The organism is uncultured Methanobrevibacter sp. (assembly GCF_902774605.1).
Taxonomy (GTDB): Archaea; Methanobacteriota; Methanobacteria; order Methanobacteriales; family Methanobacteriaceae; genus Methanocatella.
Window position 1 is genome coordinate 57,672 of record NZ_CACYJE010000002.1, and the last position, 50,242, is coordinate 107,913.

Annotated in this window: 44 protein-coding genes (1 of these 44 running past the window's edge); 21 read left to right on the forward strand and 23 right to left on the reverse strand. The window is 38.8% G+C overall.

Translation table 11 applies throughout. The features are described from left to right. Positions 1 to 966, reverse strand: partial view of a coenzyme-B sulfoethylthiotransferase subunit beta gene (gene mcrB / locus QZU77_RS00700; protein ID WP_295598505.1) — the 5' portion only. It extends 363 nt beyond the left edge of the window; only the first 966 of its 1,329 coding nucleotides appear in the window; its start codon is at positions 964 to 966; the stop codon falls past the left edge of the window. Between the two features lie 486 nt (positions 967 to 1,452). On the opposite strand from mcrB, the gene mmp10 reads away from it, so the two are divergent. Then, complete coding sequence (mmp10, locus tag QZU77_RS00705) at positions 1,453 to 2,700, forward strand: methyl coenzyme M reductase-arginine methyltransferase Mmp10 (RefSeq protein ID WP_295598508.1); 1,248 nt, start codon at positions 1,453 to 1,455, stop codon at positions 2,698 to 2,700. A gap of 16 nt (positions 2,701 to 2,716) precedes the next feature. On the opposite strand, the gene QZU77_RS00710 is transcribed toward mmp10, so the two are convergent. Together QZU77_RS00710 and QZU77_RS00715 are read right to left on the reverse strand one after the other, a co-directional pair. Then, complete coding sequence (locus tag QZU77_RS00710) at positions 2,717 to 3,637, reverse strand: methanogenesis marker 7 protein (protein WP_295598511.1); 921 nt, start codon at positions 3,635 to 3,637, stop codon at positions 2,717 to 2,719. Between the two features lie 55 nt (positions 3,638 to 3,692). Then, a complete protein-coding gene (locus QZU77_RS00715; RefSeq protein ID WP_295598514.1) occupies positions 3,693 to 4,211 on the reverse strand; it encodes a hypothetical protein in 519 nt (172 codons plus the stop codon). 40 nt (positions 4,212 to 4,251) lie between these two features. Between QZU77_RS00715 and comB the strand changes: the two genes are divergently transcribed. From comB to QZU77_RS00740, 5 genes are all read left to right on the forward strand, one after another. Then, complete coding sequence (gene comB / locus QZU77_RS00720) at positions 4,252 to 4,938, forward strand: 2-phosphosulfolactate phosphatase (RefSeq protein WP_295598517.1); 687 nt, start codon at positions 4,252 to 4,254, stop codon at positions 4,936 to 4,938. A 39-nt stretch (positions 4,939 to 4,977) separates the two neighbouring features. Then, a complete protein-coding gene (locus QZU77_RS00725) occupies positions 4,978 to 6,156 on the forward strand; it encodes a TraB/GumN family protein (RefSeq protein ID WP_295598520.1) in 1,179 nt (392 codons plus the stop codon). Between the two features lie 64 nt (positions 6,157 to 6,220). Next, the gene (locus QZU77_RS00730) at positions 6,221 to 6,433 is read left to right on the forward strand and encodes a DUF1922 domain-containing protein (RefSeq protein ID WP_295598523.1); all 213 of its coding nucleotides are present in this window, start codon (positions 6,221 to 6,223) and stop codon (positions 6,431 to 6,433) included. A gap of 23 nt (positions 6,434 to 6,456) precedes the next feature. Further along, entirely contained in the window at positions 6,457 to 7,779 is a 1,323-nt protein-coding gene (locus QZU77_RS00735; protein WP_295598525.1) for a hemolysin family protein, read from the forward strand. Then, complete coding sequence (locus tag QZU77_RS00740) at positions 7,780 to 8,724, forward strand: calcium/sodium antiporter (protein ID WP_295598528.1); 945 nt, start codon at positions 7,780 to 7,782, stop codon at positions 8,722 to 8,724. It abuts the gene before it with no gap. 136 nt (positions 8,725 to 8,860) lie between these two features. Here the strand turns inward: QZU77_RS00740 and QZU77_RS00745 are convergent, their stop codons facing one another. Then, positions 8,861 to 9,718 carry a TIGR00269 family protein gene (locus QZU77_RS00745; RefSeq protein ID WP_295598531.1) on the reverse strand — a complete coding sequence of 286 codons (858 nt, stop codon included), beginning with the start codon at positions 9,716 to 9,718 and terminating at the stop codon, positions 8,861 to 8,863. Positions 9,719 to 9,772: 54 nt separating this feature from the next. On the opposite strand from QZU77_RS00745, the gene QZU77_RS00750 reads away from it, so the two are divergent. After that, positions 9,773 to 10,078: an MTH1187 family thiamine-binding protein gene (locus QZU77_RS00750; protein ID WP_295598534.1), complete on the forward strand. Its 306-nt coding sequence runs from the start codon at positions 9,773 to 9,775 to the stop codon at positions 10,076 to 10,078. A 21-nt stretch (positions 10,079 to 10,099) separates the two neighbouring features. On the opposite strand, the gene QZU77_RS00755 is transcribed toward QZU77_RS00750, so the two are convergent. Continuing rightward, positions 10,100 to 11,206: a DegT/DnrJ/EryC1/StrS aminotransferase family protein gene (locus QZU77_RS00755; protein WP_295598537.1), complete on the reverse strand. Its 1,107-nt coding sequence runs from the start codon at positions 11,204 to 11,206 to the stop codon at positions 10,100 to 10,102. A gap of 93 nt (positions 11,207 to 11,299) precedes the next feature. Between QZU77_RS00755 and QZU77_RS00760 the strand changes: the two genes are divergently transcribed. The 5 genes from QZU77_RS00760 (at position 11,300) to cofG (ending at position 15,862) form a co-directional block, all read left to right on the forward strand. After that, on the forward strand, positions 11,300 to 12,472 hold the full coding sequence (locus QZU77_RS00760) for a tRNA (guanine(10)-N(2))-dimethyltransferase (RefSeq protein ID WP_295598540.1): 1,173 nt from the start codon (positions 11,300 to 11,302) through the stop codon (positions 12,470 to 12,472). 232 nt (positions 12,473 to 12,704) lie between these two features. Further along, positions 12,705 to 13,181: an Lrp/AsnC family transcriptional regulator gene (locus QZU77_RS00765; protein WP_292807033.1), complete on the forward strand. Its 477-nt coding sequence runs from the start codon at positions 12,705 to 12,707 to the stop codon at positions 13,179 to 13,181. 195 nt (positions 13,182 to 13,376) lie between these two features. Next, a complete protein-coding gene (gene mptA / locus QZU77_RS00770; RefSeq protein WP_295598544.1) occupies positions 13,377 to 14,315 on the forward strand; it encodes a GTP cyclohydrolase MptA in 939 nt (312 codons plus the stop codon). 12 nt (positions 14,316 to 14,327) lie between these two features. Further along, positions 14,328 to 14,768, forward strand: coding sequence for a DUF2120 family protein (locus tag QZU77_RS00775; RefSeq protein ID WP_295598547.1), 441 nt, complete (start codon positions 14,328 to 14,330; stop codon positions 14,766 to 14,768). Between the two features lie 2 nt (positions 14,769 to 14,770). Next, positions 14,771 to 15,862: a 7,8-didemethyl-8-hydroxy-5-deazariboflavin synthase subunit CofG gene (gene cofG, locus QZU77_RS00780; protein ID WP_295598550.1), complete on the forward strand. Its 1,092-nt coding sequence runs from the start codon at positions 14,771 to 14,773 to the stop codon at positions 15,860 to 15,862. Here the strand turns inward: cofG and QZU77_RS00785 are convergent. Beyond that, entirely contained in the window at positions 15,840 to 16,568 is a 729-nt protein-coding gene (locus QZU77_RS00785; RefSeq protein WP_295598553.1) for a class I SAM-dependent methyltransferase family protein, read from the reverse strand. The two genes, cofG and QZU77_RS00785, sit on opposite strands and share 23 nt — an antisense overlap. Before the next feature lie 181 nt (positions 16,569 to 16,749). On the opposite strand from QZU77_RS00785, the gene psmB reads away from it, so the two are divergent. From psmB to QZU77_RS00815, 6 genes are all read left to right on the forward strand, one after another. Further along, positions 16,750 to 17,364, forward strand: coding sequence for an archaeal proteasome endopeptidase complex subunit beta (gene psmB, locus QZU77_RS00790; RefSeq protein ID WP_295598556.1), 615 nt, complete (start codon positions 16,750 to 16,752; stop codon positions 17,362 to 17,364). Positions 17,365 to 17,493: 129 nt separating this feature from the next. After that, positions 17,494 to 19,407, forward strand: coding sequence for a beta-CASP ribonuclease aCPSF1 (locus QZU77_RS00795; protein ID WP_295598559.1), 1,914 nt, complete (start codon positions 17,494 to 17,496; stop codon positions 19,405 to 19,407). Positions 19,408 to 19,493: 86 nt separating this feature from the next. Then, the gene (gene purM / locus QZU77_RS00800; RefSeq protein ID WP_295598563.1) at positions 19,494 to 20,513 is read left to right on the forward strand and encodes a phosphoribosylformylglycinamidine cyclo-ligase; all 1,020 of its coding nucleotides are present in this window, start codon (positions 19,494 to 19,496) and stop codon (positions 20,511 to 20,513) included. A gap of 27 nt (positions 20,514 to 20,540) precedes the next feature. Further along, positions 20,541 to 21,569, forward strand: coding sequence for an L-sulfolactate dehydrogenase (gene comC, locus QZU77_RS00805; protein WP_295598566.1), 1,029 nt, complete (start codon positions 20,541 to 20,543; stop codon positions 21,567 to 21,569). A gap of 291 nt (positions 21,570 to 21,860) precedes the next feature. After that, positions 21,861 to 25,841 (forward strand): hypothetical protein, encoded by a 3,981-nt coding sequence (locus QZU77_RS00810; protein ID WP_295598570.1) that lies wholly within the window; start codon positions 21,861 to 21,863, stop codon positions 25,839 to 25,841. A gap of 129 nt (positions 25,842 to 25,970) precedes the next feature. Further along, positions 25,971 to 26,798 (forward strand): hypothetical protein, encoded by an 828-nt coding sequence (locus QZU77_RS00815; protein WP_295598573.1) that lies wholly within the window; start codon positions 25,971 to 25,973, stop codon positions 26,796 to 26,798. A 13-nt stretch (positions 26,799 to 26,811) separates the two neighbouring features. On the opposite strand, the gene QZU77_RS00820 is transcribed toward QZU77_RS00815, so the two are convergent. From QZU77_RS00820 to QZU77_RS00840, 5 genes are read right to left on the reverse strand one after another with little or no spacing between them, the layout of a single operon-like run. Continuing rightward, complete coding sequence (locus tag QZU77_RS00820) at positions 26,812 to 28,596, reverse strand: DNA-directed DNA polymerase (protein ID WP_295598576.1); 1,785 nt, start codon at positions 28,594 to 28,596, stop codon at positions 26,812 to 26,814. Continuing rightward, positions 28,597 to 29,619, reverse strand: a complete 1,023-nt coding sequence (locus tag QZU77_RS00825; protein ID WP_295598579.1) for an AI-2E family transporter — start codon at positions 29,617 to 29,619, stop codon at positions 28,597 to 28,599. 17 nt (positions 29,620 to 29,636) lie between these two features. After that, positions 29,637 to 30,434, reverse strand: a complete 798-nt coding sequence (locus tag QZU77_RS00830; RefSeq protein ID WP_295598582.1) for a dihydroorotate dehydrogenase electron transfer subunit — start codon at positions 30,432 to 30,434, stop codon at positions 29,637 to 29,639. Further along, complete coding sequence (locus QZU77_RS00835; RefSeq protein WP_295598585.1) at positions 30,427 to 31,332, reverse strand: dihydroorotate dehydrogenase; 906 nt, start codon at positions 31,330 to 31,332, stop codon at positions 30,427 to 30,429. Before QZU77_RS00835 ends, QZU77_RS00830 begins: the two co-directional genes overlap by 8 nt. 20 nt (positions 31,333 to 31,352) lie before the next feature. After that, a complete protein-coding gene (locus tag QZU77_RS00840) occupies positions 31,353 to 31,895 on the reverse strand; it encodes a glycosyl transferase (RefSeq protein ID WP_295598588.1) in 543 nt (180 codons plus the stop codon). A 65-nt stretch (positions 31,896 to 31,960) separates the two neighbouring features. On the opposite strand from QZU77_RS00840, the gene QZU77_RS00845 reads away from it, so the two are divergent. Beyond that, entirely contained in the window at positions 31,961 to 33,112 is a 1,152-nt protein-coding gene (locus QZU77_RS00845; RefSeq protein WP_295598591.1) for an NOP5/NOP56 family protein, read from the forward strand. Between the two features lie 3 nt (positions 33,113 to 33,115). Continuing rightward, complete coding sequence (locus tag QZU77_RS00850; protein ID WP_295598594.1) at positions 33,116 to 33,757, forward strand: fibrillarin-like rRNA/tRNA 2'-O-methyltransferase; 642 nt, start codon at positions 33,116 to 33,118, stop codon at positions 33,755 to 33,757. 183 nt (positions 33,758 to 33,940) lie between these two features. On the opposite strand, the gene QZU77_RS00855 is transcribed toward QZU77_RS00850, so the two are convergent. After that, the gene (locus QZU77_RS00855) at positions 33,941 to 35,146 is read right to left on the reverse strand and encodes an ATP-binding protein (protein ID WP_295598597.1); all 1,206 of its coding nucleotides are present in this window, start codon (positions 35,144 to 35,146) and stop codon (positions 33,941 to 33,943) included. Between the two features lie 1,034 nt (positions 35,147 to 36,180). On the opposite strand from QZU77_RS00855, the gene QZU77_RS00860 reads away from it, so the two are divergent. Then, positions 36,181 to 40,275 carry a C1 family peptidase gene (locus QZU77_RS00860; protein WP_295598600.1) on the forward strand — a complete coding sequence of 1,365 codons (4,095 nt, stop codon included), beginning with the start codon at positions 36,181 to 36,183 and terminating at the stop codon, positions 40,273 to 40,275. Positions 40,276 to 41,399: 1,124 nt separating this feature from the next. Here QZU77_RS00860 and QZU77_RS00865 read toward each other — a convergent pair. The 11 genes from QZU77_RS00865 to QZU77_RS00915 form a co-directional block, all read right to left on the reverse strand. After that, positions 41,400 to 42,020 (reverse strand): phosphopantothenoylcysteine decarboxylase, encoded by a 621-nt coding sequence (locus QZU77_RS00865; protein ID WP_366208851.1) that lies wholly within the window; start codon positions 42,018 to 42,020, stop codon positions 41,400 to 41,402. 25 nt (positions 42,021 to 42,045) lie between these two features. After that, positions 42,046 to 42,558, reverse strand: coding sequence for a flavoprotein (locus tag QZU77_RS00870; protein ID WP_295598606.1), 513 nt, complete (start codon positions 42,556 to 42,558; stop codon positions 42,046 to 42,048). Positions 42,559 to 42,584: 26 nt separating this feature from the next. Continuing rightward, on the reverse strand, positions 42,585 to 43,136 hold the full coding sequence (locus tag QZU77_RS00875; protein WP_295598609.1) for a PsbP-related protein: 552 nt from the start codon (positions 43,134 to 43,136) through the stop codon (positions 42,585 to 42,587). Between the two features lie 30 nt (positions 43,137 to 43,166). Next, positions 43,167 to 43,943 (reverse strand): endoglucanase, encoded by a 777-nt coding sequence (locus QZU77_RS00880; RefSeq protein ID WP_295598614.1) that lies wholly within the window; start codon positions 43,941 to 43,943, stop codon positions 43,167 to 43,169. Positions 43,944 to 44,000: 57 nt separating this feature from the next. Beyond that, entirely contained in the window at positions 44,001 to 44,807 is an 807-nt protein-coding gene (pheA, locus tag QZU77_RS00885; protein ID WP_295598642.1) for a prephenate dehydratase, read from the reverse strand. Positions 44,808 to 44,846: 39 nt separating this feature from the next. After that, positions 44,847 to 45,650: a CBS domain-containing protein gene (locus QZU77_RS00890; protein WP_295598617.1), complete on the reverse strand. Its 804-nt coding sequence runs from the start codon at positions 45,648 to 45,650 to the stop codon at positions 44,847 to 44,849. A 31-nt stretch (positions 45,651 to 45,681) separates the two neighbouring features. Beyond that, positions 45,682 to 46,620: a CBS domain-containing protein gene (locus tag QZU77_RS00895; protein ID WP_295598620.1), complete on the reverse strand. Its 939-nt coding sequence runs from the start codon at positions 46,618 to 46,620 to the stop codon at positions 45,682 to 45,684. A 63-nt stretch (positions 46,621 to 46,683) separates the two neighbouring features. Next, positions 46,684 to 47,382 (reverse strand): 7-carboxy-7-deazaguanine synthase QueE, encoded by a 699-nt coding sequence (locus QZU77_RS00900; RefSeq protein WP_366208852.1) that lies wholly within the window; start codon positions 47,380 to 47,382, stop codon positions 46,684 to 46,686. Then, a complete protein-coding gene (locus tag QZU77_RS00905; RefSeq protein WP_295598626.1) occupies positions 47,382 to 47,897 on the reverse strand; it encodes a 6-carboxytetrahydropterin synthase in 516 nt (171 codons plus the stop codon). Before QZU77_RS00905 ends, QZU77_RS00900 begins: the two co-directional genes overlap by 1 nt. Continuing rightward, a complete protein-coding gene (locus QZU77_RS00910; RefSeq protein ID WP_295598629.1) occupies positions 47,894 to 48,487 on the reverse strand; it encodes a DUF366 family protein in 594 nt (197 codons plus the stop codon). The genes QZU77_RS00905 and QZU77_RS00910 overlap by 4 nt, the downstream gene beginning before the upstream one ends. Positions 48,488 to 48,754: 267 nt before the next feature. Next, positions 48,755 to 50,242 (reverse strand): Ig-like domain-containing protein (locus tag QZU77_RS00915; RefSeq protein ID WP_295598633.1); only part of this gene is annotated, 1,488 nt, incomplete at its 5' end.

The following is a 50,242-nucleotide window of genomic DNA, read 5'->3' on the forward strand; positions in this document are numbered from 1 at the left end:
AGCACGAGCAGCACCTACGTTAACCATAGTAGCAGCTACAGCACCAGCAGCAACGTATGCGTTCCATTTAGCTGCGTCGTCAGTGTTGTAGATAGCGAAATCGGTTAATTGTTCACCAGGAGCAATAATACCGTCAGCTTCTGCACGAGCAATGGTTGCGTGTACTACACTACCAACAGTTCCGTCAGCATTTTCTTTAACTAAGTCATATACTAAGTTATCAGCGTTTAAACCTTGGTAAGCTAAACCTAATAAGTGTAATCTTTCGAATGAACCTAAAGCGTCAGCCATTTCAAACATAGCAGTTTGTTCGAAAATAGCAGCTAATGCGGTTGCTTGGAAAGTGTTTTTCAAGGTAGCAGCAGCGAAGTCGTTTGCTTTAACGTTTCTTAAACCGTATCCTGCACCTTCGAGTTTTTGTGGAATGTCTAACATAGTTGCAATGTTTGAACCTTTGTAATCTACAGATTGTGGGTATCTACCTAATACTGCAGCTTTTACGAAGTTTGCATCATAAATGTCAACATCACATACGTCGATAACAGATTGTACTAATGCGGAAGCAGTAGATAATGGAGCTACAGAGTATTCAGCAGCAACATCAATTCTTTTGGTTGGTACTTGTACTAATAACCTTTTTCCTCCGGAAATTGGTTCTACTTTAGTATCGTCACCTTCGGAAATTTGGATAATTCCTTTCATTTTGTCTGCGATTGCTTCTGCGTTATCTACAATAGCGAGATCTAATTCTCTACCTAAGATCCTAGATTTGTCTCCACCAACAGATGCGGTTTTAACAGATTTTTCGAGTCCTTCTAAGTTTACTGCAACAGTTCTTTTAACACCTTTTACGATGCTTTGAATTGCAGGGTTTCTGAGTGGACTTATAGCTTCGATTGGTACGTCAGATGCAATTTCATTGCCTCTATCATCGAATAAATCGATTTTATCATCAAACTTTGCCATTTTTTCCCTCCTAAATAAATAGAGTTTAACTAATATACCACTCTCAATGGTAAACTTTTTTACCAAATTGAGTTTTAGCTACAAAGCAAGTTTTTGCAATAGCCAGCCATATGGTATACAAATTTTATTTTATAAAAGATATAATATAAAGATTACCTATGAAATATTTTAGAAAAGTTTATAAAGTATAATAAAACATTTTGAATTTAAGAAAAAACACTCCAAAAGTAATACTTTTTATTATTGATTAAACGAGATGTTTTTTAGAAATAATCCATAAAATCTAATTTTAATTGAATTGAAAATAAAATCAGAAATTAAAAATATTTTACTCAACTGATGATTGGTTTTAATGAAAATAAAGAAAAATAACAAATTATTACTTTTAAGGTTTCAAGTAATAAATAATACTAAAAATAATACTCGAAAAATTTCAAAAAAAGATAGTCGAATTTATAAATAAAATGAAAATATATAATAATTATTATGCAACTTGTAGCTGATGTAGGAGGAATACCTGGAAAGGATTGTAACGGTTTTTGCAAGTACTGTTACTTCAGGAAGGTGAAGGAAGTAAAAAGTTTTGGCTGTGCACACTGTCTGCCCAACAAGATCGGATGTGAAAGATGCAGCAAGGGAGTTTCAGAAACCCAAGGCGCATTCAAATCACCATTCGAGGTTATGAATGAGGTTCAAAGCGCCCTCATGATGAACATGAACCGGGGAGAGATAAGCGCATACATCAGCGGAGGCGGAGACATAAGCTGCTACCCCCACCTGGAAACCCTGACCGCAAACCTGAACCAATTCTCAATACCATCTGTCCTAGGATACACTTGCGGAAAGGGAATAACCGACTCATCCACAGCTTCAAGACTGATCGACAATGGAGTCAAGGAAGTCTCATTCACCATTTTCTCATCAGACCCTCAGCTTCGAAGGGAATGGGTCAAGGACCCGAACCCTCAGGAGGCATTGGATGCATGCAGGATATTCAGCGAAAGCATCGACCTGACCGGAGCCGCAGTAATCATCCCAGGAGTGAATGACGGGGACGTTTTAAGGCAAACATGCAACGACCTTGAGGAATGGGGCGCAAAGGGAATGCTACTCATGAGGTTTGCAAACACCTTCAACGAGGGCCTGATACTCGGCAACGAGCCGATCATCAAGGGAATCGAATCCCAGCCGATTGAGGATTTCGCAGAGCTTGTTCGCCAAATAAATTCAGAATACAAGTTCAGAGTCAGCGGAACACCATTATGCGACCCTGAAACAGGAGGACCATTTGCAATAGCAAAGGACGAGAATGAAGTGTTCCTGCAATTCATAAAACCGATAACCGGAGAGGCAACAATCATAACATCAAAAATAGCCGAACCGTTCATCACCAAAATCTTTGACAAGATAGATGCCGAGAACAATGTCAATGTTGTTGGCGTTGAAAAGGAAATCGCATGCCTAATCACCAAGGAGGATTTGGAAAAGCTTGATTTGAGCGAGATAAAGGATGCCGTGATATTGCCTGGAAGGGCATTCGTGCATCAGCTTGACGCCGAAAGGATCTTAAGTGCAGACGGCACTGACAGGCTGGTTGGCCGTGGCCCCGATACGTTAAGCGTTGACGGTGAACTAAGCATTGACATGACAGATGAGAATGTCATAGAAAGAGAGTTAGAAGAATTCAATGACCTTGTGGATGCCATCAACTTCTTCGGAATGAGATTGATTTAAAAAAAAAGAAATATTTTTAAGAATCCTCAACAAGAGAACTCTCAGTATTGATTTTAACCAAGATGTAGTCATACATTTTGGACTTTTTAATTTCAGCTATTTCTGATAATTTCTTACCGTCAATAACCACATCGCCAATAGTGTCCGCATATTCATCATAATTCAGCTTTACGCGAACCCCATCGAGTTGTGATGTTACCGGTGTCGGGGAAATGACATCCTCTATTTCCCTAACCTGATTTTCAATTGCATTTTTAACAACAATGGATGGCACCAACGGCGCGTCAAGAGTCATTTCACGTTTCTTGTCATTCAATATTTGCTCGATGGTTTCCACTAGCTTGTCCAATGCACGTATGTCAGGCCCTCTCCTGAGCCTTCTTGGGATTCTTCCAAGACCCCCAACGTATGCGTCGGCGCCCGGGAGTTCCTCAACGTCGATTTCAGGAGCCCCTGTCACGATTACTGGCACGTCTATATCATCATAAAGGAAGGATTTTTCTTTTATGCAATTTTCAAAGCTGCCCAATGCAAAAATGGCAATGTCATGCTCTTCAATCAATGCCTTTTCCTCCTCTGTGATGCCGGAGGTTCCTTTTCCATCCCCACGGGCAAGACCAATCATGTTGTCCTTTGCACCGAATTCACGAAGGTACTCGGATATGTCACATGCTGCGTGCGGCAAGTGGTGTCTTGCGAGTGTCGGTGAAACAATGGCGATCTCGGAACCTGCCATTGGAGCAACGGATATTTTTCCCAAAAGTTCCTTGGATTTCCTTTCGATTTTATCAACGTCCTCTAATGGAACAGCCATGTTAAGGACCAGTTCCATCTGCTGAACGCTGTCCTGAAGAATGAATCCTCCCAAGTCTTCGATCAATTCTCTTATCTCTTCACTCTTGTGAACTCCACCAGTAAATATTAATGTTTCATACATCTTAACAACTCTCGAAAAATGCAATTGTATAATATTATAATTTTTAATTGCTATATTATATTAAATTTTCTAAAATGCCATAGCGCAATTCCGCCTTTTCAAAGGGGTTTTTGGAAATGCTGTTGTGTGAGGCTATTTCAACCAGGTTTTCTGTTTCTTCAACCCTGTCTTTCAGGTAATCCGGGTAAATGACATGGTCAAAGTTACTGGAGACTATATTGAATCCCATGTCCCGAACGATGTCCTTTAGAAATTCAGAGTACACCTTAACATTGATTTGTCGCTTGAAATCTGAATTCAGGTATTTTTTTAAAATCCCATAATCCTCGAAAAACCCTGCTATTTCATCATCATCCAGTTCATGGCCTGTGAGTTTGGAAACTTCCCTAATGCTTTCAAAAATCTGTGAGGGAGTGTTGATTTTAATGGCTAGACAATCCATTTCCACCTTACTTTCAGAAAGAAGAATCGCAAAGTCCCCATCCTCCTTATCGGGAAATTTATTAACGGCATAATCCTCTATTCCGGCAAGCTTCACTATTTCCTCGCACATTGGTGTTGTGACTATTTTCATAAGTAATATTATTATATATTACTTTAATATACATTACTTCATGAAGGTGACATTGAGTTTTGAGCAAACAATAAGCAGCGACGTTTCCATAATGGTTGATGCCCTGAGGGCGAGTTCAACGATAACGGTGGCTCTGGACAATTTCAAGAGGGTCATCCCCTGCTTCACCCCCGAGGAGGCATTGAAACTGAAAAGTGAATGCGGCGGAATTCTTGCAGGGGAGCGCATGGGAGCGAAAATCGAGGGATTTGATATCGGCAACACTCCTGTCGGCATTTCCAAGCTTGAAGGTGATGATGACACTCTCATTTTTACAAGCAGCAACGGAACAAGAATACTTGAGAACATGAGCTCCAAGGTTCTTGTCGGGTCAATGATAAATGCCGAGGCGGCCGGCCTTAAAAGCATTCAACTGGCAAGCAATCATATTGACGTTGTGATGGCTGGGGTCAAGGGAAAATTTGCAATTGAGGATTTCCTGGCATCCGGCGAGATATTATACTGGATTTGCCAAAATCTAGACGACTATCAGCTGAGCGAATATGCCAAATCAGCCATCATGGCAAGTCGTGATTATGATAGTCTAAAAGAGGCATTCATCAATTCAAGAACCGGCATAAGGTTGGCTGAACTTGGATATGGAGAGGATGTTGAATTTTGCTGTCGAAAAAACATTACAGAGAATGTTGCAATATATGATGATAATGAATTAACTTTATATATTTAAATCGATTTATAATATATAATATAATCTATTTATAAAGAAGTGTTTTTTTTGAAAAGAGAATGTTTGACCATAATCGGCACTGCCCACGTATCCGAGGAAAGTGTGAATGAAGTGAAAGACGCCATTTACGAACAGCACCCGGACGTGGTTGCAATTGAGCTTGACAGGGGCCGATACATTAAATTAAAAAAACAGATGATGGGTATCGAAGAAGATGATACAATATCAGTTACCCAAATTATTAAAGACAACAAGGTGGGACTCTTCCTCACAACCACACTGCTGAGCTATTTCCAGTCAAAAATCGGGGCAGACCTTGACGTGGCACCAGGTTCAGAGATGATCGGCGCCATAGAGGCAAGCGAGGATCTGGGAATACCGATAGCCTTGATTGACCGTGACATAAGCACCACATTGCAGAGGGCATTGAACAAGATGGGATTCATTGAAAAGGCAAAATTCATGTTCGGACTCATCGCCTCAGTGTTCGGATTCGGCGATGAGGAGGAAATTGATGTTGAGGAACTGAAGAATCCGGAAAACCTTGATGACCTGATGGAAATGTTCAAGGATGAGGCTCCAAGCGTCCATGAAGTATTGGTTCACGAAAGGGACGCTTATCTTGCAGGTAGGATCATGCAGATACCTCAGGACCATGTCATTGCTGTTGTCGGAGCAGGCCACAAGCCGGGAATTAAAAAATACCTGAACAATCCGGAGACCCTGCCTAATCTTCGTGATTTGGAAGTCATTAACGAGAAAAAGGGAATCCCTTGGGCCAAAATATTTCTGGGACTGATTCCGGTACTTTTTGTTGTGATATTTTTTCTGGCTTATTTTAGCGGGATAAACATCACCTGGAACATTTATGAATTCATTGCAATAAGCATGATAATGGGATTCATAGGTTCAATACTGTCCGGCTCAAAACTGATATCCGCCATTGTCGGAGGATTGGTTGCACCGTTGACCATCATTCACCCATTGCTTGCTGCAGGATGGTTTTCAGGATTGTGCGAAGCGAAGTTCAGGAAAGTTAGGCAAAGCGACATTAAGAACCTTGCCCATATTGAAAGTTTTCGTGACTTATGGCAAAACAACATTTTCAGGATACTGCTTGTGGTGATTGGAACCAACCTGGGAGTCAGCATAGCGACCCTGGTGATATTGCCGTCAAGGGTGTTCATACCATTATTCATGAAACTCTTCGGAGGATAGAATAGCTTTATATAATATATTAAAAATATTATTATTACGATTAATTTTAAATGGATAAAATATCATGTATCTAATATTTCGATGCGACTGTGGAAGGGCATTATATGCCAAGGAGGGAGTGGCCACACGAAAGTGCGTGTGCGGAAAAACCTTGAAAGTGAAATCAAGACGCATTTTCCAGAAAGTGGAAACAAGAGAGCAAGCCTCCCTTGCAGTGCAGGAAATGCAGGACAAGATATACAAGAACACTGGCTTCATGAAGGCCAGTGACTTATAATTGGTTTTAATGGTTTGTTAAAAATGATTGGAACGGCACTAGAAATAATTATAATTTTAATTCTAATAATTATTAACGGATACCTGTCGATGGCTGAGCTTGCAGTGGTGTCTGTCAGAAAATCAAAATTGCAGAAATATATCGATGAAGGAAACAAAAACGCAATGATTGTTGCCGAATTGGGCGAAGACCCTAATGAATTTTTGTCCACCGTGCAAATTGGAATATCCCTTACAGCGGTTTTAACTGGTGCATTTGGTGGAGCAACATTATCCGAGCCTTTAGCTGCAGCAATATCATTCATACCATACAGCGAGGCAATAAGTGTTATCGTAGTTGTTATTTTGAGCACATACCTGACATTGGTGATTGGGGAAATCGTGCCGAAGGTGATTGCATTGAACGACCCGGAAAGGGTTTCCCTTAAAGTCGCCAAATCAATGCTAATCCTTACAAAAGTATCAAGACCGATAAGTGTCATCCTTGCAAAGTCAAGCAGCTTCCTTTTATGGGTCATGAGAATTGACCGCAGAACCGATGATATCGTTACCGAAGAGGAAATCGAGTTGATGATTAAGGAAGGAAGGGAAGACGGCACCATTGAACAAGAGGAAGAGGACATCATCAAAAGGGTTTTCAAGCTTGATGACCAGAAAGTTGAAAGCATAATGACTCCCCGCAACGAGATCATATGGATTGACCTTGAGGATGACCGTGACGTTAACAAGATCAAAATCATTGAAAGCAAAAGGTCAATTTTCCCTATTGCCAGCGGAGAGCTTGATGATTTCATCGGCGTTGTGCAGGCAAAGGATATACTGTCCGCAATGTTCACTGAGGATGAGTTTGACGTTCACAAGATTGTCAAGGAACCTTTAGTGGTGTCTGAACATCTTGAAACATTGGAGCTTTTGAAGGAATTCAAGGAAAACCAGGAGTACGTTCACATGTCCCTTGTTGTTGATGAATTCGGTAGCGTTGAAGGTTTGATTACTTTAAACGACTTGCTTGAGGGTATTGTTGGAGACATTCCAGGCATCGATGAGGATGATGAGCCTAAAGCCACCCAAAGATTGGATGGAAACTGGTTGATTGATGGACGATACCCTATTGACAGGTTCAAGGAATTATTTGAACTTAAAGAGAATCTGCCTGATGAGGAAGAGGACGGCTACACTACCCTTGCAGGATTCATCCTCAGCTTAAGCGGAACCATCCCTGATGAAGGAGACAGGTACGATTGCGGCAGGTTCATATTTGAAATCATTGATGTCGACGGGCATCAAATAGACAAGGTCCTTGTCATTGACTTGGGGCCTGAAGAAGAAATTGAAGAGGAAGAGTAAATGGATGCTGGAATAATTATACAAGTTGTTTTATTGCTTGCCGGTTTTGTATTTTTAATCAAGGGTTCTGACTTTTTCGTGGACGGTGCAAGTAGCATTGCGGCAATTTTAAAGATACCTACAATAATTGTCGGTTTGACAATTGTTGCCTTTGGAACCAGCGCTCCCGAAGCTGCCGTTTCCATTACTTCATCATTGACTGGAAGCAATGCAATGGCAGTGAGTAACGTTATTGGAAGTAACTTGTTCAATATGCTGATGGTTATCGGTGTAGCTGCCTTGCTCGGCGACCTTTTAATGGAGAGGAGCGTTCTTGAAAAGGACTTGCCTTTCCTTGTTGGAATCACATTATTATTGACTGCATTTATTGTAATCGGATGGAACATTTCCGTTGTTGAAGGTATTATCCTACTGGCCATTCTTGCGGCTTACGTTTTCTACCTTATCCGCAGCGCTGGCAAGTCCGGTGCCACCAACTATGTGGAAAAGCCTAAGCTGACCACTCCGAAAAGCATACTATTCATTATTGTCGGTCTTGCAGGAATCATTCTTGGTGGAGACATGGTTGTTAACAGCGCTTCATCTATAGCAATGGCTCTCGGAATGAGTGAAACACTGGTAGGTTTAACCATTGTTGCAATAGGTACATCTTTACCTGAACTTGTAACCTCAATTACCGCTTTAAGGAAAGGTGAAAATCAGCTGGTAATAGGTAATGTTGTTGGTTCAAACATCTTCAACATCTTGTTCGTACTGGGTGCAAGTAGCGCAATAAGCCAAATACCTCTTGACTCAAGCATGCTCATAGATGTGCTGTTGATGGTAGGGGTTACAATATTATGCTTCATATTCGGTAAAACCCAAGAAAAATACGACAAGAAAGAAGGAATCATACTGGTTGCATTATTCATTGCCTATATGGCATTTGCAATTATGAGAAATTAAATATACCAAATTTAACCATCCACCATATTTAATTTTAAAAAAAGGAAAATGAAAAGGGAAATGCTTAAGCAGAAACGCCCTTGCTGATCAATTTTTGTGAAAATGTACTTTTCAAGCAAAAAAAATTTTAACATCATCACTTGACATTCTGTGAAATCAAATCCTTCAGCTCGCAAGCCTTGCAGACGCTTGACGATGTCGGTTCGCCGCAGACTTCACATTCATTGAGATGAGTTGGAATGTCATTTTCAAAATCCAATATTTCCTGGAAGGATTTCATCACATTGGCCTTGACTCCAGGATACTTGTCTTCGCTAACGTTTAGAAACTCCTTGATTTTGGCGCGAAGTGACAAGTGGGAGTATGGGCATTCGTCAAGGTGAATGTTAATGTTGTTCAATACCGCCCACATCCCGACTTCCTTTTCGGGAGTGTTCCATAACGGCTTGATTCTTGGCACGAGCTTCGGATGGATCACATCAAGTTCAGGGCCGAATTTTGAAAATTTGATTGTGTCCCCACGTGCGAAGCTCATCAGGAACGACTGTATCTCATCATCAAGGTTATGGCCTGTTGCAATTTTAACGGCACCCAATTCATAAGCGGTCTTGTTCAGGATGTTGCGCCTGAACACTCCACAGGGAATGCAAGCGCTTTTAAAATCAGAGTAGATGTCATCCAATGCGAAGCCCTCCTCCTGCTTGAATGATTTCTGGACAAGTTCCACATCCAAATCCTGAGCGTTCTGCACTGCAGCATCAATCCCATGCTGCCTGTATCCTTCAATGCCCTCATCAACGCTGATTGCCACCAAGTCAAAATCCAGGTATTGCTGGTAGTTTTTAAGGGCATGCAATGTAAGCACACTGTCCTTTCCGCCGGACAATGCAACTGCTATCAGTTCACCTTCCCTGATTAGTTCATAATCCCTTATTAGGTTGTTGATTCTTGTAAAAATCTTATCGTTAAAATCTTGCTTGTTTAATTTCACCATTACTAAATTAATTTATACAATGATAAATAAATAATTTTTCTAGGTGAATTAGATATGATAACATGTGATTTTGCAATATTGCCCGTTGGAACTGAGACAACCGAATGCAAGGATTATGTGACTGCAGCCGTTCAAGCGATTAAGGATTCCGGATTGAGCTACCAGCTGACTGGAATGGGAACACAGATTGAAGCGGATAATCTTGAGGAATTATACGCTGCAATAGCCAAAGCCCAAGAGGCTGTTTTTGAAGTCGGTGTCGGCAGGGTGTATACCGTTATAAAAATAGATGACAGGCGTGATTTAGACAACAGGACCCTTGACGCCAAAGTAGATACTGTAAATGAAATGTTAAAATAAGAAAAAAAGTAAGTTAGAAGTTTAATCTAACTCATCGGAAGCGGTTTTTACCGCTTCAATTACCAAATCCAAATCTTCTTTTGTTAATGATGGATGAACCGGAAGGGAAATTACATTGTCTGCCGCAAGCTCGGCATTTGGACAGTTGCCTTCATATCCAAGATACTTGTAGATCGGTTGGTTGTAGAGTGGAATCGGATAGTGAATTCCTGTTCCAACGCCACAGTCGTTGATGATGTCCACCCAATCGTCACGGTCTCCTTTTTCAACCCTTATTGTGTATTGGTGGTATACGTGCTTTGAATCCTGTGCACAGTACGGGGTGACTATTCCATCAACATCCTTCAAGCCCTCGTTGAGGTATGCTGCATTGGCTATTCTCTTGTCATTGAACTCGTCGATTTTTTCCAATTGCGCAAGTCCGATTGCAGCTGAAATATCTGTCATCCTAAAGTTGTATCCTATTGCATCATGATGATATCTGACGCTTGCACCGTGTGCACGGAATATCCTAGCCTGTTCGGCCAAGTCCTCATCGTCGGTAGTGATTATTCCTCCCTCTGAAGTGGTCATGTTCTTTGTAGGGTAGAAACTGAAACAAGCCATGTCCCCCATGCTTCCCACTTTTTTGCCGTTGAATGTTGCGCCATGTGCCTGTGCAGCGTCTTCAATGACTATCAGACCGTATTTCTCAGCCACTTCATTTATTTTTTCCATGTTTGCTGATTGGCCGTATAATTGAACCGGCAGGATTGCCTTAGTGTTTTCTGTGATTAGCTCTTCGATTGATTCAGGGTCCAGGGTATAGGTTTCCAGGTCAATGTCTGCAAACACCGGCTTGGCCCCGGTGTAGACTATAGCGTTTCCGCTTGCTATGAAAGTGAATGGTGTTGTTATCACTTCATCACCCTCGCCGATGTCGCATGCGAGAAGTGCAGTGTGCAGTGCTGCGGTTCCGGAGTTTACTGCTATGCCGTATTTTGCTCCAACCCATTCAGCGAATTTTTGCTCGAATTCCTCAACTTTTGGTCCTTGAGCAATCATTCCTGATTTTAATACTTCAACTACGTTTTCTATTTCTTCATCACCGATTATCGGTTTTGCAATAGGAACTTTAATATCTGACACGAAAATCACCAATATAAATAAATTATTATAGTATATATTTAAATCTAATAATATTTAAAACATTACATAATAAGAATTTTTTGAGTGAAATTAATGGAAGAGTATAAAATTAAACGTATTGAGGAAGGGTTGACCAAAATCGAATTCCCCGAATTTGAAAAGGTTTCATCAGAGGCTCCTGTATTCTACAATCCCCATATGGAATTGAATAGGGACTTATCCATTCTAGCAATCCAGGTGTTTCAAAAGGAACAGGACCGTGAAATAAACATTTGCGACTTGTTTGGGGGAAGCGGAATACGCGGCGTAAGATACAAGAATGAAATCGATGGCGTCGGAGAGGTTTCAATCAATGACATAAGCGAAACCGCAAATCATTATGAAAGGCACAACATTGAATTGAATGATTTGAAGGATGTTCATGTCCACCAGCATGACGCCAGCATGTTTTTAAGGATGAAGCGCGGGGAGTTTGATGTCATAGACATTGATCCTTTCGGCACCCCTTCACCGTTCCTTGACTCAGCGAGTTATTGTTCCAGGAGGAATTCCCTTTTATGCGTCACTGCAACCGATACATCCGCATTATGCGGAACCTACCAGGAGCCTTGCATTCGAAAGTACAATTCAAAGCCTTACAAGAGCGAATACTGCCATGAAAACGGAATCAGGATACTGGCGGGTTTTGTCGCCCTCACCCTTTCAAAGTATGCGAAGTACATTGAGGTGAAAATGTCACACAGCACCGAGCATTACATGAGAATGTACCTGGAGGTTAAAAAGGGTTCCAAGAGAACTGACGAGTCCCTGAAAAACATGGGATACATCAGCCACTGCAGGAATTGCCTTCACAGGCAAACCAGCAACGGTTTGGCAAGTCCGATTGATGAGGTTTGTCCGGTCTGCGGTGAGAAACTAGTGCATGCAGGACCATTATGGCTTGGAAGCATTCAAGATGGCGATTTCATTCAAAAAATGATTGATGAAACTGAAAATAAAAAGATCAACACTGAAAAGGATGCATTGAAGCTTTTGAATAAGTGTCTGGTTGAAGCTGATGCCCCTGCGACTTTTTATGATGTCCACAGCATTTGCAAGTCATTAAAACTCAGCGCTCCGAAATTCGATTTGATTTTGGATGAAATAAGAAATGAAGGGTTTGAGGCAGTGAAAACACATTACAATCCTATTGGAATAAAAAGTGATGCCGGAATTGAAAATATTAAAAGAATTATTGTTAAACTTAATGAAAATATGAAACAATGAAATTATTTATGGATAAGTGAACAAGACATATTATAAATGTGACATAAATTATTTAGTTTATGCTTAATAATTAAAAAAATATTAAAAAATAATTGCCTTAAATAAAATAACCCCCATAATAATTCTAAAAAAATATAATAAGTTTAAATAATATGAAAAATAGTATTATAATATAAACAGTTAATACAGGATTATTAACAAATTCTATTCTCAAATATGAAAGGGAGATACTATGGTAAAGACAAAAGATAATGTTGTAAAATTAGATGATACTGACATTAACATCCTCAAAATTATCAATGAGGATGTTAGAACTTCATATAGACAAATCTCACGCAGTTTAGATGTGTCTGTAGGTACCGTTCACAATCGTATCGACAAAATGGTCAAGTCAGGAGTGATCAAAAAGTTCTCACCAGTTATTGACCATGAAAAATTAGGTTTCGTCTTAACAACAATCATCGGTGTAAGAGTAAAAGGTGGAAAACTTAAGAACTGGGAGGAAAAGACTTTCTTCAACAAGAATGTGGTTGGAATCTATGATGTGACTGGAGAATATGATGCATTCCTTATTGCTAAATTCAGAAACACCAATGAATTGAACGCATTTATTAAAGAGTTATTGAAAGATCCTATTATAGAAAGAACCTATACTCAAACCGTTTTAGACGTTATCAAAGAAGACATGGGCTCTTCAAACATTTTATAAATTTATACAAGTAGTTTTCACACTACTTCTTATTTTTTTTCTTTTTTAATCAACCTCATCTTCCGTCAACTTGCCGGAAAAATTATGTAAAAAATATATTGCTTTTGGTTATAAAGACATTACAATAATCATTTAAGTATATAAATAAAAAGATACAAAAAGTATAATATTTAATTTATAAAAGAGGTTATGAAATTGGCAGTTTGCTTACCCGATACTCAAGACGACACTCCAAGCATACCCATCAAACTCACAAGAGTGGGCGTGACCGGAGTAAAAAAATTATTACAATTAGAAAGAACAAATAAAAGACCTATAATTTTATTACCAACTTTTGATGCTTTCGTAGATTTACCAAGCAATCAAAAAGGCGTACACATGTCTAGGAACCCGGAAGCTATTAGCGAAGTTCTCGAAGAAGTGGCCAATGGATCAACAGTAGACGTTGAATCATTATGCGCAAAAATTGTAGAAAAAATGATGACAAAACACGAATACGCAAAACGTGTTGAAATATCAATGACTACAGATTTCATGTTCATGAAGGAATCCCCAGTAACCAAGAACAAAACCCAGGAAATGGCTCAACTAAAAGCCAAGGCAGTAGGCTACAGGGATGATGACGACAACATAGAAATCAGAAAAAGCGTAGGAGCCGAACTCATCGGAATGACCGTTTGCCCATGTGCACAAGAATCAGTAAAAGAATCAGACAAGAATAAACTATTAGAATTCTTAGATGAAGAAACCACTCAAAAAGTACTCGATACCGTGACTTTTGCATCACACAACCAAAGAGGAATAGGAACACTCCTTATTGAAGTTCCAGAAGACAAGGTCGTGCATGCAGAAGACCTAATCGAAATCATCGAGACCTCAATGAGCTCACCAGTATGTGAATTACTCAAAAGGCCGGACGAGAATGCGACAGTAATGAACGCACACAGAAAACCTGTTTTTGTTGAAGATTGTGTCAGGAACATGATGGAAAAGATAGTAACAAAATATGCTGATTTCCCTGATGACACATTGATCACTGCACGTCAAGAAAACCAGGAAAGTATCCACAGGCACAATGCATTTGCAGAAAAAGTAACCACATTAGGCGAACTCAAAGAAGAATTAAACATCTAAGGATATGATTCAATGAGTAAAACTTATGAAATTGCAGGAGAAGTAATGGGATTCTTTGATTCATTCAAGGGCTCAAGACCTGCAATAAACAATGAAAGCATTTTAATAGTTAGAGGAAGATCCCGTAAAGTCATACCAATCTCTGAATTCGACGCCAAACTAACAGAAATCGGAGAAATTCTTGGCGGAAAAGAAGTTGATGCTGATTCAGACAAGATTGCCGAAATCCTCAAATCCGGCGACAAGCACATAAAGGCAAGTGAAGCCAATGCCAGTGATGTCGATGACCATGGATTCATAAGAATGAAAGAGGAAATGGAATCAATGGGCCTTGTCGTGGCCTATAAGGTATTCGAGCTTCCAGGATTCGATGTTGTAATCGCAATCTGGGAAGACAGAAACGAGATTCCTCCACTTTATGTTGAAGTGACTGTTTCTGAAAGCGAAGCGTAAAAATGACATCAAATTTAAACAAAGAGGATATTCTCCACATATTGAATGCAACTGACAGCGAAATAATAGAATATATGGCTGAAACCGTGAAATATAGGGAGAATAATCTGATTACTTATTCTAAAAACATTTTCATACCATTGACTGAAATCTGCAGGAACGATTGCGGATACTGCAATTTCAAAAAGAATCCGGACGACCCTGAAGCGATTATCCTTAAAAGGAAAGAGGAAGTTTTAGCTGACTTGAAGGAAGCCGAAGGATACGGGTGCAAGGAGGCATTGTTCACTTTCGGTGAAGATGCGGACGAGGAGGAAATCGTGCAGCTGAAACTGGCTGAATACGGGTATGAGAAAATGATTGATTATGTTGTTGACATCTGCCAGATGACATTGGATGAAACAACCCTCATACCTCATACCAACGGCGGAAACTATTCCTATGACGACTTGAAAAGGCTCAAGGAAGTGAACGCCTCAATGGGCCTGATGCTTGAAAACTCATCAAACAGACTGATGGAACTTCCTGCACACAACAAGAGCCCGGGAAAAAACCCTGAACTCAGATTGGAAACCATAAGAAATGCAGGAAAACTTAAAATTCCATACACTACCGGAATCCTGATTGGTATCGGAGAGACAAAAGAAGAGATTGCAGAATCATTACTTGCAATTAAGGAACTGTCAGATGAATATGGTCACATCCAGGAGGTCATCATCCAGAATTTCACACCAATACCTGGCATTGAAATGGAAAGTTGGCCCGAGCCTAGTTTCCTTGACATGATCAGGACAGTCATTGCTGGAACATTACTCTTCGCCGACAGCGACGTGAGCATACAGGTGCCGCCTAACCTCAACAATGACACTGCACAGATATTCCTATTGTGCGGTGCTGACGATTGGGGAGGAGTTTCACCGGTCAGCCCGGATTACGTGAACATCACATCACCTTGGCCGGGAATTGACGAGCTTCAAAAATTGACTGAGGATGCTGGATTTGAGTTAACCGAAAGATTATGCGTCTATGAGAAGTACATCAACAGTGAATGGCTGAACGACACCCTTTTAACTAGTATATCCGAGCATCAATAACCACGTGTTCCACACCTGGAGCATACTTTTTTATTTTATTTACTTTAAGCAATTCCACTTCACGACCATCCGCCTCACTCATTATTCTTTCAAACGGGCGAGTGTTCATGAGCTTTTCAGGAACCGTCTCATGGTAATGCAGAACTCCACCCTCGTTCAAGCTGCCGATTGCCGCTTTTAGATAGTGATGGGTCGTTTTGACGTAACCCATTATTATGCGGTCCGCCCGGTATTTTGGGGTTTCAACTTTGCAGTCCCCCAGAATCGGAGTGACATTGTCCAACTTATTCAGGCGGATGTTTTCACATAGGAAATGATAGGAATTGGGATTTATCTCAATTGAAATCACCTCACGGGCATTCGCATGCACGCCGATGGGTATCGAGAAGTAGCCTATTCCGGCAAACATGTCAAGGACTGTCTCATCATCCTCAACCAGCCTTGCGATCCTCAAGCGTTCATTGTTGTTTCCCTTTGACCACATGACCTTAGCCAGGTCCAGCTTGAACAGGCAACCGTTTTCCTTGTTGACCGTTTCCGTTTCGCCACCGTACAGTATCTTGTATACCGGCTCCCGTTTTGTCCCCTGGATATGGTTGATTTTCATTATTGTCTTGACATTGTGCCTTCTGGACAGCTCATTATAGTCATCGTCCGGATGACTGTTGTCCAATATGAGAATATCCCCGATTTTTTTATATTTCATGCGCCACCTAAAAGAAAACTTTATATATTCAAATGGTTAATATTAATATTGTTAGTTTATACTAATTATTGATTCTGATTTTAAATAAAATTAATCTTACCAGATTAGTTTATATTTTGTTATATTAACCTATAAGTAGTTGAAATAAGATATTTTAAATGCTTATATGAGGTGTATTTAAATGGACGATAAAATACTAGAAGGTACTACAACCGTCGGAATCACATGCAAAGACGGAGTTGTATTTGCAAGCGAAAGAAGAGCTAGTATGGGAAACCTTGTAGCTCACAAAGTAGCAGAAAAAATATTTAAAATTGATGATCATATTGTAACAACCATAGCTGGTTCAGTTGGAGATGCTCAAAGCTTGATGAAGGTCATTGAAGCGGAAGTGTCATTATACCAAATGAGAAACAACGACGCAATCAGTGTCAAGGCGGCAGCATCATTAACCGCCAACATCCTACGTTCCGGACCAATGTATGTTCAGACATTGCTTGGTGGAATGGACGGCGACAAACCATCTCTCTACTCACTCGACCCAGCAGGTGGTATGATTGAAGATACTTACATCTCAACCGGTTCAGGTTCCATCGTTGCTTACGGTGTTCTTGAGGACAGGTTCAGAGATGACTTAACAACTGATGAAGGAATTGAAGTAGCCATAAGAGCTATTAGAGCCGCTGCTGAACGTGACACCTACTCCGGTAACGGATACCTTGTCGCTAAAGTAACCAAAGACGGCTTTGAAATGTTAGATAATGAAAAAATTAATGAGATTCTTGATAAAATATAAGTAAGCTAATTTTTCATGACTAACTATTTTTTTATATAACCGTGTGGCTAGTTTATGAAGATTAACTAATTATAGCTTAAATGCTTTCATAAACTAGATTCCTACACAAACTTTTTTTGAAGGGATTATATGACTTCAGATATTTTAGAGGATATTAAAAAAGAGATTTTAGGTAAGCTGCCTAATGAAATTCAGGTTTCAAAAGTTGAATTTGAAGGGCCTGAAGTTGTGGTTTACACTAAAAATCCGGAAATAATTACCGAAAACGGCGACCTCATAAGGTCACTTGCAAAAGAACTTAGAAAAAGAATTATTATTAGATCTGACAAAAGTGCTTTACTTGAACCAGAACCAACTATTAACAAGATTCATGAAATAGTTCCTGAAGGAGCTGAAATTACAGATATTTACTTTGATACAGTAACTGGCGAAGTTGTCATCACTGCTAAAAAACCGGGACTCGTTATTGGAAAATATGGTGTTACCTCAAGAAATATCGTTAAGAATACTGGTTGGGCACCTAAGATTTTAAGAACTCCACCTATCAGTTCAGACATTATTGGAAAAATTAGAACCATCCAAAAGAACAGCAGCAAAGACAGGAAAAAATTACTGCAACGCCTCGGACGCCAAATCCACCAGGGAAGCAAATACCCTAACGATTGGGCCAGAGTGACTTCAATGGGAGGATTCAAGGAAGTGGGACGTTCATCAATGTTGCTGCAAACACCTAACAGCCGTGTCCTGTTGGATTGTGGCGTTAACGTTGCCGCATCAGACAACAAGAACGCATTCCCATACCTGAATGCGCCGGAGTTTTCAATCGAGGAACTGGATGCAGTCATCATTTCTCACGCTCACCTGGACCATTGCGGATTCGTACCGTACCTGTTCCATTACGGATATGACGGACCTGTTTACTGTACAACCCCTACCAGGGATTTGACAACCCTTTTACAATTCGACCACCTGGACATTGCCCACAGGGAAGGAAATCCTCTCCCGTTCACATCCAAACATGTGAAACAGGCAATCAAGAACACCATCACACTGGACTATGGTGAAGTGACTGACATTTCACCGGACATCAGATTGACCCTGCACAATGCAGGACACATCCTAGGTTCAGCAATCTCCCACATGCACATTGGAGACGGAGCTCACAATTTAGTGTACACAGGGGATTTCAAATACGAACCTTCAAGGCTTCTTGAACCTGCGACCATCCGTTTCCCTCGTGCGGAAACCGTGATCATGGAAAGTACCTATGGTGGACGTGAAGACATTCAGCCATCAAGGAACAATGCCGAAAAGGAAATGATGAAGACCATCTACAAGACACTCAAGCGTGGAGGAAAAGTATTGGTTCCGGTATTCGCTGTGGGAAGGGCTCAGGAACTGATGGTTGTGCTTGAAGAGTACATGAGGCATGGAATGATTGAGGAAGTTCCAATCTACATTGACGGTATGATTTGGGAAGCTACAGCTATCCACACTGCAAGGCCTGAATACTTAAGCAAGGACTTGAGGGATCAAATCTTCCATATGGGCAGGAACCCATTCGTTTCAGAAATGTTCAAGAAGGTTCAGAACCGTGACCAAAGAAAGGACATCGTTGAATCCAAACAGCCTGCAATCATCCTGTCAACTTCAGGTATGCTTACCGGCGGAAACTCCGTCGAATACTTCAAATGGCTATGCGAGGACGAGAAGAACACAATCATCTTTGTGGGATACCAGTCCGAAGGGTCAATGGGTAGAAGAGTCCAGAAAGGATGGAAGGAAATACCTCTTGAGGATGACGATGGAAGAACCAGGCAATTCTGCGTCAGGATGCAAGTTAAAACCATCAACGGTTTCAGTGGTCACTCCAACAGAAGACAATTGATGGAATATGTCAAAAGACTCAATCCAAGACCTGAAAAGGTCATCACCTGTCACGGTGACCCATACAAGGCGGTTGACTTGGCTTCATCAATCCATAGAAGTTACAAGATTGAAACCAAAACCCCGATTAATTTGGATTGTGTAAGAATACATTAATATATTAATTAAAACAAAAATTAGTAATATGAAAATGTTGTAAAACTATTACAACATTCAATTTATTTTTAAAAATAGGTGTAATCATGGCTACTTATTCAGAATCTGGTGTGGATATTGATTTAGAGGCAGTGACTGTTTCTGCACTTGCTGACAAGCTCAAATCAACATTGGAATGTAGAGATATCATCACCGACAGCGGTCATTATGCAGCCCTAGTGCGCTTAGGCGACAAGGCAATCGCAATGAGTACTGACGGTGTTGGAAGTAAAATTTTAATTGCTGAAATGATGAACAAATACGATACCGTAGGTATTGACTGTATTGCAATGGTTGTAAACGACATATTATGTGTCGGCGCGGAACCTATCGCACTAGTCGATTACCTTGCAGTGGAAAAACCTGACCCTCAAAGGGCAGCTGAAATCGCTGAAGGACTTGTCACCGGTGCAAAAGAATCAAGGATTGCAATCATCGGCGGTGAAACCGCTTCACTTCCCGGAATCATCAAGGATTTCGACCTTGCAGGAACAGGTATCGGATTTGTGGATGTCGACAAGATAATCACCGGGGAAAACATTGAACCCGGCAACGTCCTAATAGGCATCAACAGTAATGGTATTCATTCCAACGGCTACAGCCTGGCTAGAAAAGCAATATTCGAGGACGCCGGACTGACAGTTGACGATAAGATGCCAAACGGTGAAACCACCATTGGTGAGGAATTGATTCGTCCGACTGAACTGTACGTCAAGCCTATCGTTGCACTGTTTGAAAAAGAATACAATATCAATGGATTGGCACACATTACTGGCGGAGGATTCACTAATCTCAGACGCCTTAAAAAAGGCGTCGGCTATGACATTGACAATCTTCCGGAAGTGCCGGAGATATTCAAGCTGATCTATGAGCAAAACGTTGACATCAAGGAAATGTACAAGGTTTTCAATATGGGTGTCGGTTTTGTCGTTATCTGTGAAGAAAGCGAAGCTGATAAAATCATGGGCACTTTAAAAGAATACTGTGACTGTCAAATAATCGGTAAAGTGACAGATGATGAGAAAATCACAGTCAAGACTTTTGAAGGCTTTCAAATTGAATACTGATTTAATTAACTATTGAGGAGTGATAACATGAAGATAATGAAAGACAAGGAAATGGCTCTTGTAAAAGAAATACTAGCAAAGCTCGGAGCCAGCGAGGAAGACCAAGAATTAGTGGCAGAAGCAACATTAGATGCTGACTTAAAAGGATTCACATCACACGGACTCGGAAGATTCCCACAATACCTCATTAGTATTAAAGCAGGAACAATCAACTTAGAAGACAATATCACTATTGAAAAGGAAACCCCTGCAATCGCATTGATAAACGGTAACAGTGGATTCGGACAAGCAGTATCCTACAAGGCAATGCAGTTAGCAATCAAGAAGGCAAAAGAAGTGGGTATCGCATGTGTGGGAGTTCACAACACCAACCACTTCGGAGTCACAGGATTCTACTCCGACTTGGCATTGAGGGAAAACTGCATCGGTTTGGTCCTAGCTAACACAGACCCTGCCATCGCGCCTTTAGGAGGCAAAGGGGCATTGATCGGAACAAACCCTGTCGCTTTAGGAATCCCATCAGACACATACATTACCGTGGACATGGCAACATCCGTCACTGCACGTGGTAAAATCATCGAATCCAAAAGGAAAGGATTGGACTTGCCTGACGGTTGGGCATTGGACAAGGATGGAAACCCAACTAACGACCCTGAAGCAGCACTTGAAGGATCAATCCTGCCATTCGGAGGATTCAAAGGATACGCATTATCACTTTTAATTGAAATCCTAACCGGACCATTAGTACAAGCCGGTTACGGCCACGGCGTTACAGGTACCGCTTCACCAGACAAGGACTGTACCAAAGGTGACCTGTATGTTGTAATCGACCCATCCAAATTCGGCGACTTCGATGAGTTCAAGGCACATACCGAAGACTTCGTGTCACAAGTGAGGGCTACCGGGGAAACCGTTGCCATACCGGGTGACTTGGAAGTTAAAAGAATCGCTGAAGCTGAAGCAAACGGCGTTGCAATAGATGAAAAATTATACGAACAACTGAAAGGAATCTGCGATGACCTGGACATTGACATTGATTCCTATGTTGAAGAATAATGGGTTAATCTTTTAACTCATTCCAACTATTTTTAAACTCATTTTACCAAACATCAATATAATTTAATTTTAAAACTCATTATTAATCATGATTGGATTAATAGACCAAATGTAAACTATTTTTTATGGATTTCAAACATTATCCAATCCTTTTAAAAACAAGCAAAAAGCAATAATTAGTTGTGAAAATAGGTTGTTTTATATAATATTAAAGTTATAACTATAAATGTTATAAATATTCAAAAAATATTTGTACGCAAAAAAGATTTTCTTAAAAAGGAGGACAATAAAGTGAAAATAAAAAATTCTTACATACTGTTAATAGGAATAGCAATATTTCTATTGATAAGCATCGGATCAGTCTGTGCTAGTGAGAATGTCACTGACAACAGTGATGTCCCGTTAGCTGATGATGGAGCAGACGTTGTCCTCAGTAATACTAGTGATACTGAAGGAAACGTACCCGATGATACGCAAACAGAAAAAATAAATACAACTGTTAAAACCAACAAGGACAGTTATGAATTCAAGCAGGATTCAAATAAAACTGTCACAGTCGAAGTTAAAGATAACAAATCAAGCAATATTAATGTAAATAAAAGTGATTTATCTGTAATGAACGGAAATAAAAGCGTTTCATTTGATTATACAGGTACACTCATGACAATTACAGAAGCATTGCCTGTTGGAAACTACAATTTAACAATTAATTACTTAGGTAATGAACAGTACATTAATTCATCTAAAGTAATTGCCGTTAAAATATATGGAAACAATACAATCGAAACCGTGACAAGTGTTGTTTGCAATGGAAAAGATATTGAAATTCCAGTTAAAGTAAATGATGGAGTTGACTACATTGAATTAAATAAAGATAACTTCAACTTAACATTAATATATACTAATGAAACTGGAAACATAAGTAATTTAACAATTAAGGCATTTACTATTGAAAACAATACTATCAAATTCAATACAGACGTTACTTTAATAGCTGCAAGTTTGAAAATAGACTATGTTAATGCAACTGAACCAAAAACAGTTAACATTAAAGTCAGCACTCAAGTCAAAGCAGATAAAGACGAATACAAATTTAAATCAGAAGAGAATAAAACAATCAGTATCACAATCCTCGATGGTCAAGAAAATCAATTAAATGTTGTTAAAAATGATTTAAAAGTATTCGATAACGGAAATGAAATTGACTTTAAATATAACAATTCAGTTATGACCCTTACCTTAAATGAAGGAGTGCATAACTTAACAATCGCATACAAAGGTAATGTAACCTACAATGCATCAAACAGCAGCGCTATAATCATAAAAGTATCCGGAAACAATACAATCAACGTTCCTGAAACTGTTGTTAGCGAAGGTAAAACCGTAGAAATCCCAGTAACCTTATTTGACGGTTCTGAAAACATTGACTTAACCTATGATTTCACATTAAACTTAACCTACACTGACAAAACCGGAAACGTAACTTCCGCAGTCCTTTCAGCATATGATATTGTTGACGGAAAAATCAAATTCGATGTTGACGCATACAAATGGATTAAAGCAAGCGTAAATGTCAATTACGTTAATTCAACTGGATCTAAAAATGTTAAAATACTCTTAACAAGTTCAGTCAATGCAACTGCAGAAAACAAATACAGGAACAATGAAACCAATAACATAACTGTTACTGTAAAAGACAATGAAGGAAACGTGTTAAACGTTGCAAAAGCAGACTTACAAGTGCTTGACAATGGAAAAAACATTGCATTCACATACAACAATTCAATAATCAACGTGAACTTAGAGGATGGAGTGCACAATATAACCATTATCTACAAGGGCAATGACACATACGTTACCTCAAATACTACCATTGAACAGAAAGTTTACGGAAACGTCAGATTCAATCCTGATGCAGTCGCAGTATTAGATGACAATACACAAGTGACAATTACCATCAACCTCAATGATGGTGCCGATTTAGTTGACATCAATGAAACTAAATTAAACGTCACAGTATTCCGGACTTTAAACAATGTAACTACCAATCAAACTGTTGAATACGATTTAAACGGTCAAAACATCACTTTTGACTTAGATGCTGATTTCGATTCAGCATATGCTGTAATCAAATACAGTGAAGGAAACTTAACTGCAACAACCCAGATTAAAGTGAACACAGAAATTGATGTGGATAACGGCGCTTCAATCGTGACCCTCGGTGAAACTGAAGATAAAAATTTAAGAATCATAATCACCGGATTAACAGCCGATTCAGGCCATAACATCAATGTAACAAAAGACAATATCCAAATATTGAAAGACGGCAAAGCCCTTAATATTGATGTTAACAATTCCATTGTAACCATTAAGGATGCATTCAAATTTGGAGTATACAATTTAACCGTCAAGTATTTAGGAGACAGCACTTTCCTCGAATCCGTTAAAAACATTACTTTAAAAGTCTACGGCCTCAATGCAACAACCCCTATCAACGTCAACTCCTCTAAAAAAGGAGAAGTTAAGGTGGGACTCATTGTAGGTAACGAGACAGAAGACATGAATGTCACACAGATTCAACTTAACGTAACCTATAAAAACGGAAATAATACTGTAGTCATCCCTGTAACCGTGGACAAGTATGAAAACGGAACATTATACTTCACTCTTGAAAACGGCAACTTCACAACTGCAACATTAAACATCAAATATGACAATACCGAGAAGAATGTTACCCTAAACAGGATCTACAATGCCAAAATTGTAATTGTCAACAATGTCAATGAATACAGAACCGGTAACTTCACATTCAGATTAGTTGATGCTGACGATGGATCCAACATTACCGGAAAAACCATTAAACTGACCACTGTTGGAAACATCAGGGCAGGATTCAGTGCAACCACTGACGCTAACGGTATTGCATCATTCAAGACAATTAACCTATACGAGTTTAACAACAATGGAGTGAATGGTGGATCAATCAGCTTAAGCCAAATCGACTTGGACGTTGGAAACCACAGCGTTGATTTAGAATCCGACGGCAATGTTAAAGCAGCTAAAGTCACAACCAACTTAACAATTACCCAAGGACACTTCAAAATAGTTGTTGACCCATATAAGGAATACTTCGGAACCGACAAGCCTGTAACCGTAACAGTTACTAACTCCTTAGGAGAACCTGTTCCTGGAATCATTGTAAAATTAACCATTGATAAATTGAGTGGAGAATATTACCTTTACACTAACACCAGTGGAGTTGGACGCATTTCCATATACAACACTGAGACTAAAAGCGGATTAGTTGGTGGAAATTACGTATTCACAGCATCAAACAATGATACTAAAAACATCGCTCCAACCAGTGCAAAAGGTACCGTAACAGTTCTTAAAATCCCAACCACTATCAGTGCTAAAGATGTGACCGTACAGTACAATACCGGAAAAACTTCAACAATAACCGTCAAAGACAAGAACGGTAAAGCAGTATCCGGCATGTACCTGCTTGTAAGATTATATGCTACATCCAAGAAATACAGTGATTACTTGTTCCAAACCAACAGCAAAGGTCAAGTAACATTCAGTGCTTCATTAGATGTGGGCAAACACAAGATGATCGTTACTTCCGCAGACAACAGGTATGACGCTAAACAGGTGACAAAGACCATTACAGTCAAAAAGATTAAAGCTAAACTCACTGCTAAGAAAGTAAATACCTACTATAAGGCTGGAAAGTACTTCACTGTTAAGTTAACCAATGCTAAAAACAAGAAAGCGGTCTATGCTGCTGAAGTGAACATCAAGATATTCGTGTCCAAAAACAGGTACTACAACTACAACGGCCAAACCGGTATGAACGGTCAATTGAAACTATTGCTTGACAGTTTAAAACCAGGAACCTACAAGGTTGAAGTGTCAAGTGCATCAAACAAGAACTATGATGCTAAGAAAGTCACATCCAAGATTGTGATTAAAAAGGCGCCAGCCAAATTAACTCCTAAAAAATTAACCGCCAAGAAAGGTGCTAAAAAATACTTTAAAGTCACTGTTAAAAACAAGAAGACTAAAAAGGTAATTAAAGGAGTTAAAGTTAAAGTTAAAGTTTACACTGGTAAAAAGGCAAAAACCTATAAGATTAAAACCAACTCTAAAGGAATTGCCAAACTCAGTGTCAAGAAACTTAAAGTTGGCAAGCACAAGGTTGTTGTCACATCCGCCGACAAGTATGTTGTTGCTAAAAAAGCAAAATCAACTATTAAAATTAAAAGATAAGAGAATCTAATTTCTCTTAACCCTTTTTTCTTTTTTTTGTTAAATTTTAAATACGATATTCACCTAAACTATTTTTATATATTCATAATATACGGAATATATACCGATTAAATTAGGAGGGTGAATTAATTGAATTTGAAACATCTATGTTTAACATTCCTAGTATTATGTGCTCTGATTTTAAGCGTCAGTGCGATTTCAGCTGCAGACAATTCAACAGATGATATCGTTGGCGAATCAGATGATGTTCAATTGGAACAGAATAATGTCGAAACAGCAATTGCCGCTAATGACAGTTCATTAAGTTCAAAAAACACATCAGATACTGCTAAAGACACTACCAACACCACATCAAACAAGACAATCGCTAAAAAGCTCAAGGCCACTGCGCCAAACGTATATAATACCTATAAGAAAAAAGGATCCTTCAAAATCACCATCAAGGATTCGAATAAAAAGCCGATGAAGACGGTTAAGATCAAAGTCAAGGTTTACACAGGTAAAAAGTCAAAGACATATACATTGCAAACAAATTCCAAAGGCATTGCAACATTAAGCACCAAGAATCTTAAAAGGGGAACTCATAAAGTTATCATTTCCTCTGCAAGTAAGGCATATTCTTTGAGCAGAAAGGCATATATTCATATTGGAGTCAAGAAGTCCCTGACCCTTAAATTAGGAAAGACAAAAAAATTTAAAAATGGAGATTATTTCCGCTTCTTCAAACAAAGCAGAAACGGGCAATATTACAAGGGAGTGTATGTTGAAAACCTCAGAGTATACAAGGGCAACTTGGATGGAGCCAAAACCCATCATCTCCTAAAGGCAAAATACACTTTCAAAAACATTAAGGGAATGACCATAACCAAAACCTCAACCAGCAACAACATGTGCAAGACCAAACTGATCATTGGCTATGAGCCTGTGAGCGCAAAAATAACATACCTTCAGGAATAAGAATCACGTATTCTTATTCTTTCTTATATTTTGCATAAAAACCATCAGTATCCGCATATATGGTGTAGAATCCATACTCTTCAGCTTTTTTTATGGAAGACTTGATGTACTGCCTTCCCCAGGATGTGATGGCCTTTGCGCATTCGAAGGAATACCATCTGAAGCGCGGAAAACCATAGATACCATACATGGTATTCGCCAACCTCTTTATGGCCTGCTGCTGTACGTTCAAGGAAATCTTTTCCTGCGGGTCGGTCGATGCCTTCATCTCACGTTTTATCCTGAATCTCTCCTGCAGTATCTTGTCGATGACTGACGGGATGAAACCCTGCGGGGACTTCTTGAACTTGATTCCGTGTTCAGGGGAAATGTTATACTCGTCCTCGTTTTCAATCTCGCCCAAGGTCATGACGTCCGGTGAGATGTTTTTAGAAATGATAATGCTCGGATACAGGCTTCTGAAGTCAAACTGAACCAGATTTTCATGCAATCCCTTCTCAGGCTCCTTAACGTATCCCCCCTCATTGTCCTCAGCAGAGGCACGGTCTGCGAAGTTTGACCCCTGCTTGTTGGGCACAACCTCATCGTCAAAGTATGCCTGCTTTACTAAAAACCATTCCGCCTGCTGACCTGTGGCCATACGTGAAACGTCAAACAATGGCTGGCCGATTATACGGGTCAATTCCAGGTTCAGCGGAAGTGTCTGCTCTGCAATCTTCAGTGTTGAAACCACATCGTCAAGGGAGTAGTCAAATAGCTTGTCCAGCTCCTCTCCGCCATTGTCCCAGAACTGCCATATGCGCTCGCCGGGAACATCGATTTTCTCTTCGCCGAAAAGCTCATAGTAAACCCTTTCAAGAGTGTAGCGGTCAAGTGTCATGTACCTGCGCATCACAAGGTACAGGTCAACATGTATCAGCCCCTTGAAGGAGGCTGCATTCGCATATCCCCTTCGAATGAACTTGACGGCGGACTCGTCCATTCCAATGTCGAGGTCAACGTCCAGTATCTTTGCGCGGTCCTTGAGGTATGGGAAGTCGAAATTGTCGGAGTTGTATCCTACGATAATGTCAACGTTATTGTCCTTGATGATTTTAACGAATTCCTCAATCATCGCCTTTTCAGAATCTACCTGGTTTACGAAATCATCCCTCTCGGGGGAGTTGGTTTTTGTGGATATCACCTGGTTCAGGCCGAAGTTGCTTGCAACACCAATCATGATGATTTCATCCTCCTGGGAGTCGGGCATCCCATGAGGGTTTCTCACTTCCAAGTCGAAGCTCAATATGCGGAACTTCTGAGGGTACTCTGGAACCCTTTCGAGTTTCTCGGTTAATTTTATGATCTTCAGGTCCTGCTTGGTGGAGTCAAGGTCCATGAATGATTCGATTTCCTCACCTATGGCCATGACCTCGGTCATAGGTATCACGTCACGGTCCATGAGGTATCTTCTGTAGAACGGTATGTCGAATTCCCTTATTTGAATCACCGTTTCAAGGTCCCTTAAAGCGTCACGGTTCTTGGCCAATTCCTGAGGGTGCTTGAATGTCACCTTTATGAATTCCATCGGTATTTGGAAATCCTTCTTTGTCACCTTTTCCACACGGGTCACATCGATATTGTCCTGGATTTCCTGAATGCACTCATCGATGTCGTCGCTCACCACGTACAGGTATGGTTCGAAGGTGTCGTCAATCAACACAATGTTCTTATCCTCCTCCTTTGAGAATAATCTTATAACCGGCTTTCCCTCATATGTAACGTAATCTATATCAAGTATAACAACATTTCTCTGCATTCAACCCTCTCCTAAAATGTATTCCTTCCTGTAGCTGTCAAGCACTGCATAGGTGATTCCAAGTATCAGCGGCCCGACTATGAATCCGACGATTCCATACACCAGCGGTCCGGATAAGAACCCTATTAATAGAATCAGCGGATGAATGTCTGCGTAGTGGCTGGACAGTGCTGGCCTTATGTACATGTCGATTGTGCTTAGGAAGAATCCGAACAATAGCACGATTACGGCTCTTGGATAGTTTCCGGCCATTATGTCCATGAAAAACAGTGCCCAGTAGATTGGCCATGGTCCGAAAACCGGTATCAGCTGCAGTATTCCAGTAATTACCCCCAGGAATATCCCATACGGATAGCCCAATAATGAGTATCCTATAGCTGCGAATATTCCGATTATCACTGATGTGAGGAAATGCCCGTAGAATATGCTTCTAAGCACGTCCTTGACTGACTGGACGGTGTTGTCGAAGAATTCCTTTGAATCGTCCGGCACGAAATCCCTCATGAAGCTTAAGCACTTGTCCCCATCCCTCACGAAGTAGAACACTGAACATACCAATATAAACAGGTCAAGGGTAATGTTCATGAGGCTGCCTGCAAATTTCACGAGGTAGTTCAGTAGGTATCTGCCGATTTCATGCATGGATGAGTTGATCTGAGATGATATTGAGTTGATGTCGATGCTCCATGGCAGGTACGCGCTTACCGATGACAGCGTTGCGTTGATGTCCGTTGCTGAGTTTGTTGCCAGAAAACCTGACAGCATTCCTGACAATTCGAATACTATATATGCAATCAGCAGTATCAATGGTATCAGTATGACAACCATTGCAAGCAGTATTGAGATTGAGGAGTATTTGAGCTTGGACTGTATCCGGCGGGCAACCGGCCTTACGCCGTAGGCGAGTATTGCTCCCAGGATGACCATGTTCAAGACTGGGAATATTATCATTGAGGAAACTACCAATAGGAATATTACCAATAGTATTGGCGGCGTCAGGTATTCCTTAATATCCCTTCCCATTTCAATCCCTTTTCAATTTAGTATTTCACGCCTGATGCGTCACGGCGATACTTTGCAAACTCGGTTATCTTTTCAATCTTATCGTTCTCGAATACCGGTCCTTCAACGCAGATTCTCCATCCTTCGCTGTCAACGCAGCATTGGCCGCAGACTCCCAGGGCGCATTTCATGTATCTTTCAAGGGAGTATTGTGCTGGGATGTCGGATGATTCCAGTATTTCGAAGATTCCCTTCATCATTATCTCAGGGCCGCATACGAATCCGTAATCGTAAGTGTTGTCCTGAAGCAAGTCCTCGAGGCAGTTTGTTGCAAATCCTTCAAAGCCATAGCTTCCGTCATCAGTGCACGGGTTGACGTCAACGCCAATGCTTTCCAATGAGTCCAAAAACAGTAGTTCATCCTTGGTTTGGGCCGCTGAAATGACAGTGATATCATTATCCCCTGCCAAATCACTTGCAATCGCATTGACTGGGGCCATTCCGACCCCTCCGCCGATGGCTATGATTTTCTTGCCCTTGAATGAGTTGTCAAAGCCGTGACCGTAGCTTCCCCTTACACCTATCTTATCACCGACTTCGAGCTCATGAAGCTGTGATGTGAACTCGCCGATGTTTTTAACTGTTATTGCAAGCTCGTCATCGTTGATTTGTGAAATGGACATTGGCTTTTCATTGCTGAAGTTCCAAATCATCAGAAACTCGCCGGGATTCGGTTTGCCCAGGGTTTCAAAATCCCAATCGAACTTGAATGTCTTGATTGTTGGTGTTTCAGTGATTATCTCTTTTATCTCTACGATTTTAGGTTCATTAATCATGTGCAATCCCCACCATTTCATCAATTGACTTGTAGCCCTTATCGGTCATGAAATTCTTTAATCCTTCATTTATTTTACCGAAGACTTCAACGCCCTCATCCATGATGGCGGTTCCAATCTGCACTGCACGGGCTCCGGCGAAGATGAATTCGACAACATCCTCGAAAGTGTATATTCCGCCGACTCCTATCAATGGAATGTCCACTGCCTCGTAGACTGAGTAGACGTTGCGTATCGCTATTGGCTTGATAGCCTTTCCACTCATTCCCCCGAACTTGTTTGACAATACGGGTTTTGCAACATCGATGTTGATTTTCATGCCTGGGCCGAGAGTGTTTATGAGTGACAGGCAATCAGCACCCGCATCCTCACAGGTCCTGGCGATTTCGGTAATGTCGGTGACGTTCGGTGTCAGCTTGGCGATGATCGGCACGTCACTTGCGTCCTTGGATGCTGAGACTATGGTGTGTGACAAGTCGCAGCTTTGACCGATTGACGCTCCGTAGCCTTCCATTGCATGAGGACATGAAATGTTGAGCTCTATCATGTCAACGTATTCCTGCACTTCCTCGACGAGTGTTGAAAACTCATCCGGGTTTGCCCCATAGATTGACGCTATCACCACGTTGCCGCCATGGTCGATTTTTTTAAGCTCCTCCCTGAAATTCTCAACGCCCGGATTTGACAATCCAATGGCGTTTATTATTCCCCCTTCAACCGCAACGGTTGTAGGGTTTACGTATCCCGGGTGAGGGTTGAGTGAAAATGACTTTGACACCACTCCCCCTGCACCTGATTTCAATATCCAATTCATTGATGAGGCGTTGCTTCCCATTATTCCGGCCGCCAGCATCAATGGGTTTTGGAATTCAACTCCACAAACATTAGTTTTTAACATATTATCAACTTTGTAATTAATTACTTATTAGTTTTTGTAAGATTGTCAATGATTTCCTGATACTTTTCATTCTGCAGTTTTAAACTGATTATGTTGGTCTTGTTGGATTTGACTATTTCCTCATTGGACTTGGTGAGATTGTTAATCATATCATCCTGTTTTTCAATAATCAAGTCCTTTTGATGCAATAGTTCCTCGTACTGTTTAGAGATTTTCCTCAACTGGATTTCAAGCTCCTCAGAGGTTGTCTTGATTTGACTCTTGTAGTCGTCAACCAATGTCCTCAGGTACTTGACCTGGTCATGCTTATCATCAATGATGGCATCCTTTTCTGCTAGCTTTTCCTGCAAATCGTCAAGCTCCTTGATTCTTGCCTTGTCATAATCTATCTTGGTGTCGAGCTTATCCTCCAGGTTCTTCTTCTCATACTTCAGCCTGGTGGAGTACAGCTTAAGCTTGTTGATTTCCTCGTTCTTGCTTTCAAGCTCCAATGCCAGCTCATCGATTTCGGCACTTTTCAGTTCAATCTCATTTTTCAAATCTCTAAAACTTTGCTTTGACATACATTTAATACTTTAATATTTCATCATAAAAATACTTATTAAAAATAAAATGAATAACATATCTTATGGAATGCTATATAACTTATTGTGTTAAGGGCTATTTCGCCTTTAACAGTGAAAATGAACTGATTTGTGAGAAATTGTTCCCTGAAGATGAAATAATCGACAGGCTGGTTGACATAAACAACAAGCAAATCGTGAGTGAGGAATTGGAAATCATCAATGAACTCAGCGAGGATTATGATGAGATTATCATAGAGTCAAACAAGAGGCTGTCCGATTATGATAACGATAAGATAACCATCAAAAACCCCAATCCTGCCGGAGAGTACTTGAGAAGCAATTATGAAGAGTTCGATTTGGATGACGATAGCTTGAGTGCAATCTATCAAAACCTTGCAATCTACAGGATCAAAAAGGAATCTGCCAGTGAGGACAAGCACCTGATTCAGGCGATCAATTCCATTGATGAGATTGACGAGAGTATTTCAAAGCTTATCGAAAGGATTCGCGAATGGTATGCATTGTACTTCCCTGAAATGGATGTCATCAAGAACAATGAAACCTACATCAGGCTGATTTCCGAAAACCTGAGCAAGGATGAAATCGTCAAGGCAAAGCCGGAAGCATTCCCCAACAACATAATTGACCTTGAGGACGACATCAACCCCGAAGACCTTGAAATCATGAACAATTACGCCAAATCCATCCATGAGCTGCAGAAGTCACGACATGACATTGAGGATTACATTGACCACAAGATGGAAAGCATTGCGCCTAACCTCAGGCTGCTTGTGGGACCTACATTGGGCGCAAAGCTGATATCACATGCCGGTGGAATAAGGCGCCTTGCAATGTATCCTTCAAGCACCGTTCAGATAATGGGTGCTGAAAAGGCACTGTTCAGGCACCTTAAAAGCGGAGACAGGCCTCCGAAATACGGATTGATTTACCAGCATCCACAGGTGAGGGGCGCCAAATGGTGGAACCGTGGAAAGATTGCCAGGATGCTTGCAGGAAGAATATCCCTTGCCGTCAGGCGTGACGTCTTCACCAAGAGCTTTGACGAGAATGTTGCAGACGAGTTCAAGCAGAATGTTGAAGAGATAGAGAAGAACAATCCTTTTCCAACCAAGACCACTAAAAAAAGAAACGAAGAAAAGGGAAAACGCAAAGGCAAGAAGAGAAAAGGCAAGAAAAAAAGGAAGAGGAGGTAGAGCATGAAAGTTTATTTTAAGGACGACAACGTTGCAACCAAAAACCTGACACCCGGAATATCAGTCTATGGAGAGGAGCTGATACAGGAGGATGAGGAGTACAGGATATGGAATCCTAGACGTTCAAAATTGGCAGCTGCGCTTTTAAACGGTTTGGAAAATCTGGAGCTTGAGGAGACTTCAAAAGTATTGTACCTTGGCGCTTCAACCGGAACCACCGTTTCACACATTTCAGACATTGTGATTGACGGAAGGATTTATGCAGTTGAGTTTTCACCGACCACTGCCAAAAAGCTAGTTCGGCTTTCACGTCAGAGACCTAACATTGCTCCGATTTTAGGCGATGCAACCAAACCCAAAGGATATTTGAACCTTGTTGAAAAATCAGACCTGGTATACTGTGATGTTGCTCAGCCAACACAGACAGAACTGTTTATGAGAAACATGAACCTGCTTGCAAAGGATGATGGTGTTGGTCTTTTAATGATTAAGGCCAGAAGTATTGATGTTGTGCAGAAACCTAAAAAGATTTTCAAGGAACAAGAGAGGAAATTGAAGGAGAAAGGTTTTAAGATTATTGAAAAAATTAAATTGGAACCTTACGAAAAAGACCATATTGCCTTGCTTGTTGAGAAAAATTTTTAAAAAAAATAGCTTGATTTTTGGGTGACAATCAAGCAGAAAATAACTCTGATAACATTAAAAAATTACTACAAAAATCGTCAATTAGTAATACTTAGATAGGTATCAAAATATATCAAGCTTTTGATACCTCACCAATTTAATAGTTTGAATTTCATCCTAAAAAAAAACTTGACACATATTTTTTTAAGTTAAAACTTCACCCTCATTCGCCTTTATCATGAAATATGTGAAGTACAAAATATTGCTGAATTCATATTCTCCACTGTTTTTAACACCTATCGAATTCAATATGCCGATTTTAATCATTTTTGCTAAGAAATTGCTTAAAACACCCTTTTCATCATCGGACAAATACTCCTCCAATTCAGATTTCTGAAAACTGTAAATCTGATGCTTGCCCAATTTCAAAAGAATATTAATGTAATGTTTAGATCCTATTCTATTTAAGTCCGGACGTATCTGTTTGCTTCCAAGTTCATTAGCTGCATTTAAAACTCCAATTGTTGCAGTTTCCTTTGTTATGATTTCACCATCTGATTTCCAAAATACCGCATCACCAATATGCTGCATCATTAATGGAGATCCTTGAGAAAACAAAACAAGTAGTTCCAGCGCATCATCTTCACATTTCATCCCCACACTATCAAATGCATTGATGAAAAATTCACGAACATCAGTGTTTTCAAGACTGCTAATTTCCTCATGGTGGAATATCCTGCCGAATGACAAGTCTTGCAATACAAGATTGTCGAATTTTTCCGGATACCCTGCAAATAAAATATATAAAGGCAATTCAAATGAGCCGTCAACTTCAATTGTGTCTGCAAATCGTTTATACCAGTTTACAAATTCTTCCTGTTGGGACAATCCGTTGATATCATCAATCACCAAAAAGATACAATCGTAATCATCAAACTCATCATTAATCAACTCATTTAATATATAATGAAAACTGGCCACCAAATCTCTTGATGTTTCTTCATCCGGCTTGAAACGGATTTTAGTGCCCATGAATTCAACGCTTTCAATACTTCCAAACAACCCTTCAAAGTTTCTTTCAAAAAATCCTTTTTCCACATTGTTTAGGAATGCTTCAAATATAGAAGTTACAAGATTTTCCAGAGAATGCTGACCCTTATTGGAAACATAAATTCCCAAAGCATTTTTATTGTCTTCAAGGTATTGCTTGACAAATTCTGCAAGAGAAGTTTTACCTATCCCCTTTTTTCCAGTCAAAAAGAAATGCTGCACATCACAGTTACAGGCATTGTTATAATATCTTAAAATCTTTTGAATGCTTGCATGTCTTCCTTTAAAAAAATACGGAGAAACTGGCTTACCTGGTTGAAATGGACTTTCACGGTCAATGCTTAAATCAAAGTTCATCATTTTATTCCTCCAAAAATCTTTTCTAATTATTAATATATCCAATAAAATATTAAAAAGTTTTGAAAGTGCAACAGTGTGCAAAATCACAAAAGCTTTATGAATGAGAGGAACCTATCCAATTTGAAAAAAAATCAATAAAAAAAAAGGAATCGGCAAAATCAAGGTTAAAAACCTCAAAAAAGGAAAATACAAAATTAAAACAAGTTATGAAAAACTCAAAAACACTAATACCCTAACAGTAAAATAAAAACACAAACAGATAGACCCCTCACCTAAAAACCCCTTATTCTTTTTTATTCAAAGATTATACTATTTTTAAACACAATCCAATCATCATACAATGGAAACTACCACAACCAATAAAAAGTAACCATTCAAACAACAAAAACAATAAAAACCAAATAGCCACATTAAAAATAAGGTCTTCACACATCAAAAAAATTCACACAAAATGAAAAAACAGAAAATTTACCCAGATATTAACAAAAAAGTATACAAATGATACTTCAATAAATAATCAAATACCTTAAAAGTATACAATCAAAAGATCCGAAAAATACACACAAACAAAAAAGACAAACACAAATATTCATATCATACACCAAACACAGACAACATAACAAAGACTAAAAACAAAAACAGATAACTTTAAAAAGAAAACACCCCAGAAATTATTTAAAATTAATCAAAAAATAAAACAAAACCACCATAAAAAAGACAATAATGCAATACCCATACAAGAAAAATTATTAAAAAAAATCAAGTGAAAATCAAGTGATAACAAGTGAAAAAATACCTCTGGGAAAATTAAAAAAATACTACAAAAATCGTCAATTAGTAATACTTAGATACTTATCAAAATATATCAAACTTTTGCAACCTCACTTTCTAATAGTTTTTATTCATCACAGTGCAACTTAATTCAACTATTATACCCCAATATAATAAATATTAAGAATAACTACATAATACTGTGGAAATGTGAAATTATGTTAAAAAATAAATATTTTCTTATAACGCTTCTAATATTTTTATTGTTTATTATCCCTGCAACAAGCGCAAGTGATAATAATACTGATTTAATTGAAATAGACAGCAGAAATACAATTTCTGACAATACTATTCTAAATGTTAACAACACTGAAGACATCACATCTGTTGATGCTCCCCACAAAGAATTGACAGACAATGACCTTAAAAATGATTCAATCATTTACTTGACAGATGGGGAATATGACTATAAACAGGAATCCGAACACAGAAACATTACATTTATCGGTGAAGACACATCAAATACTATCATCAACGGTAACGGAAGCACTATCCATATAACCGGATTTGTATCATTCAAGAATCTTACCCTGAAAAACATCAGAATCTATGCTCCCGAAAGCCTGACTGCAGTGAATGTTATTTTCAAAGATTTTAAATATAATCATTCTAAAGACTTTCCAACAGGAATGATTTACAACGGCTACAGTGACAGCAGCAATATCAATCTGGTGAATTGTACATTTTACAATAACACCCTTTTAGATGCAGGCATTTTAGAAGCATATTACAGCACAGTGAATATTAAAGACTCAAAAATCATTGACAACGAAAATGTCGAATCAGATTCATATATAACTTATGGAATAATTTATGCTGAAAAATCAGATTTCAACATTTCCAACTGCGAATTTATCAACAACAAAGTAGGATCTGCTTCAGGAGTATTGACTTGTGAAAAATCGCCAATCAATATAATCAATTCCAAATTCGTGAACAATACAGCAAAAAGCACACCATGTATTCGTGTAATTCAGGCTGATGCTTTAATTGATGGTTGTGAATTCATTAACAATACTGGCACATCTACTTACGGATCAGTCTATACATTTAGGGGCAATCTTTATATATCCAATTGCGAATTTATAAACAATACTGCAGGGAAAAGAGGTGGATCAATATGTTATACAACTTACGACCTTTTAAATTTCACTGTTAACAATTGTACATTTTATAATTCAAAAGCAAAGCAAACTGGAGGGTCCATTTATATCTCTTGTGGAAACATCAATTTCAACGATTGTAAGTTTCATAATTCCCAAGCCGATAGGGGAGGTGCAATATTATTTGAAAATGTATTTGATTATCCATTTCTAATAAACATCACCTCAACTGAGTTTATCAATTGCTCTTCAACATCAAGAGGTGGAGCAATATATTGTAGCGATTTCCACTCATTAATTGGATTTAATATATCAATAGTTAATGCTAAATCAAAATATGGTGCGGGAATATTCATCAGCTATTGTAATTCAACATTCGATAATCTGACCATAACAAATTCATCAAGCATCAATGGAGCTTATTTTCACCAAAATGGAGATTTAAAGTTGATAAACTCACTACTCTCATCAAATACTGGTGATTTTGGATCTGCAATATATCTAACAGATATGCGAAATGTGGTAATTGAAAACAATACATTTAAAAATAATAATGCCAGCGGTTATGGCAGCGCAATTTATATCGTTTCCAACTCAACTCAAGATTTTTCAAAAAATAATTATGAGAGTAATTCAGCGAAAGAAAATAAAACCGTATATGTCAATTACATTTCATATGATAAGGATAATCTAATAATTATCAGCAGAAATTACACATTTTTCATAGGCAATTATACTGATACTGATTACATCCCTCAGTATTACAATTTAGTTGACTTAAATCAGACCACTTCCGTTAAGGACCAGATGGATGAGGGTAACTGCTGGGCTTTTGCCGCAATTGGGGGATTGGAGTCAAATGTTTTAAAAGCACATAATTTATTACTGGACCTTTCAGAAAACAACATGAAAAACATTGCAAGTAACACATCACCATTCGGCTGGATTTATGAACCAAATTATGGAGGATATTCATATACACACATAGGTTACCTTGTAAGCTGGTTAGGTCCCGTTTTGGAAGAGGATGATCCGTATATAGAGATTAGTCGATATTCAAATTTGTTTGATAGTGTATTGCACATCCAGAATATTTTAAACATTAAAAGAGATAACTTCACAGATAATGATGAAATCAAAAAAGCGATAATGAAATATGGAGGAGTAGTATCCGCTATCTATTCAACAAATTCTGTTAAGCAGCATTACAATGAATCCATTTATCCCAATCATGAAATTGTTATTGTAGGTTGGAATGATACAATGGAAATACCTAATGCTCCAGGACTGGGAGCATGGATTTGTAAAAACAGTTGGGGCTCTGAGTGGGGAGAAGACGGCTATTTCTATGTTTCATATTATGATACCTCCTGCCCTTCAAAATCAGACTTTTTAGGCACATCCGTAATCATATTCAACAGTACAATAAAATACGAGAAAAATTATCAGTACGATCAGGCACAAACTGATTTCATCAATACCCCAAATGATACAATATGGTATAAAAACAGATTCAATGCAACCAACAATGAACTTTTAGCAGGAGTATCCACATATTTCAAGGAAGATAGCTTTTGGAATTTATCAGTTTATGTCAACAATGCTTTAAAATTAAGTAAATCAGGATTTTCAAAATCAGGATACTGGACAATTGAACTCGGAAAGGTCATCCCATTGGAAATTGGCGATGTTTTTGAAATAGAATTCCAAATCAATCACAATAATGCCAGCGTCCCTATCTGTGAAGGAACAATATACGTCAATAAATTTTACAGCGAAAACATCTCATTTATAAGCTTTGACGGTGAAAACTGGACTGACCTCTATGATTATAACTGGGATAACGAAGGAGAAAACACCTTACAGGTAGCATGCATCAAAGCATTCACAGTGCTTAACAATGAGTCATTTATGATGCTTTCACATCAAATCGAAAACCACGAAAATTATCTTGAATTAACAAATGATTATGCATATACCGATATCGATGAGGAATTTATAAATGGAATTGTCATCGCCAAAGACAATTTCACAATTGACGGACAAGGACATACCATCGACGGAGCGGGACTTGCAAGAATATTCAACATTACATCAAACAATGTAACCCTGAAAAATATTAATTTCAAGAATGGTAATGCCAATTATGGCGGAGCAATATACAATAATGGTAAAACAACCATAGACAACTCCAAATTCACTAACAATAATGCAACTGGAGGCAGTGCAATTAAAACTGAAACCGACATGATTATCAGCAATTCTGAATTCATAGGCAATGGTGAAAATTGCATTGATGTTAACATAGGTGCTAAAATAACTTTAGATAATGTTACAAATGATGTTCCATTGGTAAACGATACAGTAAGCATGAGTATTCTTGAAGCTAAAGATGTTGTTTACGGTAATTCAGTCAACATCAAAGTTCAGGTAAATAGCAGCACCATATACCCATTGAACAGTGGTAAAGTGGTTGTTAGAGTTAATAATGTTGAATATTATGCTGATGTAAAAGATGGAATCGCAACACTTGTTATTCCTAAATTAAATGCTGGAACTTACAATGCCAATATTACATACATTGACAATAACATCATAAGAGCAGAAATTCCCGTTAATTTCACTGTAAATAAAAAACACATTACAATTAATGCAAAAAATGCGGCATATACGATTAATTACGGCGGAACCTACAAAGTTAACTTCAAAAGTATAACTGATGGAATCAAAGTAACATTTACACTAAACAGCAAAAAAATTGGAACTTCCACCATCAAAAAGGGATCTACTTCAATAAAATTAACTGCAAAAATCCTAAAAACTGCAAAAGCCGGTAAAAAGAACATGGTAATTAAAATTGTAAATAGTAATTACAGTCCAACAAGTAAAACTATCAAAATTACCATCAATAAAGAGAAAACAAAAATAATCGCCAAATCAAAAACATTCAAAAGAACTACAAAAATCAAAAAATACACAATAATCCTGAAAAACAGCAAAAAAGCAATGAAAAAAGCAATAGTAACCTTAAAAGTTAAAGGTAAAACATACAAAGTAAAAACCAACAGCAAAGGCAAAGCAACCTTTAAAATTACCAAATTAACTAAAAAAGGAACTTACAAAGCAGTTATCAAATATAAAGGAAACAACTACTACAATAAAGCAACCAAAAAAATTAAAATTAAAATCAGATAGATGCAACACGCATCTGCTCCTCTTTTTTTCAATTATATCAATCAATAATCTTTAAAATTTTATCACATCTCTGATGCTGATTTTGACAAGATAGATAAGATTTTAAGAATCTGTAAAAAAAAATAAATTTTTAATGTTTAAATAAAAATTAAAAGATTCATATAGATTTAAATTTTTATGGAATTACAAAAAAGAAATGATATCAATCAATATCCAAAAAAGTATGCACTTGATACTCCAATAAATATCAAAACCTTAGAAATTACATGATGAAAAACATTCAAAAATTTTATCAACAATAACAAATAATCAATGATGCAACATCACAAACATTCAAAACCCAAACCCTATTAAATTCCAAATCAAAATCCACCCAATATCAAAAGAAATATTAAGATAAATTATTTAAAAATAACCAAAACCGAAAACAACACCACCACAAAAAAGGCAATAATGCATTGTCAATACAAGAAAAATCTTTGTAAAAAATCACCCAATTTTTGAGTGATAATCAGCTAAAAAATAGCTCTGAGAAAATTAAAAAATTACTACAAAATCGGCCAGAAAGTATTACTTAGATAGCTTTTTATACTATAAAATAAAATATTATATATGCTAATGCAAATAAAATAAAAGTTCATTGAAACGTCCTTTAGGTTGATTCACTCTATTAATCACTCCATTTAACTAAAACCTAAAGGCATGAACTTATTTTATTTAATAACTTATTTTTAAAAGACTTTTTTTCAAAGATTATTTTAAAGGATTTAATCAAAAAAGTATTACTCATATGAGGGCATAATCCTCCTCAGACATATGCCATTAATCGAAATATGAAACCATTTGCACTACACCATATACCCATATTTTAACATGACATCAAAATTGCAATTTGCAAATAGGATTGATTTGAAAATCAAAACATGAAACAAGCAACATTCACATCATTTCATCATTTGCCACAAAGCAAAAAATGGAACCCGAAAACATGTAAATTTAATGCAATGAATGAATAATTAAAATAAGTCATTAATGAAAAAGTATCATAATGCTGAATCAATATGTTAAAATAAAAAGAGCAATGAATTAAAATAATATGATGAAACTTTGAAATATAGATGAACTCATATCTTTTTTGAAATTACGTCAAAAATCTTTTTGGCAATCTCCCTTTTGGACGCCAACGGCACAGTCAAGACATCATCATCAACAATGAGAACCTCATTATTGTCGGATCCGAAATGGCAGTTATCCTTAGAGATATCATTGGCAATAACCAAATCAGTGCCTGCATCGGCAATCTGCCTACGGGCACACTCAACAATCTCATCCCTTGAAATGTTGAATTCCGCCTTAAACCCAACCAGAAAGACACTAGGATTAATCTTTTTAATCTGGCGGATAATCTTGGTAGTCGGCTTCAGATTCAAGAACAATGAACTGGAGGAGTCAATCTTCTTATCTGATTTTTTTCTGAATTCAAAATCAGAAACTGCCGCCGCTGAGATGAAAATGTCACAAGATGGAATCAGCTTCAAGATAGCCTCGTTCATCTGGGAGCTTGTCTCGACGCGAACGACATTGAAAACTGAAGGGATTTCAACACTGACATTAGCCACAACAAGAGTCAAGTCCGCTCCGCGAATATACGCTTCACGAGCAAGGGCCAAACCCATCTTGCCCGAGGACTTGTTGGTGATTCCCCTCACCGAATCGATGGGCTCATAAGTCCCACCAAGACTTATCAGTATCCTTTTGCCTTTAATAATATCAATCCTTTCTGTTTAAATTAATGGTTCTCAATGATTCCAACACAATGTCATCCTTAGACGGGAATTTGGCCTTGCCCTCATCCATCCTGGGCTTGATGAATGTGGCTGAACCCTCATCCTTGATCTTTTCAATGTTTTGCCTAATCGCACGATACATTGAATCATGCATTGATGGAACGAAAATGATTGGAGTGTCATGTCCCTGGGCGGTAATCAGCAATGTTGAAATCGGATCGTCAGCAATCTTGTGAGCAAACTTTGAAATGGTATTGGCTGTTGCCGGAGCAACAAGTATCAGGTCCTCCTGAGAATACTTGACATGCTCGATTTTACCGGTCAACCTGGTTACGACCTCTTTTCCTGTTGCAAATTCCATTGCATTCGGATGAATGATTTCACATGCGGATTCGCTCATGAAACACTTGACCTCGACATCGTTTCTTCTAAACTCACGAGCGAGCTTGATTGATTCGGTAGCTGCAATGCTGCCTGTAACGCATAATATAATCATAAGAATACACCATAAAAAAAAATAATTTATGTAATTTGAATATCTGATAGGATATAGTCAAATACATATAAGTTAGCATCAAACTGGTCGATTGGAGCACTGTACAGTAAAGCGTAAGCCTGTCCGCCTTTCTCAAACCATACTGCCTTGTGCTGTCTTTCAGTGCCGTTCTGGTTTGAAGTATAGACATATTCGAATGCCTCCTTGCCCCCAACAACGGATGATCCTGATGAAATCAGTTTAAATGAGGAGTCTGATTCCATGGACTTGTAGGTGGTATTGACGAATGTGGCGAATTCACCTTCAAGAGGCTTCTTCTCAAAATTGATATTGACCTGGCCGACACCGGCGGCATCAATGGAATTCAATTTTGAAATTGACATGATTGAATAATTGGACTTGGCTTCTGAATAACCCCAATCTGAAGGATAATTGATGGTCAATCCTCCCTTTGACAATGTTTGAATAGAAGTGTCATTGTTGGAGCTTGGTGCCGCACCGACACCAGAAGCTATTAAAATCAAGGATATGATAAGAATAATGCCGATTATGCTTCCTTTTAAAAGTCTATTTTCCATACTATCACCTTTAAATATTGGATAAGAGGATTATTCCTCACTGCTTCCTCCAGACTCGGAACTGCCTCCACCCGAATCTGAACCTGAGCCTGAACCTGAATCGGAACTGCCTCCACCTGAATCCGAACTTGATCCAGAATCGGAACTGCCTCCTCCACCGGTGGAACTTGAACCTGAATCGGTTGAAGTGTCAGTAGTGGTTTCAGTTGTAGTGGTTTCAGTTGTAGTCTGCGTTGTGGTGGTCTCCACCTTCTCATCATTATTGTCATCGCTTGTGTCTTCAACCTGAGTGTTGTTGGAAGTGTCGGTGAAGTTTGTAGTTGTTGTGTTTACAACCGCTTTAATTTCAGGGAATGCTGTATCCTCAACAATTGCAACCACACCGGTTTCCGCACCAGTGTCAAACTCAAAGCTAAATACACCATAGGCAACGCCTGCAGTAAACGCTACAACAAGCACCAATACCGCTATCAGCTTGAAAGTGTTCCCATCCATTGAGGATTTTTTCTTCTTGTTATACTTTGCGTCGCCCTTTTTAGGATTAATAATATACTTTTGAACTAAATCTTGTTCCTGTTTTTTCTTATCTACGGTAGGTTTCCTGCTTCTTTTACGATTCTTGGGAGCAGTTGATTTGCCCTGCATAGACCGGATTCTTCTAGTGGCTTCAACAGCATCAATGGAATTAAGCTTATCTTCATATTTAGAACGGAAGTAAGTGTATTTCTCTCTAGAAATTTTGCCGGAATTGTAATCGGCTTCCAAACTACTCATGATTTTTAGAAGTTTATCTCTATCATCTGACATGCCTACCCTCCCTGAAATTATTATGTTTTAAAATATATTAAAACAATAATTTAAATGTTACCTAAAATGAGGATAGGAACCTAGAACTTTTAAAAAATAAGTATTTTCATCTATTTCAGCCAAAATATCCTGAACCATCTCATCAGCAGCATGGCCTTCAAAGTCAACGAAGAACAAATATTTGCCCAAACCCTTCTTTGACGGTCTGGACTCAATTTTGGTCAGGTTCACATTGTTTTTCTCGAAAATCCCCAAAATATGATACAATCCACCCGGCCTGTCCTCATAGATTGAAAAGATTATGGATGTCTTATCCCTGCCGGTGGGTTCATGATCATCTTTCGAAACGACAACGAACCTTGTCTCGTTATTGTCGGTGTCCTGGATATTGGCCTTTAGAATATCCAGACCATATAATTCCGCAGCGACACGGTTTCCGATTGCCGCCTTGTTTTTGAAACCCAAAATGTCCTTGGCAGCCCTTGCGGTGCTGACGGCATAATGAGGCTGGATCATGTTTTTTCTGATGAACTCCTGACACTGCGCTATAGCCTGCGCATGGGAATACACATCCTCAATGTCATCCATCCCGCTACCCGGATTGACCATGAGATTCTGATTGATGGGAATGATTATCTCCCGGTAAATCTTCAAGTCGAACTTGTGAGCGAGCGAATCCAATGTTATTCCGACCGGACCCTCAATTGAGTTTTCAATAGGTATGACTCCAAAACCAGTCTCGCCATTGCTGACGCTTTCCATCACTGCAGGAATAGTGCAGTATGGAATCAACTCATCACCCACGTGACTGGCGGCCTCATGAGTGAATGTTCCCTTAGGACCTAGAAATGATATTAAAGTAATGCTTAGACCCCCTAAAAAAAATAAAAAAAGAAGATATTTTTAAGATTCCAATTTTTCAATCAGCCTTAAAATATCTGTTTGTGTTATAATACCAACGACGACATTGCCTTCAACAACAGGCAAACCATTGTATCCGGTTTCCATCATGACTTTTGCAACTTCAGCGATAGTTGCATCCTTGGATGTCACTGTTGGGTTTGAAGACATTATGTCCTCAACAAGAACCTCCTTGATTTGAGACTTCTGGTACTTTTCAGGCACCTTTTTCCTAAAGTCGATGAATGCCCTCATCAAGTCCTTGGAGGTCACCATACCAACAAGATTCTCATCATCCACGACAGGCAATCTTCCAACATGGGATTCTATCATTTGCCTTCTTGCGTGAACAAGTCTTTCGGTTGGTGAGACCACTGTCAAGTCTTTTGTCATAATTTCCTTAACAGTAATCTTTTCAAAAGCAATTCCCACTGCAAGTGTGACAAAATCAGCCTTGGACACGATTCCGGCCATCTTGTCATCTTCATTCATGACGGGAACGGAACCGATACCGTTTTCCAACATTAATCTTGCCACTTCATCTAATTGCATTGTTTCAGGAACTGTGAATACATCTTTAACCATTACAGATGAAATATGAAGTCTTGATGCAGGCATGCTTTCATATTTTGAAGAACCTAGCTTGTTAGCTATATCTCTTTCAGAAATAATACCAACTAATTCCTTATTATTGGTTACAGGCAAACGTGAAACATTATGTTTGCGCAATAATTTCAAAGCATCAGAAAGATTTTGATCCTTGTCCACGGTGATTATATCCTCAGACATCAAATTCTTAATTTGCATATTATCATCTCCTAATATTGATTGTGTTAGTTTAATATCTTTTAACTGCGTTTAAAATATCTCTTTCAGTAATGATTCCAAGCACATTATCGTCTTTGACTACTGGAACTCCACCAATGTTTTTATCAGCAAATACTTCACATAATTCGCCAATGGTCATTGTTGGTTCGACTGTGATTGGCTCTTTAGCCATTATGTCGGAAATCTTGGTTTGCTCCAATACGTCAGTTGCTAAGTTGGAATTCAAGTTATCGAATAATTCTTTAGCGTTGAGGAATCTTATAACATCAGTAGAGGTTAAGATACCTAATAGTTTTTTAGCCGCATTGGAAATGTCGGCTTCTCCGCCCACGATTGGAATTCTTCTCAAACCGTTCCTAACCATGATTTTGCATGCGCCTTCTAAAGGTGTACCTGGAGTGGTTGTGAATACTTTAGGACTCATGAAATCCTGCACGGTGTCTTTTCCTGCAACACCAGCTAGGGACAATGCAATATCCCTTTCGGTTACGATTCCTGCAAGTTTGCCGTCAGCATCAACGAGAGGAATTGCACCTAATTGATTAGATAACATTGTTTCGATAGTTTCTGCAATGGAAGCCTTGTTTGATAATGTGATGATGTCACGGGTCATTATCTCTTTAACCGGCTCATTGATTGCAGCTAAGAAGTTGTCCTGGTATTTTTTTTCAATAATGTTGAATTTTTTTCCTCCACCAAAGAAATCTAATATATCCATTACTGTTACAATACCTAATAATTTACCAGAACCAGGGTCAGTAATTGGCAATCTTCTAAATTCGTGTTCCATCATTACTTTTGCAGTGTCTTTGATACTTTTGGAAGGAGGGATTGAAATAACGTCACGGCTTGCAATGGCCATAATGTCTCCTTCTTTATCATGAACTCTTGTCTCTCGTTCTACTGCACCTGTGTTTGATTTTCTATTAACGGATGTTTTATCTTTCATTTTCACACCTCATTTTACAATTGCTATCACTAAAATAAAATCAATAATATTAAAAACAATAATTCACTCGATATCCAAAATCTTATGGATTTGAGGAATGGTGGAAACTTCAAAATATTGCCCAACAACTTCGGAAAACTCAAATAATTTAAAATTAATGTCTTTCCATTCTCCTAACGGACTGGAAGGTTGGATAATTATTTTAAGATTGCTTTTGCTTGAAATATTTTGCGATAATTTTTCAACTACCTCTTTAAATGACTTTATTTTTGTTGATGGCAATATAACTACTTTACAATATACATTTATGGATTTGGTTATTAATAAATTTAGTGATTTAATTTCATTTAAAAAAATTGAATTATCAAAATCACCATCAAAATGCTCCGGAAGCTTGATATCCAATGAGACAATATCCAATCCTTCAATTGAATCGATATTGTCCGGCAATGTACCGTTTGTTTCGAGCATTATTTTCAAATTGAAATTCTTGCCGACCTGTGAAATGAAGTCAGGATATAGGCTCGGCTCACCTCCAGTAAATGATATGCTTTTGCAATCTGGAGTGATGAGTTTCTCTATTTCACTTACAACCTCATCAGGAGTCATCAGCACTCCGGATTTCTCGGATTTACTGTCATTGGTGTCGCAATAGTTGCAGTTCAGGTTGCATCCTGCGAACCTGACGAATATTTGCCTTTCACCTATCAAAAGGCCCTCGCCCTGAAAACTTGAAAAAATTTCAATTATTGGAGCTTTCATCATAAGTCTTCCCTATACTCTGCACCTTGCCCAATCCCCTCATTCACGCACACTGCAACATATTCAAGGTTGTCATATGTTTCAGCGAGTTTCTTGGCCAATGTCTTGGCGAAAAACATGGACAGTTCCTCTGCGGAAGAGTACGGCAGAGGCAGAAATACACAGTCAACAGAAGGTATGGTGTATCCCTTGCCGTCAATTTTGAAGTATACTGATTTCTGCTTTTGCAAATCGAATATTGAATCCTTGTTCTTGTCGAAATCCTTGAATTCGATTAGATCATTATAAACTGGAATCAGCAACCTGTGGTCCAGCTCGTCGCAGATTGCCCGAGTGTAGCTTTTAACGTCCTTGAAGTCCACTACGAAATCGAATTTTCCTGCCCTTTCCCCTCCTATTTCAACGTCAACGAAATAGGAGTGCCCATGTATAAATCCGCAGGACTCATGCCCAGGAATCACGTGAGCGGAGGAGAATCTTAAATTTGATTGAATACCGTTAATTAAAATTTTCATCCTAACACCTTGGTTTTGCTTATGTCGTTTTCGATTGTTTCCAGCTCATCAGTGAATCTGGAAACTGTATCGTTTATTAATTCTAATAGATTATCTTCATTGAATACCTGCTGGCCATCCACCTTAATGTCGTACAGTCCGATGGTGTCCACATCATCCGGAGTTCCCTTATCCTCAAGGTTAAGCGCAAAGTGTATCTTAGCGGAGCTCAAGGACACTGAAGCGATGGATATTGACAGTTTCCTGCCGTCGACAAAAATATCGTCGCCCTCCCTTCTTGTAGCGATTCCCTTTTCAGTGAGGATTTCCCTGAAAATCATCACAAGGAGCCTTTGGCGAAGATATGCAACCCTCATGTTTGTAGGCTGCTGGTCGAAGAATTCGCATATGAAATTGACCATGTAATTGGATTTGATTTCAAGCCCCACATCAGCGAAGTCCTTCAGGTTGTCGGGAGTGATGTTGACCGGACCTATCCATGTGACTATTGATGATCCGTATATGCCAAATTCCTGGAATGCCCATGACGGGTTGATTTGGCTTCCGTCGTATTCAAAAATTTCATCAACATGCTTATGAGTAATAGTCATATTAAAACCTGCAATTATTTTACACTATACTATATGAAGATTTTACCATTTATAAATTAATCGAAATATTGTAAAAATCTCATTCCAATACGGTTACAGATAGATGATGCTGGAAGAACATGTTGACTGCAATGGAAAGTATGAGAATAATTGAAATTCCAATTGATTAAACTAATGAAAAAATAGTCAGAGTATAAAATAAAAATATAATATTGCAATTAAATGCTTTGAAAAAAATAAAAGGAAAAATAGTGTTAATGTCAAACACTATTTTTTAATTTTCACCTTACCCTTAACCTTGTTGGTTTTGTAGGATGCAGTGAATGAATATTTTTTGCCTTTCTTGAGTTTCTTGAGCACTGATTTCTTCTTGATAGTCACCTTAGCGATACCTTTCTTGTTGGTTTTAGCGGAGTACTTTTTGCCCTTGAACTTGAAGACAATCTTCTTGCCCTTAATGGCCTTGCCGTTAGTCCATTTGAGTTTAGCCTTAAGAACAATCTTCTTGCCTTTCTTGACTGAAACAGTCTTCTTGACAAGTTTAAGGGTTTGTTTGACCACTAGTTTATTGTAAACCTTGTAGTTCTTATACTCAGCCATGACCCTATAGTTTTTAGGGTTCAAGTTGATCTTCAACTTAGCAAGACCGTCCTTGTTGGTTTTACTTACGTAGTGTATTGTGTTGACGTAAATGTCAATGATTTCACCTTCGCCGACAGGATTGCCGTCATCACCAATTACAAGAACAGTGTAATAGGTACCGTCCATGAAGTCCATGGTAATGTCCTTGTTATGAATCAACCTAGGAACAACTGAAAGCTCCTTAGTCACAGACTCACCAGTCACAGGGTTAATGGAAGTCACATTGTATTCACCAACATCCAAGTGAGAAGTTGCTAATTTAGCCACACCATGTTTTTCAGTCAATACAGTGTAGGACTTGCCGTTGACAATGAAAGTCACGTTAACACCCTCGAGAGCGTTACCGAACTTGTCAAGGAATACAGCCTCATAATCATAGATACTGTTCCATCCTCTCACAAGCTTCTCAACAGCATTGATTGTAGGTATGTCAATCGCAACGTTGATATGTGATTTGGTATTTGTACCAGCGTACTTGCCATCACCGCTGTAGGCCACATCAACATCATATGAACCGACAGGCAAATCACTTACGTTTACAACTGCAGTACCGTTTTCAACCTTAGCAGGAATAGTCTGATTGCCCACCTTAACTGTCACATTACCGGTAGCATCTTCAGGAAGTTTGACTGTGATTGTGCCGTTTTCACCGACTTTCACATCAGGAGCAGTCACATTCACATCATAACCAGTTACTTTAGGAATGTCAACAGTCTGGTTTTGAGTAACAGGGTTTTTACCGTCATCATAAATCACAGTAACGTTCTGCTCACCAGGCTGAGCATCTTTCACATAAACAGTGGCAGTGCCGTTTTCAACCTTAGCAGTGTACGGAGTGCCGTTCACCACAACAGTAACATCACCAGTAGCATTGTCAGACACTTTAACAGTAATCGGAGTCACAGTACCATTATTTACACCAGGCTCAAGAGTAACTTGAGGATGCACAACAAATACCTTGGAAGCAACGCTTCTGTTATAATTATCGTCACCAGCGTAAGTTACGATTGCAGTGTATTCTCCGGCCTTGAGACCTGCGACGTTGAATGTTGCCTTACCGTCTTTCAAGTCAGCATAGTAGTATGTTCCACTTACATTAATCAATACCATTCC

Excerpts from the sequence above, each read along its gene's own strand:
- QZU77_RS00795 (WP_295598559.1), top strand. The coding sequence starts at position 17,494 with ATGACTTCAGATATTTTAGAGGATATTAAAAAAGAGATTTTAGGTAAG.
- QZU77_RS00775 (WP_295598547.1), top strand. The coding sequence starts at position 14,328 with ATGAGTAAAACTTATGAAATTGCAGGAGAAGTAATGGGATTCTTTGAT.
- mmp10 (WP_295598508.1), top strand. The coding sequence starts at position 1,453 with ATGCAACTTGTAGCTGATGTAGGAGGAATACCTGGAAAGGATTGTAAC.
- psmB (WP_295598556.1), top strand. The coding sequence starts at position 16,750 with ATGGACGATAAAATACTAGAAGGTACTACAACCGTCGGAATCACATGC.
- cofG (WP_295598550.1), top strand. The coding sequence starts at position 14,771 with ATGACATCAAATTTAAACAAAGAGGATATTCTCCACATATTGAATGCA.
- QZU77_RS00760 (WP_295598540.1), top strand. The coding sequence starts at position 11,300 with ATGGAAGAGTATAAAATTAAACGTATTGAGGAAGGGTTGACCAAAATC.
- QZU77_RS00750 (WP_295598534.1), top strand. The coding sequence starts at position 9,773 with ATGATAACATGTGATTTTGCAATATTGCCCGTTGGAACTGAGACAACC.
- QZU77_RS00845 (WP_295598591.1), top strand. The coding sequence starts at position 31,961 with ATGGAATGCTATATAACTTATTGTGTTAAGGGCTATTTCGCCTTTAAC.
- QZU77_RS00820 (WP_295598576.1), bottom strand. The coding sequence starts at position 28,596 with ATGCAGAGAAATGTTGTTATACTTGATATAGATTACGTTACATATGAG.
- QZU77_RS00710 (WP_295598511.1), bottom strand. The coding sequence starts at position 3,637 with ATGTATGAAACATTAATATTTACTGGTGGAGTTCACAAGAGTGAAGAG.
- QZU77_RS00910 (WP_295598629.1), bottom strand. The coding sequence starts at position 48,487 with ATGACTATTACTCATAAGCATGTTGATGAAATTTTTGAATACGACGGA.
- QZU77_RS00875 (WP_295598609.1), bottom strand. The coding sequence starts at position 43,136 with ATGGAAAATAGACTTTTAAAAGGAAGCATAATCGGCATTATTCTTATC.
- QZU77_RS00830 (WP_295598582.1), bottom strand. The coding sequence starts at position 30,434 with ATGATTAATGAACCTAAAATCGTAGAGATAAAAGAGATAATCACTGAA.
- QZU77_RS00840 (WP_295598588.1), bottom strand. The coding sequence starts at position 31,895 with ATGTCAAAGCAAAGTTTTAGAGATTTGAAAAATGAGATTGAACTGAAA.
- QZU77_RS00735 (WP_295598525.1), top strand. The coding sequence starts at position 6,457 with ATGATTGGAACGGCACTAGAAATAATTATAATTTTAATTCTAATAATT.
- QZU77_RS00905 (WP_295598626.1), bottom strand. The coding sequence starts at position 47,897 with ATGAAAATTTTAATTAACGGTATTCAATCAAATTTAAGATTCTCCTCC.
- QZU77_RS00880 (WP_295598614.1), bottom strand. The coding sequence starts at position 43,943 with ATGTCAGATGATAGAGATAAACTTCTAAAAATCATGAGTAGTTTGGAA.
- comC (WP_295598566.1), top strand. The coding sequence starts at position 20,541 with ATGAAGATAATGAAAGACAAGGAAATGGCTCTTGTAAAAGAAATACTA.
- QZU77_RS00900 (WP_366208852.1), bottom strand. The coding sequence starts at position 47,382 with ATGAAAGCTCCAATAATTGAAATTTTTTCAAGTTTTCAGGGCGAGGGC.
- QZU77_RS00835 (WP_295598585.1), bottom strand. The coding sequence starts at position 31,332 with ATGTTAAAAACTAATGTTTGTGGAGTTGAATTCCAAAACCCATTGATG.
- QZU77_RS00890 (WP_295598617.1), bottom strand. The coding sequence starts at position 45,650 with ATGCAAATTAAGAATTTGATGTCTGAGGATATAATCACCGTGGACAAG.
- purM (WP_295598563.1), top strand. The coding sequence starts at position 19,494 with ATGGCTACTTATTCAGAATCTGGTGTGGATATTGATTTAGAGGCAGTG.
- QZU77_RS00765 (WP_292807033.1), top strand. The coding sequence starts at position 12,705 with ATGGTAAAGACAAAAGATAATGTTGTAAAATTAGATGATACTGACATT.
- QZU77_RS00745 (WP_295598531.1), bottom strand. The coding sequence starts at position 9,718 with ATGGTGAAATTAAACAAGCAAGATTTTAACGATAAGATTTTTACAAGA.
- QZU77_RS00825 (WP_295598579.1), bottom strand. The coding sequence starts at position 29,619 with ATGGGAAGGGATATTAAGGAATACCTGACGCCGCCAATACTATTGGTA.
- QZU77_RS00870 (WP_295598606.1), bottom strand. The coding sequence starts at position 42,558 with ATGATTATATTATGCGTTACAGGCAGCATTGCAGCTACCGAATCAATC.
- QZU77_RS00715 (WP_295598514.1), bottom strand. The coding sequence starts at position 4,211 with ATGAAAATAGTCACAACACCAATGTGCGAGGAAATAGTGAAGCTTGCC.
- QZU77_RS00730 (WP_295598523.1), top strand. The coding sequence starts at position 6,221 with ATGTATCTAATATTTCGATGCGACTGTGGAAGGGCATTATATGCCAAG.
- QZU77_RS00785 (WP_295598553.1), bottom strand. The coding sequence starts at position 16,568 with ATGAAATATAAAAAAATCGGGGATATTCTCATATTGGACAACAGTCAT.
- QZU77_RS00855 (WP_295598597.1), bottom strand. The coding sequence starts at position 35,146 with ATGATGAACTTTGATTTAAGCATTGACCGTGAAAGTCCATTTCAACCA.
- QZU77_RS00740 (WP_295598528.1), top strand. The coding sequence starts at position 7,780 with ATGGATGCTGGAATAATTATACAAGTTGTTTTATTGCTTGCCGGTTTT.
- QZU77_RS00895 (WP_295598620.1), bottom strand. The coding sequence starts at position 46,620 with ATGAAAGATAAAACATCCGTTAATAGAAAATCAAACACAGGTGCAGTA.
- QZU77_RS00850 (WP_295598594.1), top strand. The coding sequence starts at position 33,116 with ATGAAAGTTTATTTTAAGGACGACAACGTTGCAACCAAAAACCTGACA.
- comB (WP_295598517.1), top strand. The coding sequence starts at position 4,252 with ATGAAGGTGACATTGAGTTTTGAGCAAACAATAAGCAGCGACGTTTCC.